This window comes from Ensifer sp. YR511, assembly GCF_900103045.1.
Taxonomy (GTDB): domain Bacteria; phylum Pseudomonadota; class Alphaproteobacteria; order Rhizobiales; family Rhizobiaceae; genus Ensifer; species Ensifer adhaerens.
This window is the reverse complement of sequence record NZ_FNGR01000041.1, coordinates 1-52090: the sequence shown is the minus strand read 5'-3', so window position 1 is coordinate 52090 and position 52090 is coordinate 1. Positions and strand designations below refer to the sequence as shown.

Below are 52090 nucleotides of genomic sequence, written 5' to 3'. Positions count from 1 at the left end.
CGGCGAGCAGACGACCGGCGATCTGTTGCGGGGACCAAAGCGCCTTCAGCTGCTCGATCACCAATTCGCGCAATTGTGGGTGCCGCACAAGCTTCCTCAAACGCTGCCGCCGCTCTTTGCGGATATCGTCAGCAACGGTCGGGAAGTAACCGCTATAGTCGGGCAGCTCGCGATCGCGGAAGGTGTTGCGCCGGATCTCACGATAAATCGTCGATCGGTGACGACCAAGTTCGCGTGCCATTTCTTTGATCGGCAGTTTTCGTTCGACAAAGTGGAAGAGGCGGCGTCGATCGGCCAGATTCAGCTGCGAATAGGTAACCGCCCGATTGTTACCGCCTGCCGGATAGGGCCTTGATGGCCTAAGACACGTCTTTAACGACGTCGTAAGCGACGTGTCTTCGGCGAGGTATGGGATGCGTGTCGAAATTCTTGGGCAGGAACGGCGGCGTCGGTGGGGTGATGAACAGAAGCTCGACATTGTCATGTCGGTTGGAGTTTCTGGCGCTACGGTGACGGAGGTGGCTCATCGGCACGATGTGACGCGGCAGCAAATTTACACCTGGCGCAGTGAACTGAAGAAGAAGGGACTGTTGTCGCCGTCCGCGAATGCGGTGTTTGTTCCCTTGGACATGAATGCCGTGGAGATCGAGCGCGGTGAGGACCGTCAGGAACCGTCTGGGATGATCGAGTTGCGATTGAGCCGCGGTCGCAGTCTTTGCTTCGACAGCGGCGTGAATGCCGCCACCCTGACGCGTCTTATCCGGGCTGTGGAAGCGGCATGATCGGACCAGGGACGGGCGTTCGGGTGTATCTGGCTTGCGGGGTCACCGACATGCGTAAGGGAATAGAGGGCCTGGCTGCGCTTGCGCAGGATGTATTGCGCCAGAAGCCGACGAGTGGCGCAGTCTTCGCCTTTCGTGGCAGGCGTGGCGACCGTTTGAAACTCCTTTATTTTGATGGCCAGGGCTTCTGCCTGTACTACAAAATTTTGCAGAAGGGACGGTTCCCTTGGCCATCGGCGGCCGACGGAACGGCTCGGCTGACGTCTGCGCAAATGGCGATGTTATGGGAGGGCATCGATTGGCGGCGTCCGAACTGGGGTGCTCCACCGGCGCGTGTCGGTTGATTTTATCCCTCTGATTCTGCTTGTTTTTATGGATCTTCGCCCTGACTTATGGTAGTCAGGCCCATGTCGAACGCCACCCAAAATCTTCCCGATGATCCGGCCTTCCTGAAGGCAATGATCGCCGCTTTGCAGGCGGAAAACGCGAAGATGTCGGCGACGTTGCAGGCCCATGACCAATTGATCCAGTCCTTGCGGCTGCGCATCGCCAAGTTGAAGAAGCAGGTCTTCGGCAAGTCCTCGGAAAAGATCGAGCGGGAAATCGAACAACTCGAACTGGCGTTGGAAGATCTTTTGATCGCCGCGGCCGAGCGCGATACGAAGCCGATCAATGAGGCCGATGAGTCCAAGCCCGTCGCGTCGGTGGCAAACACTCCTGAAAGAATAATGCGCCGTCGTCCGCGCGTATCGGAAAAGGCAGTTCGCGAGCGCAAGGAACTCGATCCCGGCACCTGCTGCCCTGCGTGTGGCGGTGAATTGCGCCTTGTCGGCGAGGATGCCAGCGAGATCCTCGACATGATCGCCGCGCAGATGAAGGTCATCGAGGTCGCTCGATTGAAGAAGTCCTGCCGTTGCTGCGAGAAGATGGTGCAGTTGCCGGCACCCAGCCGTCCGATACCGGGCAGCATGGCAGGTGCTGGCCTTCTGGCTTACATCCTGGTCTCGAAGTTCGACGATCACCTACCACTCTATCGCCTGAACGAGATCTTCGCCCGCATGGGTGCCGACATTCCCGACAGCACGCTGGTCGAATGGTGCGGTCGCGCCATGCGGGTGCTCCAGCCGCTGATTGAGCGGATCGAGACCGCGATCATGGGCAGTGACCTCCTCCATGCCGACGACACCCCGATCCGGGTGCTCGACCATTCTCTGCGAGACAAGGGGTTGGGCAAAGGCGTGAAGAAGGGCAGGATTTGGACGTACGTCCGCGATCAGCGGCCATGGGCGGGCGCGGCTCCACCAGGTGCGGTCTACTACTTTGCTCCCGACTGGAAGGAAGACCACGTTCATCATCACCTCAGGCAGGCGAGCGGCATCCTTCAAGCCGACGGCTACAAGGGCTACGGGAAGCTTTATGAGCCTGGAGCGGATGGGACATCTCGGTTCCAAGAGGCAGCATGTTGGGCGCACTGGCGACGCGACTTCCATGACATCTGGACCTCGAACAAATCCGAGATCGCACGCGAGGCTCTCGACCGTATCGGTGCGCTTTACGACGTCGAGCGCGACATTGCGGGCCAATCTGCTGATATCCGCTTGGCCGCGCGTCAAAAACACAGCAAGGCAAAAGTCGAGGCATTGCGTGTCTGGGCCGAAGCGCAATTGACCCGCATTCCGGGCAAGGGCGAACTGGCGCGAGCCTTCCGGTACGGCCTGAGCCGCTGGTCGTCATTCTGCCTGTTCCTGGAAGACGGTCGTGTCGCCATGGACAACAATGCCGCCGAGCGGGCCCTGCGGCCGGTTGGAATTGGAAGAAAGAACTCTTATGACCATTGTCGAGGGCTAAGACGCACTTCCAAGAGCCACTCGCGACGCGGGTGGCGTGTAAGGGTTGCTTCGCGGTCGGGATGGGTCAGGGCGCCGAGTCTACTCGACGGTTGCCCAAACTCTTGTCCTGGGATTGGCTACCCAATGGTGACGATGCGTCGGAAGGCTGCCTCGATCTGGCTGCGGACATAGGACGGACCCGTCCAAATTTTTGCCCGAGGTTTCCTTCTCCGCTCTCGGCGCCCTGACCCTTCCCGATCCTTGAGTATGGATGCGGCTTTACGCTGTCGTTGAGGCCGTTGCGGCTTCAGTTCGACACGCGACGTCCCAAAGAAAACCGAGCAGCTCTCGAGCAATCGCGGTGATGGCGACGTTGCTTTTTTTGCCCGATCCCACCAGCTTCCGATAACGAGTATTCAGCCGAACCTGCGCCTTCCATGCAATGTCAATAATCGGCTGCGGGATCTCGGGACGGCGCTTGTGCATCCAGTTTCCCACCTTAACGCTACCGCGATAACACCAAGCCGCTTCAAACAACAAGGCGCGCAAGGCGGAGTTGCCTGTCTTAGTTATTCCTCGCGATCGGATAGATCCGCCGCTTGAGTGCTCCCCCGGAACGAGGCCGAGATATGCCATTAGTTTGCGTGGATTATCGAAACGCGAGAACATCCCGACCTCGGCAACCAGCGTTGCGGCAATGACCAGGCCGACACCCTTGAAAGCCTGCAAGTTCGACACAGTGTGACCCAACGACCAAGTTTGTGAAACCAGCGCAATTTGCTCTTCCAACTCTTTCTTGCGGGCTTCGGCCTGTTCCAGGCGATTGAGGTAGCTTTGAAATGCGATCTGCTGCGCTTGATGAGAAAATTGTCGATTGCGAAGCCATGTCCGATGTCTGGAGGTCCAGGACTTGGCCGGATATCGCAGGTCGTGCTTCAGCAAAAACAGCTGAACTAATGTGCGAGCCTTCCGCGCATCGTGGGACGCGACGGAACGAGCGCGCACAAGATCTCGCATCGCCTCATGCACCGGGTCCGGTACCCAGACCGATGTGAGTTCGCCCGCACGCAACAACCGCGCGAGCATTACGGCGTCGCGGGTGTCGTTCTTCTGGCGGTTGCCCGGCCGGACGGGTGTATGGCTTGGCGCGACGACCCTGCAGGCAAACCCAAGACCCTCTATCTGGCGAAAGACGTTATATCCGCACGGGCCCGCCTCGTAGGCAAACTCTAGGAGACCATGCCGATCTCCAAGCTTTCTCACTAGCTTGGAGATCGCGTCCGGTTCGTTCGCGATGGTACCAATGAGGCGAACCTCACCCAGCCTTCCCGCTTCGGCAAATGCGACGGAAATAGAGTCCTTATGGACGTCCAGTCCAATATATGCATCGTAATGACTCATGATGGATACATCCTTCTCCCGACCGAAATGGCCGCCGGCCATGCTGCCCTCAAAGCACGGCTTCGCAAGAAGAAATGGTCATAGCATCTGGCTCTTTGCTGGTGCCGATACCGGCGCGGAGACGCTGGCACGCGCCATGACGATCATCGAGACGGCCAAGATGAACGGCGTCGATCCGCAGGCATATCTGGCCGACGTGCTCGATCGCATCCACGATCACAAGATCAATAGGCTCGACGAACTGCTCCCATGGAATTGGGCACCGGTTGCCGTCATCTGCGCCGAGGCCGCTTGATGGCAACAGTCACTTATGTCCGCACCATCAAATATGTCGCCGAAATTCTTGGCGAGGATCCAGAGCTTCTTCGGGCGATCGTCAGCAACGATGACAACCTGACCTACGGCAGTATCATCAGTGTCTACAACGGCGAGGACGAATCCGTCATCGCACTGACAGACGACGGCATGGAGGAGCTGGAACAAATGCTCTCCTATGCTCGCCGCTCAACTCAGGAATGGAACGACTTCCTCGACAGCTTTGTCGACGACGAAGAACTTATCGCCCGCATCAAAGCAAAATCTCCGCGGTAGCAATCGGCCGGTTACGCGAATAGCGTCGGGACATGCCAAAATCTCCAAGGGGAAACCATTGAAATCATTGGCATGTCGCACTTCAAATTAGAATGTACCTTCTGGGCCAAGCAGATCGCATAATGTATCGACTGGAGCGTACTGTCGAACAAGCTTCAAGTCCGACCGACAAGGAGGTCTTCGAGTTTCGAGAGTAGACGAACCTAGCATTTTAGCGGCACGGTTGAGCTGCGATTGATGGAGTCGTCCGACCACAATGAGCGCAACAGAAGTCAGGCCGCGATCGGTTGACCTTGAGGGATTGTTCTCACCTTGCTGTGCGAAACAGGCGCCTTTCAAGCAATGACTGCATGTCTCGGCGCCCGTCGGCGACGCAGTAAATGATCACATCCGAGCCGAGGATCCGGTAGATCATTCGCCACGGTTTGTGGTGTAGCTCGCGGTATTCGGTGATTCCGATCGGTGCGAGTTCCTTTGGAACGTTCCCGCGAGCCGGCATATCCTCTAAGCTCGAGGCGGCCGCCTCGAGTTCGCCCAGTATACGATCTGCTGTTTCTACGCCGTCGCGGTTGGCAATGAACTGGTAGAGGTCCTCGATATCTTGTTCCGCGTCCTCGGAGAGTAAAACGGTATAAGGCATCAGGATCGGGAAACGCGTTGTCGGATCCGCTTGAATGCTTCGGATGCGCGATCGACCTTGCCCGCTTCGACTTGCTTGTTGGTGAGCGCCAGCACCTTCAACAGAGCGATTGTCTCTTGGGTTTCCTCGTAAACGGTAACATCTTGGAGCACGGCTCTTGCCTCGCCATGTACCGTGAGTACGACAGGCTCGCGATTTTCAGCCAGCGAACGAACGATCTCGGGCGCATGCGCCTTGAGATAGCTGATAGGTTTTACCTGCTGCGAGAGCTTCATACATCGGTCTCCAATTTGACCAGAAGATAGACCTTTAAATGGTCGAATGCAATCTTTTGGACTCAGCTCTGGCGGACGCTGGTCGGCTTAATATTGCTGACACATAGTGTTCGAGGTTCATATCCGTTCAAGGCGGCCACCGCTCCCAGCGATCCCGAGTTCAGTGTCGGTGCAGTTGCTTGACCTTTGCCGACTTCACCATCTTCGGGACCTTCCTCGAGATCTCTTCAAGTGTCGTCATAGCCCTGTTCACCTGCGAGAGCGTGGACGTCCGCTCGGGAGCATATCGCACGATGAGATATTTTGTGTTTGAGGACAGCGCTGCCAGGTGGGCCAGCGTGCGATTGCGAAGGACAAGCCCTGCGGCCAGTGCTATTCGCGCCCGCTCGCCAAGGTCGTGTTGAAAGTTGCGGACCGTCTCGTCATCGAGACCCCTGGCCTGAAGAAGCGCGTCCAGATAGAGCTCGATGGCATGAAGAGCCAGCAGCCTCTGCGGAAGATGGTTGGGACTGGGTGGGGCCTCACCCAGCTTGATCGCGGCGGCTTTGTATTGCGACGCCAGGTTCAAAACGTCTCGCACGCTCGCAGATTTGCCGAGGTCCATGTTGCTAGATCTCCGCGTCAGGGTGAAACGTCGTGCTCGGTTTCGACCGCGTCGTCAGCCATTCGGGCCGGAGCTTTTGGGTTTTGTTTCCCGAAGATACGGATGAGGTCTTTCAGCATCATCCGCAGCTCTGGCCAGGGGGCGTCCTCGAGCTTGAGACCGGGATCATGCGTAACGATCAGGCAGTGCAGCTTTGCGGTGATTTCGATTGCCGAGGAGACCGGCGCGATTAACATCACCCGCCCAAGCACCCCGGCCTGTTCTGCGAGTTCCTGTTCGAGAGCGGCGACTGCACTGTAGCCAAGGCGCTGGTCAGCCTCCCTCCACCGTTTATGACGCTCGCGCAATTCGGCTTGTCGGGAACCGACATCCAAGAGCGCAATGCGGTGGAGAGCGGCCACTGAGCGGATCGGGAAGGCGCCGTCGTCGCCAGCCCTTTCCAGTTCGGAAATCGGCAAATCTCCGGCTGTTTGCAGCATGTTGGAAGCAAGTCGTTTTCGGAGGTGGGTGGCTCGGAGGCAGTGATGATGGTACGCGTACCAGCGCGGCCACAGCTCCGTGACAGGCGTTGGACCGCTTTCCCTTGGCCCGTCGATATTTGCAATGCGTTCGCTCAGTAGGCGTTCGGCAACGAGCAAGAGGTTGCGACGATCGATCCGGTTTGGAAGGTTTTTGGGGTCGCCATCGTTCGCGTCTTTATTTCTACGCGTAATTGCAGGCAAAGTTCTGCTAGTCTCAGAATCAGCCATGATCCAAGCTCCAACAAGCTAGATTTTGGTTAGGCTGGTCTCGCGTGCTCGAACACGTGGGCCAGCCGATTTGCAATGTCAGAATAAACGTCCCCGTTTAATCCGTCAATAAAGGGGACGTTTATGTCCGTTTTGCTACTTCGATAGCGCGATGGGGAAAGTGCTTGGATGGGACGACCGCCGCTAAAGCTGGAAGAAACAAAAGTTCGACTGTCTCTGGACACAAAGGACCGTATCAAAGCGTTAGTTGGAAACTACGGGATCGCTGCCTTTATCCGAGAGGCCATTGATAACGAGCTGGCGCGCCGAGAAGTTCGTTCCACGGATACGAGAAAAGTCGGCGATCCTGCCAAAAAGAAGTAGCGGATCGGTCAGGCCATAGTCCAAACATTGTTGGACCATGGAAGTGAGACGATACCTTGCTTGCCGCAGATTGGGCGATCACCTACAGCGTAAACTCATAAAATTTCTTGGCATTTATCTGCCGCCGTTATTCAAGGCTTCGAAATAGGGAAGCATTTGATGACGCGTCGTCGCTACGAACTGATTGACCACGAATGGTCGATCATATCGCCGTTGTTGCCCAACAAGCCACGCGGTGTTGCCCGCGTTGATGATCGGCGGGTACTGAATGGCATCCTCTGGCGGTTTCGAACTGGCTCGCCTTGGGCGGAGGTTCCTGAACGCTATGGCCCGCCGACGACCTGTTACAACCGCTTCGTGCGCTGGCGCAAAGCCGGGGTATGGGATCGGCTTCTTGAAGCGGTGTCCAAGGCCTACGATGGCGACATCGTCATGATCGGCTCGACCTCTGTCCGCGTTCACCAGCACGCGGCCACGGGAAAAAAAGGGATGGAGACGATGGTGGCATGGGACGTTCCCGCGGCGGGCTTACGAGCAAAATCCACGCGCTCGTCGATGCCGAAGGTCGCCCGGTCCATCTGAGCCTGACTGGCGGACAGATCGCCGATTGTGCCGAAGCCGACGCGCTGGCATCGTAAACTTAACTGCAACGAGGGCAGCCATAACACCGGCTGAGTTCGTCGGTCATGATCGGGCGATTTTCACCCACAGGTTCATGACCGCTGCGCGCAGTTCGCGATGATGGCTAGAGGGGATGTCGTGGCGGTGGATGTGGAACAGGTTGGCAATCGGGTCATGGATGGAGATGAAGCGTTGCAGATGTCGACGTGACTTGAAGCGCTTCATGATCCGCTCTCGCCGCCGGACAGGTTGGTGAGAATTCTCCGCCCACTGCCGGATTGTCTGATGGGAAACAATGATCCCACGGGCAGCCAGCAAGTCCTCGACCATGCGCAGGCTCAGAGGGAAACGGAAGTAAAGCCACACAGCGTGGGCAATGACTTCTGCGGGAAAGCGATGTCGGCGATAGAGCGGATCACGATGTGGCATGCCCGGTCATCGCACATCGAATTCGACATTGCGTTAAGTTGACGATGCCCTTGAAAACCTTGGAACAGCTTGCAGTGTCTCTCGACCTGCCTCCCTTGTCAGAGGCATAGTCGCCTTGTCGGGAATCGAACCCGACCGGTGTGAGACCGGGAACTTGGCTGGGGTTAGGTGGCGCGCAGTAGCGGCGGTTTGGAGTTGAACCGGGAAGGCACGGTAGGCCATGGCTGTCGGAACGGTGCCAACAATCGAACGCGAAGCTCACCGTCACGTTTAATTGCTAAGTGACAGAAGCTCAATGAGCCGACAACCGGCAACACCACGTCGCTTTCGGAAAACAACTGTGTGCTAACGGCCTTGTAGGAGCGGACGAAACTCTCATCTGGCTCCCAGTATTTCACGCGAATGCCGTTGATCTGGAATTGGTCGACACCGGCCAGAAGCTGCACGGCTCTCATGCGGTCTTCGTACGAATACATAAACTATCTCCTGTTAGTCCAAATATTCGTCCGCACCTCCACCGGACCAGTTTTACATGTCGCCTGACAGCGATACGGTAACGTAAGATCTTATACGCCGCCTCGCTGACCTCGACTCTTTGGCCTTCCCAAAGCGCGATGAATCTGAATCTCTCGTGCAAACCGGAGGTCTGCGACGCGATCAGGGATTTCATTACGTGACGATTTGATGGAGAAGGTCTGCGGCGACTGGCGCGGCAGACGAAGGACGCAGCCCAGGCACGACGTCTGCTGGCAATCGCGTCGATCTACGATGGAGGCTCGAACGGAAAAGCCTGCCGACACCGGCCAATCCCCTCGTGCCTCTGCATCTGCGACCGGCTCTCTTGGCCGGAGTGGCCATTGTCGCGCGTGCCGGACCCGGGATGCCCGAAATGTTGCGCGGGCAAATGTTTGGTCAGAATCAAGCGCGTTTCAGCAGCGCTATCGATGCGATCATGACCCATACATGCCGATCGATGGCGTCTTGGGCGAAATTTGCATAATGGTTGTAACGGGTAAATCGTCAAATACGGCCGAACCGCCCAGAAGCGCTCAATCCTCAGACACCGAACGGAAATTGATTGGGAGATCCATGGGTGCGGTCGCCGAGCGTTCTCGGCGCGATTGAGTGCACAGGCGGGGCATCATGGCTTGAGCGGCTATAACCGGTCGGATCGCGATCGGTCGATAGAATTGGATCAGATCAGATGCGTCCGTGGTGTTCATCTTTGAACGGTCACTCGACAACTACGCGTCCTTTCCCGGTTCGAACTTCACCATCGTGCCGCCACCCGTTGCCTGGTCCGTTGGAAAGACTTCTACACGCGCGACATCGACGTACACGGGGAGAGAGATCACGTCGTCGATAATGCGCGCTATGTTTTCCGGCTGGATCGGTCGGTAGCCGTCGTAAAGCACCGCGTTTGCCTGATTGCCAGGAATGGAAGAGCGGTAGAGATTCGTCTGCACACGGCCCGGAACTATTTCGCTTACCCTGACGGACGTACCAAGCAGGTCGCAGCGCAAATTATCGCAGAAGAGACTGAGACCAGCCTTGGAGGCTCCATAGGCGCCCATGTTAGGGTACGGCGCCTGCCCTCCGCTCGAGCCTATGTAGATGAGGTGACCGCGCTTTCGCGCGACCATACCAGGCAGAAAGACGCGCGTCAGATGAAGTGGCGCCTTGAGGTTGATATCGATCATCGCGTCGATCTCGGCCGGCTCAATGTCCTGGAAGGGGGCGCGGGTAGAAAGGATACCAGCGTTATTCACGAGAATATCCACCTCGATGCCGGCAAGCGCTTCGGCGATACGTGTCCAGTCACGGACATCTGCCTGTACCGGGATGGCTCCACTCGCCTCAGACAGTTCTGCAAGTTGTTCCTCGTTTCGGCCGACGGCGTAAACCGTAAACCCCTTGGCTCGCAACGTAGGCACGATGGCCTTTCCGATACCGCTGGTGGCACCCGTTACGACGGCAACGCGATAGGCGTCAGACATAGATGTAGCCTCCGCTAACCACAACGTTCTCCCCGGTTGCATAAGTGTTGCGACCCGAGGCCATCATGACGATCCATTCCGCCATCTCCGCCGGCTCTGCCGCACGACCGAGGGCGCTGGCCTTCGCAAGTTCGGGCAGAAATCCGAGTTCTTTGGCTCGTTCAGTCGCAAAGCCTGCCGGCGCGACCGAGTTTACGAGGATTTGGTCTTTGGCGCATTCCTGGGCAAACGATTTCGTCAGGCTGACCACTGCCGCCTTGGTGGCAGCGTAGTGAGCATTTTGGGGGTGCGCCTTGAAGGCATCAACCGACGTGACGTTGACGATGCGACCTGTCACCTCCGGCGCATTTACGAACTGTCGCATGTGGTGAACGGCAGCCACCATCATGTGATAGGTACCCTTCACGTTGACGGCATTTTCAAGATCCCAATCCGCGTCTGTAATTTCAAGAATCGGTTTTCGCGGATAGATCGCTGCGCTGTTTACCAGGGCATGGATGCGCCCGAACTTGTTGACAATCGCTTCGAAACCTCTGTGAGCGGTCTCCGAACGAGAAATGTCCGCAACAGCCGTTGCCACCTCTGCGCCAAGTGCACTTAGTTCCGCGGCCGAGGATGCGAGCTGCGCCTCATTGCGGTCGATCAGGCCGATCTTGGACGCGCCATGCGCGATCATCAATTTCGCAGTCGTCAGCCCCAAGCCTGCGGCCCCACCCACGATTACAACGGATTGCTTTTTCATGCCTCACCCTCGTGCTTGCTTGAAATATGTATGCTATAAGTTATATGATAAGTTTAATCTGATCAAGACAGTTTGAAAGTGCCGGACGCACGCGCTGTCATCAAGCAAATGAACTGTTTTTTCGCCGGGTCAAAGAAGCACACTCTCTCCAGACCAGGTGGCACGGTTCCGCTTATAACCGTTGAACGCTAACTTGGACTGTCGGTGGTTGCTGCATGATCCCTCGCCTTACATCGCCTTTCGCCATCGACGATACGGAATCAACCTTCTTTGAAAGTCTGATCGAAGCCGGTTTTACGGGCGACATTGATGCCTCCACCGCCGCGCGAATTGTATCCGCAACGGACAACTCGATCTACCAGTTGGCCCCGCGGGCCGTCATCTTTCCCAAGGGCGCAGAAGATCTTTGCGTTCTGACGCAGGTCCTGTCCGAGCCACGTTTTAGAGAAATCACCATTGCACCACGAGGAGGCGGTACCGGCACCAACGGGCAGTCCCTGACCTCGGGTGTCGCAGTCGATTGTTCTCGGCACATGAACCGTATCCTCGAAATCGATCCCGTCCGCCGCGTCGCACGTGTACAGGCTGGCGTTGTCAAGGACCAACTCAATCGCGAGCTGGAAAAGCACGGTCTTTTCTTCGCGCCCGAGCTTTCAACGTCCAATCGAGCGACTATCGGCGGCATGATATCAACGGATGCGTGCGGCCAAGGATCCTGCCTCTACGGTAAGACGAGCAAACATGTTCTCGGGCTGCGCGTGGTCCTGGTCGACGGCACGGACGTGTGGACTCGACCCCTCGAGAATTCGGCTCTGTCCGAAGTTTGTGCACGCTCGGACCGCCTCGGTGAAATCTACCGCATCGTTGACCGGATCACCCGTGAACAACAGGCCGAGATTAAAAGAGTATTCCCTGAACTGAACCGCTACATGACGGGCTACGATCTCGCGCACGTCAGGCGAGCCGATGGGAGTTTCGATCTCAACGCGATTCTTTGTGGCTCTGAGGGAACGCTTGCGATAATCGCCGAAGCCGAACTCAACCTTCTGCCCATCCCCGCGCGCTCGGCACTTTTCAACATCCGATACGACAATTTCAACAATGCGCTTGAAGATGCACGCGAACTGGCCAGACTTGGAGTGGCCTCCGTTGAAACGGTCGACGAAAAGGTGCTCGGCCTTGCCAAAGGGGACATCATCTGGAGCGAAATTGCGCGTTTCTTCCCCGATAACGTCGATACTGCCTCCAACGGCATAAACATCGTTCAAGTCCTCGGCCACAACGACGCCGATCTGAAAGGCCAGGTGGCCATTATTGAGAAGGCACTGGGTAACGTCGCCTTGCGCCATATGGGCTACAGCATTGCAATGGAAAAGCGCGATGTTGAAGCAATATGGTTGATGCGTAAGCGTGCGGTCGGCCTGCTTGGAAATGTCGAGGGCTCGGTGAGGCCCGTCGCTTTTGTCGAAGATACGGCAGTTCCACCAGAAAACCTCGCCGCATACATTCGCGAATTCCGATCACTTTTAGACAACGAAGAACTCTCCTATGGCATGTTCGGTCACGTGGATGCGGGGGTCTTGCATGTCAGGCCTGCTCTCGATCTCACTCGCACCGATCACCAGCATAAGGTCCGCAGGATCAGCGACGCCGTGGTTGCGTTGACGAAGAAGTATGGCGGAGTGTTATGGGGAGAGCATGGGAAAGGTGTGCGGTCAGAATATGTGCCAGAGTATTTCGGCCCACTGTATCCAGCTTTGCAAGCAATCAAGGCAGCCTTTGATCCGGAAAACCGTCTCAATCCAGGAAAGATCGCGACGCCGGGCTATGCCAAGCTGCTGAAGATTGACGATGTGCCGCTGCGTGGCAACTTTGACCGATCGATAGGCGATGACATTCGCGCCGCTTTTGACAACGCCGCATATTGCAACGGTAACGGCGCGTGCTTCGATTTCGATGCGACCAGCCCCATGTGTCCGTCCTACAAGGCGACGCGCGATCGCCGCTTTTCCCCCAAGGGACGGGCGTCATTGATACGCGAATGGTTACGCCTGCTGTCGGAGAAAAAGGTCGACCCTCGCAATCAAGCAGAGCGTCAGAACCAGATCAGCAGCCTTCTAAACCTCCCCATTCGCGCCTGGAACACCATCAATCCAGCAAATCGCAGCGATTTTTCCCACGAAGTGCGTGCGGCGATGGACACCTGTCTCGCTTGCAAGGCATGCGCCGGTCAATGCCCCGTGAAGGTCAGTGTCCCGGTTTTCCGTTCGAAGTTTCTTGAACTCTACCACACCCGATATCTTCGGCCGATCAAGGATCCGATCGTAGCGATGATCGAAACGCTCCTGCCATTGATGGCGAAGGCAAGGCCGCTGTACAACACCTTTGTCGGATCAGGAGCAGGTCGCACTATCTTGCGCGCTGTCGGCCTGACCGCCCTCCCCGCCATGCCTCCTCTCTCACTGGAAAAGCAAACACAGGCGATGGGGGTAATGATTGCCTCGGTCGAACGTATTGCCGATCTGTCGGTCGAGGCTCGGGCAACATCCGTCATTTTTGTGCCTGACGCCTTCACCGCCAATTTCGATCCTGAGGTCATCGTTTCAGCACTACGGCTTGCAAAGAAATTGGGCCTTACCCCCTACCTCGCGGCTTCCCACCACAACGGCAAGGCGCTCCACGTCCACGGATACCTGCGAGCCTTTAGAAGGAGGGCTTCGCGGACTTCAAACTATTTTGACAAACTTACAGAATTGGGGGTGCCCCTTGTCGGTCTCGACCCATCAATGGCTCTGACATTTCGAAGCGAATATGCTGCCTCGCCCGAAACCCAGACGAAGGCGCGAGTTCTCTTGCCTCAAGAGTGGCTTCGCGATCACCTCCACTCTCTAAAGATCGACAATCCTTTCATTCCGGAGCGCTTGATACTCCTTCCCCACTGCACAGAACGCACGAACGCCGCGGGAGGCCTTGCTGACTGGCGTCAAGTCTTCCGCGCGGCTGGGGCTGACCTTGAAATTGCCGATGTGGGTTGTTGCGGAATGGCGGGGACGTTCGGTCATGAAGTACGCAACCGGTCAATCTCCGAGAAGCTCTACCAAATGAGTTGGAAAGACCACATAGACCAGGCCGAAGGCCGCCTCGTCATGGCGACGGGCTATTCCTGTCGCTCTCAAGTGAAAGAGATCGACAGGAAGAGTGTGCCTCATCCAATTTCTGTGCTCAACGCCATGATGGGTAGCGATGGGACCTGAAACCAAGTGTTGGCGAAGCCGAGAGATCTTCATATATGATAACTGGCATCAGATATCTGAGGCGTAACGTTACATGTCCTTAATTCCCCAGCGCGGCAATCTCGCGCAGCTCGTCATCGAAAAACTGACTGACCGACTTGAGGACGGCACCTATCTGCCCGGTGCGAGGATGCCGTCGAGTGCCGAGCTCTGTGAAGAGTTCGGCGTTTCTCGTACGGTCATGCGAGAGGCTCTCGCCTCCCTGAAAAGCGCTGGCCGAGTGGTCGCCCGCCAAGGTTCCGGCGTTTTCGTGACGGAGCGTGATACTCGGCCTATTCATTTCGAGGCGGGCCGCATCGACGATTTCCGGTCGGCCCTTGAAATCCTTGAACTGCGCTTCGGCGTGGAAATGCAGTCGGTTGCGCTGGCTGCCGCGCGGCGCACTCCTGAAGCGCTTGCCGACATAGCGCGCGCCTACGATATCTTGAATGGGCTTGAAACCGACGACATCGAAGCCGAGGCCGAAGCCGATTTCGCCTTTCACATGGCCATTGCGCGAGCCACCCGAAATCCGCATTTCCCTCGTCTATTGGAAGCGCTCATGGGAGAAATCAGCTCCGAACTTCTGATGAAGTTCAGGCAGTCCGGCCCGTCGCGCGCTAGTTTCGTCGCCAAGATCAAGAAAGACCATGCTATGATATTGTCTGCTATCACCCAGGGCGATGAGGCGGCCGCGCAGACAGCCCTTTCGACTCATCTGAGCGACAGCCTGAGCCGCTATCGCAGCCTGCTCGCGGCCGCAAGATAGTCATAATCTACCGCGCACCATGCATTCTACCCCGCTCTCGCAAGTGGATCGGCAATCCTTACCCAATAAACGCGTTGATTGCGTTTCCGGATAGGACTTTTGGCAACAAATGGAAACGCGCGGGTAGCAGAGCAACTGCTTAACGCGCCACCAAATGTTGCACGGGAGCAATTGCGGACCGAGAGGTTACGTTCTTATCGGATCGCTCAGCCGCATGGGGGTCGCTCTAAGCCGGCTTTGGGTGTTCATTTCCGGCCACTATTCGGCGCGGTTAATTACGCAAATGGAGACCCTCAAAAGCGAAGTTTAAAGCTGCACCCGGTCTCTGTTCCGAGAAAATGCGGTCATCGAAAAAGTGACGTTTAGTCCGGCCCTGACGGTAGACGAGACCATATGGAATAGACCGGGCCTTCGCCGACTTTCCTTACGGTGTCGACTCATAAACTCTTGCACCAGATTCTTGTTGCGACGAGCTTTACGGCGGCGAGGTAGTTTTCCGGGCGCTTGTCATATCGGGTTGCGATGCCTCGGAACTGTTTGATCCTGTTGAAGAACCGTTCCACGAGATTGCGTTGCCGATAGACCCAGCGCGAGAACACGAAAGAGCCCTTGCGATTACTCTTCGGCGGAATGTTGGCCCAGGCCTTTCGATCGGCCGCCTTCGCCCGAAGGGCATTCGTGGCATAACCCTTGTCGGCCAGCAGGATGTCCCCCTCGCCAAGCTCATCCGTCAGCGCGTCGGCTTCGGCACAATCGGCGATCTGTCCGCCAGTCAGGCGCAGATGGACCGGGCGACCTTCGGCATCGACGAGCGCGTGGATTTTGCTCGTAAGCCGCCGCGGGAACGTCCCATGCCACCATCGTCTCCATCCCTTTTTTTCCCGTGGCCGCGTGCTGGTGAACGCGGACAGAGGTCGAGTCGATCATGACGATGTCGCCATCGTAGGCCTTGGACACCGCTTCAAGAAGCCGATCCCATACCCCGGCTTTGCGCCAGCGCACGAAGCGGTTGTAACAGGTCGTCGGCGGGCCATAGCGTTCAGGAACCTCCGCCCAAGGCGAGCCAGTTCGAAACCGCCAGAGGATGCCATTCAGTACCCGCCGATCATCAACGCGGGCAACACCGCGTGGCTTGTTGGGCAACAACGGCGATATGATCGACCATTCGTGGTCAGTCAGTTCGTAGCGACGACGCGTCATCAAATGCTTCCCTATTTCGAAGCCTTGAATCACGGCGGCAGATAAATGCCAAGAAATTTTATGAGTTTACGCTGTAGGGAGGTCCGTGCGGCCCGCCTCCCGAACTCACATGTTCGGATAGACCGGGCCTTCGCCGCCTTGCGGCGGCACCCAGTTGATGTTCTGGTTCGGGTCCTTGATGTCGCAGGTCTTGCAGTGCACGCAGTTCTGCGCGTTGATGACGAAGACTTGCCTGCCGTCCTTCTCCACCCATTCGTAGACCCCGGCCGGACAGTAGCGCGTCGACGGACCGGCATAGACGTCGTGCTCGGAGCGCTTCTGCAGCTCCATATCCTTCACCTGGAGATGGACCGGCTGATCTTCCTCGTGGTTGGTGTTCGACAGGAACACCGAGGACAGCCGGTCGAAGGTCAGAACCCCATCCGGCTTCGGATAGTCGATCTTCTTGTGCTGCGCTGCGGGTTCGAGGGTCTGCGCGTCGGTCTTTCCGTGCTTCAGCGTGCCGAAGAAGGAGAAGCCGAACAGCTGGTTGGTCCACATGTCGAGACCTCCGAGCCCGACGCCGATCGCGGTGCCGAACTTCGACCACAGCGGCTTGACGTTTCTCACCCGCTTCAGGTCCTGGCCGATGGCGCTGTCGCGCCAGCCGCGTTCGATCTCGATCGGCTCGTCATTGGCGCGGCCAGAGGCGATCGCTGCTGCCAGCTTCTCGGCCGCGAGAATGCCTGAAAGCACCGCATTGTGGCTGCCCTTGATGCGCGGCACGTTGACGAGACCGGCCGAACAGCCGATCAGCGCGCCACCGGGGAAGGAGAGTTTCGGCACCGACTGGTAGCCGCCCTCGGTGATCGCACGCGCCCCATAGGACAGACGCTTGCCGCCCTCGAACGTGCCGCGGATCGCCGGATGCGTCTTGAAGCGCTGGAACTCCTCGAACGGGAAGAGATAGGGGTTCTTGTAATTCAGGTGCACGACGAAGCCGACGGCGACCATGTTGTCTTCGAGATGATAGAGGAACGAACCGCCACCGGTCTTCATGCCGAGCGGCCAGCCGAACGAGTGCTGCACCAGGCCCGGACGGTGGTTTTCCGGCTTCACCTGCCAGAGCTCTTTCAGACCGATGCCGAACTTCTGGACGTCGCTGTCCTTCGAGAGGTTGAATTTGGCGATCAGCTGCTTGGCGAGCGAACCGCGCACGCCCTCGCCGATCAGGGTGTATTTGCCCAAGAGCGCCATGCCGCGGGCAAAGTTCGGGCCCGGCTCGCCGTTGCGCTCGATGCCCATGTCGCCGGTGGCAACCCCGATGACCGCGCCCTCGTCGTTGTAGAGCACTTCGGTTGCGGCAAAGCCCGGATAGATCTCGACGCCGAGTTCCTCCGCCTTTGTCGCCAGCCAGCGACAGACGTTGCCGAGCGATACGATGTAGTTGCCGTGATTGTTCATCAGCGGCGGCATCAGGAAGTTCGGCAGGCGGATCGAGCCGGCGGGTCCCAACAACAGGAAGTGGTCGTCCGTCACTTCGGTCTTGAACGGATGGTCGGCCTCGTCGCGCCAGCCCGGCAGCAGCCTATCCATGCCGATCGGATCGACGACCGCGCCGGACAGGATATGCGCGCCGACCTCGGCGCCCTTTTCGAGCACGACGACCGAAAGCTCCGGATTGACCTGCTTCAGCCGGATCGCCGCCGCAAGACCCGCCGGTCCCGCACCCACGATCACAACGTCGAACTCCATGCTCTCGCGTTCGGGCAGATCACTCATCTCGGACATGTTCGCTTCAAAGTGCCTTTTCGAGTTCCGGCAGAGCGTCGAAAAGATCGGCAACCAGGCCGTAGTCGGCAACCTGGAAGATCGGCGCCTCTTCGTCCTTGTTGATGGCGACGATGACCTTCGAGTCCTTCATGCCGGCGAGGTGCTGGATCGCACCGGAGATGCCGCAGGCGATGTAGAGATCGGGCGCGACGACCTTGCCGGTCTGGCCGACCTGCCAGTCGTTCGGGGCATAACCGGCATCGACCGCAGCGCGCGAAGCGCCGACGGCAGCACCGAGCTTGTCGGCAACCGGCAGGATCACTTGCCTGAACTTTTCGGAAGAACCAAGTGCACGACCGCCGGAGATGATGATCTTGGCAGACGTCAGCTCCGGACGGTCGGACGACGACAGGGCGTCGGCGACGAAGGAGGAAACGCCGGGGTTGGCGGCAGCCGAGACGGTCTCCATCGCAGCAGAACCGCCTTCCGCGGCGGACGCGAAGGAGGCGGTGCGCACGGTGATGACGCGCTTGGCTTCGGTCGTCTGCACCGTCTGGATGGCGTTGCCGGCATAGATCGGACGCAGATAAGTATCCGACGAGACAACTTCGATGATTTCCGAGACCTGGGAAACGTCGAGCAGGGCTGCAACGCGCGGCATCACGTTCTTGCCGACCGAGGTCGCGGCCGCAACGATCGTGTCGTAGTTGCCGGCGAGCGAGACGATCAGGGCAGCGAGCGGCTCTGCCAGGTTGTTGGCAAGCGACGCGTCGTCGGCAACGAGCACCTTGGCAACGCCCGCAAGCTTGGACGCCTGTTCGGCTGCAGCCTTGGCGCCGGCGCCGGCAATGAGGATGTGCACGTCAGCTCCAGTCCCACTGGCGATCTTGGCGGCCGCGCTCAGCGCCTTGGCGGTCTGGTCGGAAAGGTGGTTGCTGTCGTGGTCAGCCAGAAGAAGAATGGCCATGATAAAATCTCCCTTTCCTTAAATCAGAGCACGCCGGCTTCGGTTTTGAGCTTTTCGACGAGCTCGGCGACCGACTTGACCTTGATGCCGGCCTTGCGGCCCGACGGCTCCTCGGTCTTCAGCACCTTGAGGCGGGCAGCCGTGTCGACGCCGAAGTCGGCCGGCGTGTGTCTGTCGAGCGGCTTCTTCTTCGCCTTCATGATGTTCGGCAGTGAGGCGTAGCGCGGCTCGTTCAGGCGCAGGTCGGTGGTGACGACGGCCGGCAGCTTGATGTCGATCGTCTGCAGACCGCCGTCGACTTCGCGCGTCACCCTTGCTGTGCCCTCTGGTGCCTTGCCGTCGCCGATCTCGACCTTGGAGGCAAAGGTGCCTTGCGCCCAGCCGAGGAGAGCGGACAGCATCTGGCCGGTCTGGTTCGAATCGTCGTCGATTGCCTGCTTGCCGACGATGATCAGGCCCGGCTGTTCAGCCTCGGCCACACCCTTGACGATCTTGGCGACAGCGAGCGGCTCGACCTGGTCTTCGGCCTCAACCAGAATGGCGCGGTCCGCCCCCATGGCAAGCGCGGTGCGCAGCGTCTCTTCGGCCTTGGCCGGACCAACGGAAACGACGACGACTTCGTCCGCCTTGCCGGCTTCCTTCAGCCTGAGCGCCTCTTCGACCGAGATTTCGTCGAAGGGGTTCATCGACATCTTCACATTCGCCAGCTCGACACCCGAGCCGTCTGCCTTCACCCGGATCTTGACGTTGTAGTCAACGACCCGTTTGACGGTGACCAGGATCTTCATGTCTCGATCTCCTCAAGCGAGCGTATAGGCCGTCTTGACCGTGGTGTAGAACTCCGCGGCGTAGCGGCCTTGTTCACGCGAGCCGTAGGACGAACCCTTGCGGCCACCGAAGGGCACATGGAAGTCGACGCCAGCGGTGGGCAGGTTCACCATGACCATCCCGGCCTCCGAATTCCTCTTGAAATGAGTGGCATGCTTGAGGCTCGTCGTCGCAATGCCTGAAGACAGACCGAAAGTGGTGTCATTGGCGACGGCCAGCGCCTCGTCGTAGTCCTTCACGCGGATGACGGCCGCGACTGGTCCAAAGATCTCTTCACGCGCAATCCGCATCTGGTTCGTCGCCTCGGTAAAGAGGGCCGGCTGCAAGTAGAATCCGGGCGTTTCCCGCTCCAGTCTCGTCCCGCCGAAAGCGAGCTTTGCCCCCTCGTTGCGACCGATGTCGATATAGTCGGCATCCTGCTTCAATTGGCTCGCGTCGACAACCGGACCGATATGAGTGCCCGCCTTGAGTGCGTCATCTACGACGAGACCCTCAAGCCGCTCTGAAAGCGCGCTGACAAAGCGGTCGTGAATCCCTTCGGTAACGATCAGACGCGACGAGGCCGTGCAACGCTGCCCAGTGGAGAAGAAGGAAGAGTTCGCCGCAGCCTCGATGGCGACGGAAAGATCAGCATCATCCAACACGACGAAGGGATTCTTCCCGCCCATCTCGAGCTGGAATTTGCGGTTATGCTCGACCGATGCGAGTGCGACGCGCTTGCCTGTACCGACCGAGCCCGTGAACGTGATGGCATTGACATCCGGGCTGTCGAGCAGCGTCTGGCCGACGATGCTGCCGCGGCCCATGACGAGGTTGACGACGCCGGCAGGCGCGCCAGCGCGGTGCAGGATATCGACGAGCGCCCAGGCAGAACCAGGGACGAGATCGGCGGGCTTCAACACGATCGTGTTCCCATAGGCGAGCGCCGGGGCGATTTTCCACGCAGGAATGGCAATAGGAAAGTTCCAAGGCGTAATGATGCCGACGACGCCGACAGGCTCGCGGGTTATCTCGACGCCTATATTTGGCCGGACCGAAGGCAGCATCTCTCCTGACAGACGCAAGACCTCACCGGCGAAGAAATCGAAGATCTGCCCGGCACGCGTGACCTCGCCGATCGCCTCTGGCAGGGTTTTGCCCTCTTCGCGGGCGAGCAGGCGACCGAGTTCTTCCTTTCGGGCAATTATTTCGTCGCCCGTCTTCTTTAGCATTGCATGGCGCTCCAGGATCGGCGAACGCGACCAGGAGGCAAGCGAGGCCTTTGCGGCGGCGATAGCTTGCTTCGTATCCTCAGCGCTCGCGTGAGCATATTCGCCAATGACTTCGTTGGTGTTGGACGGGTTGATGTTCGCCGAAGCGTGGCCGGACACCCATTCGCCGGCGATCAAATTTCTATGCAGCATTGTCGTTTCCGTTCAGTGCAGGCCAAGATAAGCTTTGCGGACGTCTTCGTTGTGGAGAAGTGCGGCGCTTTCGCCGGAGAGGTGGATCCGTCCATTCACCATGACATAGGCGCGTTGCGAGAGTTTCAGCGCGTGATTGGCATTCTGCTCAACGAGAAAGATCGTCTTGCCCATAGCAGCGATCTCGCTCAAGACTTCGAACACGCGCTTGACGACGAGTGGCGCGAGACCGAGCGAGGGCTCGTCGAACAGTATCAGCTCGGGACGGGCCATCATGGCTCGTGCGATGGCGAGCATCTGCTGCTCGCCCCCCGACATGGTGCCGGCTGTCTGGTTGCGACGCTCTTTCAGGCGAGGAAAAAGCTCGAACATCGTCGCCCGGTCTTCGTCGAAATGATCCATGCCGATCGGCGTCGTTCCCATCATCATGTTCTCCTCGACACTCATATCCTGGTAGATCTGACGCCCTTCCGGGACCAGCGCTATGCCGCGCCGCGAGATCCGGTTTGTCGGAGCGCGGGAAATGTCCTCGCCTTTGTGCAAGATCTTTCCCGTCGAAGCCCGCGGCGCGCCGAAGATCGCGGAAAGAAGCGTCGTCTTTCCAGCACCGTTTGCGCCGATAAGGCTCACAATCTCTCCTTTGAAAATGTGGACGTTCACACTCTTCAGCGCCTCAACGGCGCCGTAGTAGGCGTGCACCTCTGCGAACTCCAGGAGAGGAATGTTGTTTTCGGACACCTGCTTCATGCGTGGACCTCCTCTTCGCTGACGCCGAGATAGGCCGCGACGACTGCCGGATCGTTTGCCACTTCGTCCGGCGTTCCATCAGAAATGACTTCACCATGATCGAGCACGACAATGTGCTGCGAAATCCGCATGACCAGGCCCATATCGTGTTCGATGACGAGGACTGTCTGACCGTGTTCCTGGCAGAGCCGTTGAATGACTGCAGACAGATCGCGCGTTTCGGAGGGATTGAGACCGGCGGCCGGTTCGTCGAGGCAGATGAGCTGCGGATCGGTACACATGGCACGCGCGATTTCGAGGCGCCGCTGGCGACCATAGGGTAGCTCGCCAGCCAGCCGGTTGGCGTCGTCTGCAAGGTTCATCTCGCCGAGCCAATAATAGGCACGGTCGACAGCTTCACGTTCGACCCGGCGGAACGCCGGCGTGCGGAAGACGCCGCTCAGCAGATTGTTTGCCGTCACCAGGTGCTGGGCCACGAGCAGGTTCTCGATCACAGACATTTCCTTGAACAGGCGGATGTTCTGAAAGGTACGAGCAATGCCGGCTCGGGTGACGAGATGAGACCCGCCTGTAATCGGTTTGGTCGTCAATACACCGATATCCTGTGTTCCGTCGCGCCCGTTCAGGACAATCTCGCCTTCGCTCGCGCGGTAAAAGCCGGTGATGCAGTTGAACATCGTCGTCTTGCCGGCGCCGTTTGGGCCGATGAGCGCCGTCACCTTGCCGCGTTCCACCGAGAAGCTGACATTGCGGTTGGCGACGATGCCGCCGAATCGCATTGTGACATTGCGCACGTCGAGAAGGGGTGCGTTCATCGGCCCGCCTCCGCGTTTGCTGCAAGTGTAAACCGCTGGCGGCTTTCCTCGGCTTTGCTCGGGAAAAAGGCCGGGCGTTTGATGCGCACAAGGCCGCGTGGCTTCCAGATCATCATCACGACCATCAACACGCCGAAAACCAGCACGCGATATTCGGCAAAGTCGCGCAGGAGCTCCGGCAAAATGGTGAGCACGAGTGCAGCGGCAATGACACCGACGGTCGAGCCCAGTCCGCCGAGGACAACGATTGCGAGGATGAGGGCGGATTCAAAGAACGTGAACGAGGTCGGGTTTACGAAACCCTGATGGACGGCAAAGAAGACCCCGGCCAATCCGCCAGTCGATGCGCCAAGCATGAAAGCGGTAAGCTTGGTAAACACGTGATTCACGCCGAGCGAACGGCACGCGATTTCATCCTCGCGCAATGCCTCCCACATGCGACCAAGTGGCATGACGCGAAGGCGTTCGACCGCATAGATGACCAAGCACACCACCAGGAAGAGCACGATGTATATGAACCAGAATTTGTAATCGGCACTGTAGGGGATGCCGAGATATTCGTGCAGCGGAACGCCGCCCTGCTTGGCCGTCCGGGTAAATTCAATGCCGAGGAAAGTAGGGGCCGGGGCCGGGGCACCGTTGGGTCCTCCGGTGAACTCCAACCAGTTGTTGAGCACCAGGCGAATGATTTCGCCGAAACCCAGTGTGACGATGGCAAGGTAATCACCATGCATTTTCAACACCGGGAAAGCGAGGATCATGCCGAAAAAGCCCGCGAGCAAAGGGGCAATAACCAGCGCGCTCCAGAAGCCGAGACCGAGATACTGGGCACCAAGCGCAAGGAGATAGGCGCCGACAGCGTAGAAGGCGACGAAACCCAGGTCCAGCAATCCGGCGAGGCCAACGACAATATTGAGACCGAGGCCGAGCAGGCAGTAGATGAGCGCGAGGATCGCAATGCCGAGGAAGTATTTGTCGGCGACGAGCGGCAACGCAAGTCCCGCGACAAACAGTAGCGCGAGGACCAGTGCCGGGGACTTCTCCGACCCTGTCATAACTGTCACGCCTGCCCCGCTACCGCCGACCCGGCCAATGATCCGCTGGCCAATGGCGGTAATTGCGATCAGTGATATCGCGACACGCCCGATGGTGACGATGGCGGCAAGCACGACGGCCCGCGTCATTTCATTGTGGAACGAAAAGCCCTCCAGGACGAGACCGGAGATGGGGCCGAACAGGATGAGCGACACGGTGAATGTGAGTAGCGCCTGCTTGAGGAGCTGTGGTAGGGGATTTTTTTCCATGTTCCTTCTCCTCATACTTTCTGGATTTCCGGGCGACCGAGCAGGCCGTACGGGCGAAAAAACAGGAGGAGAATGAGCAGCGCAAAGGCGAACACGTCCTTGTAGTCCGTGCTGACATAGCCCGCGAACAGAGCTTCGGTGAGGCCGAGCAATACCCCGCCAAGGACAGCGCCCGGCAGCGACCCAATGCCCCCCAATACGGCGGCAGTAAAGGCCTTGATGCCCATGACGAAGCCGATGAAAAAGTTGAAAGAGCCGTAGTTGAAGGTGACGAGGGTACCACCGACGGCGGCCGTCGCGGCGCCGATAACGAACACGGTGGAGATGATCCGATCGGTGTTGACGCCCAGTACCGCCGAGATCCGGATATTTTGCTGGGTCGCCCGGCATTCGCGTCCGATGCGCGTGTAGTTGATGACGTAGGTGAGAATGCCCATGGCGATCAGCGAGGCGATAAGGATGACCGTCTGCATGTAGGTGATCTGCGCAAAGTGAACGTCGTCACCGAAGCGGAACGCACCGCTAATGAGTATTGGCACGCCTTGGTCACGAGCGCCCTGAGAGATCTGGACATAACTTTGTAACATCAACGAAATGCCGATCGCAGAGATGAGTGGAGCAAGCTTGGTCGAGCCTCGCAGCGGCCGGTAGGCTACCCTTTCGATCGCCCAGCCATAAACGGCTGTGATGAGGCATGTGATCACCAGAATGGTAATCAATGCGAATGGAACGGACTGAACGCCGAAGAAGGCGAGAACAGCAAGGGTGATCGCGGCGATGTACGCGGAAACCATGTAAACGTCGCCATGGGCGAAATTGATCATACGGATCACGCCGTAGACCATGGTGTATCCGACTGCGATCAAACCGTAGATCGTGCCGAGCGTGATCCCGTTTATCAATTGCTGCGCCAAGATAAAGATATCCATGGCAGACCCCTCTTTTCTTGATTGGTGGAGGGGACCGGAGGAGCGCACACCAACCGGTCCCCTGGCGGGGCGCGACCTGGTTAGTTGCGAACCGGATTACCCTTGTCGTCGAACGAGTAGAAGACGAACTTGAAGTCCTTCACATCACCCTTTTCGTTCCAAGCAAGGTTGCCTACCGCCGACTTCACGCTGTTGGAGCGGAGCCACTTGACCTGATCTTCGATAGTCCCTTCCTTGGTGCCCTGTAGGGCAGCGACAATGGCCTGTGCGCTGGCATACCCAAAGAGCGTGTAGTTGTCGGGAGCGACGTTCTTGCTCTTCAGGTCGTTGAGGGCATCGGCCGCCGCAGGGTCTTCCTTCGGATCGGCTGCGGACGAATAATAGACACCCTTGAGGTTCTGCGGCCCCCCCGAGGCGGTAACGATTTCAGCCTGGGCCAAAGCGTCGCCGCTGACGAACACGACGTTCAGGCCTTGCTCGTGGATCTGGCGGATCAGGGGACCAGCTTCGGGAATGAGGCCACCGAAGTAGACTGCTTGAGCGCCCGTGCTCTTGATCTTGGTGACCAGTGCATTGAAGTCGCGTTCACCGCGTGTCAGGCCTTCATAAAGGACCGGCGTCACGCCTCGCTCGGCAAGCGTATTCTTCAGCGCGTCCACCAGGCCCTGGCCGTACGTATCCTTGTCGTGGATCAGCGCGATCTTGTCGTACTTCAACGTGTCGAGGATGAACGATCCGGCCACGACCGCCTGCTGGTCATCGCGACCGCATGTGCGGAACATGGTGTCGAACCCGCGGTCCGTAACAATCGGATTGGTCGAGGACGGCGTCACCGTCAGGATGCCGGCATCGCTGTAGATCTCGGAAGCGGGAATCGTGCTGGACGAGCAGAAGTGCCCGACAACCGCCTGCACCTTGTCCTGGTCGACAAGACGGTTCGCAACTGAAACAGCCTGTTTGGGCTCGCAAGCGTCATCGCCCTTTACCAGTTCGATCTGCTTGCCGTCGACGCCACCTGCATTGTTGACGTTGTCGACATAGGCCGCGACCCCTTTCCACACCTGCTCGCCGAAAGTGGCGTTGGCACCTGTCATCGGTCCCGCCACGCCGATCTTGATCGTATCGGCAGCGGAAGCGTTGAAAGCGAGAACCGCGGAGACGAAAGCCGCGGAAGTGAGGAGCTTGGAAATAGATTTCATCGATCTTCCCTCTGGTTAGGCCCTGTCTGGCCTTGTTTGTTCGAGCAACCGCGTTGGATCGCCGTTGATTGTTGTTGGCCAGCCCGAATGCCGGTGGTCGGGCAATCAGGGTGACAGTTTTATTCGATTGTCAGGTTCAGCTGTGGGCTACGGATATGCCCTTGCCGGCCATATGGAGCGTGCATCAAGTGCTCGCTGGCCCAAACCAAGAAACAACGGCGATAGACAAGTTTTACTTTTCTAGGCAGCTGCCACTTGGGTGTTTCAGTCGAACTCGTGCGTGGAGGACCAATCTTCCGAACAGATCCAGTCGCAGAACGTCGAGATGATCTTTACCCGTTTGTGGGCACGCGGAACGACGAGATAGAAGCCGGGAATATCCTTCTCGTTCATGTCCTGGAGCCGGTCGACACCTAGCGGCGCGACCAGCCGGCCGGCATTGATGTCCGCCAGTGCGTCCATTCTCGACACGAGCCCCACTCCGAGCCCTGAGACCGCTCCGCGGCGCATCGTGGCAGCGTCCTGAAACTCGATCTCTCCTGCCACCTCGTGTGCTTCAAGCTCCAGGTGCCGAAGAACCTTGCCCCAAAGATTACGCGCCATAACGGGATGGAGGAGCGTAAGCCCAGTGAGGTGTCTTGGCTCTTTAAGACTGGAGGCAAGCTCGGGGGCGCAGCAGATGACTTTTGGATCTCGAATTAACAACTGGCAGTCGTAATCCTTCCAGTTGCCAAAACCCCATTGAATGCAAACGTCGACTTCGTCGGCAGCGAAATCTCGGATGTTGACCATCGTCGTCATCCGAATATCCGCGCCAGGCATAAGCTCGCGAAAACGCTCCAGCCGCCCCATCAGGTACCGAGTGGCGAAGTAGGGGCTGACATTGATGTTGATACGGTTGCGGTAGGTTGAGTTCGTGACGCGCCGAATCCCCTCGGTAAACTCATTAAAACCGGCTTCGATGAAATGAGAAAGGACGATGGCCTGTTCCGTCGGCTCGATGACCCTCGCCTTGCGCTCAAACAGCGATACGTGAAGAATGTCCTCCAGCAGCTTGATCTGCTGGCTGACAGCCTGAGGCGTGACGAGCAGTTCGTCAGCCGCACTGCGGAAACTTCCCTGGCGCATGACCGCCCAGAACGCGCGAAGGGCGTTAAGGGGCGGAAGCCGCGTATGTTGTCCGACCAATTTCGCCCTCCCGCAGCAGAAACCAACGTTTCGAGCGCCATCTATCGGCGCCGCCGAGTCTGACTATATCACTGCTTTTTCAAGGAATGGGCGGTTCTCGACAACGCGTTCGTAGCCGACTTCAGTCAGATCCAGCGTGCGATATTCACCATAAGCGATCAACTCGGAAATGCCTCGTCCGGTCGCAGGACCCTGCTGGAGACCATGGCCGGAAAAACCGTTGGCAAATACGAAATTACGCACGTCTGGATGACGACCAACGATGAGGTTGTGATCGAGCGTGTTGAAATCGTAATGCCCCGCCCACTGGTTGACGACCTTGATCGCCTCGAACGCCGGTGAGCGCTCGGCCAAGGCCGGCCAGATAATCCTCTCGAACTCCTCGTAACGGGGTTCGAAGTCATCCCAATCGGCTGCCGGATCCTCGACGGGCGGGCACCCCGTCAGGAAGAAGCGCCCTTCCGGCCGGCAGAACACACCGGACGGATCGATCATCAGCGGCAAACGGCCCTGGTTGACGTTGGCGGTTCCCTCAGGCGTTTGCGCGCAATCGAACACAAAAAGCGTACGCTTGCGAGGCTCGACGGGGATGTCGATTCCCGCCATGCGAGCTGTTAGAGCCGCCCGTGGACCGGATGCATTGACGATCGTTCCAGCCTTGATGTTTGCGCCCGACTTCAAGGTCACAGACGTCACCAGGTTTCCTTCGCGGCCAACGGCTACGACTTCGTCGGTGACATACTCGACGCCAAGCGAACGGGCCTTTTTCTTAAAGCCGTACATCAACCCGGTGTTGTTGAACCAGCCCTCTCCTGAGCGACCATAGGAGGCCAGCTTAATGTCGGCAACGTTGAGGTGCGGGAATGCGTTGGCCAACTCTTCGCGGTTCCAAAGCACGACATCTGCCCCGCAGGAAACCTGAGCCTCATGGTTTTCCCTGAGGATCTGCACCTGCTCCGGAGTGCTCGCCAGAAACAAGTAGCCACCTGAATGAAAGGCTAGATCAGGCTTGTCGTCACCGACCTGCATCATATCTGCGAAATTGCGGATGACCTCGGATCCGTATTGGCTGATCCGCACATTGATCGGGTTCGAAAACTGCGTGCGGATCGAGGAGGACGACAGCGATGTTGCCGCCTTCAGATAGGTGGGATCCTTCTCGACGACGAGGATCGTGCCGTTGAAATCTGGATTGGCCGAAAGGTAATACGCGACAGCGGAACCGATCACCGCACCGCCGACGATGACGACGTCATACTGGTCTTTCATTTGGATGCCTCATCGTCGGGATGGCCGATGTCGACGAACCAACCCCCAAGGTGAATAGTTGATGGTGCCTTCGGATCAAGCGGCTCTTTCTGCGCCTCGACCTTGTCGCGGTAGGGCTCCGAGTTGTCCTTTGGGACATAGCCGATATGTCCAGCCTTCGAATTGTCGACCGGCTTGACGGCATTGTCCGAGATGCCAAAGCTGATCGTGTGGCCCACGCGGGGCGCCGTGAGGCTTGCGACGACGAGCCGAATGCAATCTTCGAAAGACAGCCACGACCACAGCATGCGTCGGTCGGCCGGCTCGGGAAACGAAGAAAAGATGCGCAGGCACACGCTTTCGAGCCCGAACTTGTCCCAGTACAACCGGCTGAGCGCCTCCACGAAGCACTTCGAGACGCCGTAAAGGCTGTCGGGCCGAACCGGCGCATCCGTGTCGATGTGGGCCTCGAGCGCGTGGTAGCCGATCGCATGCACAGAGGACGCATAGACGACGCGCTTTACCCCATGCTTCCTTGCACCTTCATAGATGTTGTAGCTTCCTCGAATATTGGAATCGAGGATATCCTGCCAGGACCGCTCGAGCGGCACGCCGCCAAAGTGAACGATGGCGTCGACGCCTTCGGTCGCCTTGCTCACGGCTGCTTCGTCGGCGAGATCAAAGACCATCGCCTCCTCGTTCGGCTTCAGATCCTTGAGCTCCGCGATGTCGGCCAGCCGCAGCTTGTCGGCAAACGGCGCCAGGCCACGACGCAATTCCGTGCCGAGGCGACCGGCTGCGCCCGTGATCAGAATGGTCTTGTAGAGCTTGGGCATTTGTCCTTCCAATCAGTTTTCGAGTTTGCCGACAGCCGCACCGATACGTTTGACCGCCTCGGCAAGGACCTCCTCGGAGGTCGCGGTGGAAATGCGAAAGAAGGGCGAAAGGCCATAAGCACTGCCCGGAACGGCCGCGACATGCCCCTCTTCGAGAAGGTACTTTGTGACCGCAACGTCATCGACCAAGGTCTGACCTGATGGCGTCGTTGCGCCGATTAGCGCGGCGCAGCCGATATAGGCGTAGAAAGCCCCTTCAGGCGGATCCAGCCTGAGTGCATTGATCTTGGCGATGCCCTCCACGACGAGATTGCGGCGACGCTCGAATGCGGTGCAAAACTCCGCGACATCATCCTGCGAGCCTTCGAGCGCAGCTGTGGCTGCAATCTGCGCCGGAGCGGACACAGACGTGCAGGACTGGCTCTGGATCGTCGCCATGGCCTTAATGAGATTTCTCGGGCCCGCGGCATAGCCAACACGCCAGCCGGTCATGGCATAGGCCTTGGACATGCCGTTTACGATCAGCGTGCGGTCACGCAACTCCGGGCAGGCTGCGCCGAAGGAAACGAAGGTGCGCCCATCGAAGATGATGTGCTCGTAGATTTCGTCCGAGAGCACCATGATCCTTGGATGCTTGGCAAGCACCGCACCGAGAGCATTGAGCTGCGCCTCGGAATAGACCGCTCCGGACGGGTTGCCGGGCATGTTGAGGAAAAGCCAGCGCGTCTTGTCGGTTATCGACGCTTCCAGCACTTCCGGCGTCAGCCGAAAGCCGTTTTCGGCCGGACAAGCCGGCGTCACCGGTACGCCGCCGAAGAGCTTCACCATTTCCGGGTAAGAGACGAAGTATGGAGCTGGCAAGATTGCCTCGTCTCCTTCCTCGATCGTCGCCATCAGCGCATTGAAGATAATCTGCTTTGCGCCGTTGGCGACGGCAATCTCATCGATCGCGTAGTCAAGGTCGTTCTCGCGCTTCAGCTTGCCCGCAATTGCCTTGCGCAAATCTGGGGTGCCAAGGGATGCGGTGTAGAGCATGCGCTCCTTGCGCGCGGCCTCGAAAGCCGCTTCGGTGATGTGGGCGGGAGCAGGGAAATCCGGTTCGCCGAGGCCTAGATCGATTACATCGATCCCGGTCGCTGCCAGATCCTTGGCTGCCTGCGACACGGCCATCGAGGCGGAGCGTTTCACTGCCGAAAGTCGGCTTGCGATATGGCTCATTACTTCTTCTCCGTCACATAGCCCTTGAACAGGTCTTCGGCTCTGGCCTCGGCCGGACGTTCGGCTGGATTTCCGTAGCCGCCCCCACCGGGCAGCTCCAGCACCAGCCGGCGGCCGGAAGGCACATGCTGCCACCCCTTGGGCCGCAACTTCGTGCCGTCGTCGAGCCGTGCGGACCCGGGCGCTCCGTCCTGGCCTCCATCACGTCCGCGCGGCGGCGTCGAGATGCGGTCGAACATGGCCGAAAAATCGAACTCATGGCCCTCGGCAGGCGCGATCTCGATGATCTGGCCGAGGCCGCCGCGATACTTGCCCGCTCCGCCCGAGTCGGGACGTAGTTCCTTGCGCCAGACAACGATCGGACCGGTATGCTCCGTAGCTTCGATTGGCATCGTATGGACGCCGGAGGGAAATGCTGTCGACGACAGACCGTCGAGGGTTGGACGCGCGCCCATGCCGCCAGAGTTGAACATGAGTACTTCGGCGCGGCGCCCGGCACTGCCCGGAACCGGGCGCGCCGAAATGTGGATGTTCCAAAGAGCCGCGGCGCCTTCTGCGAGGATCTGGCCAGGCAACGCCTTGGCGAGAGCTCCAAGCACGAGGTCCGGCACCATGTGGCCGATGACGTGACGTACCGAGACCGGAGCGGGCCGTTCGGCATTGAGGATATTGGTCGGCGAAGACACGTTGAAGACGGCAAGCGAGGCGGCGTTGTTTGGAATATCCGGGGCAACCACGCATTTCAGCGCGTAGCACGCATAAGCCTTGGTATAAATCAGCGGGACGTTGATGCCCCACCGGCTCATGGCGTCCGTACCGGCGAAGTCGACGTTAACCCCGGTGGCGGTGATTTCGACATTTGCGGCAAGCTTGATCGGCTCGTCGTAGCCATCCGTCATGACCTCATTGGACCAGGATCCTTTTGGAAGGCCGGCGATGCGTTCCATAGTCGCTGCGTGCGTTCGCAACAGGATGAAGTCTCCAAGCGTGTCGAGATTATCGTAGCCGACCTCGTTCAGCATCTCGATCAAGCGCCGATGCCCGACGTCGTTACAGGCGGCGAGCGAGAAGAAGTCGCCGATCACCTGGTTGGGCTCGCGCACGTTGAGACGGAGGATCTTCAACAGATCCTTGTTCACCTCGCCGCGCTCAGCGAATTTCATGATCGGTATCTGGATGCCTTCTTCATAAACCGACTTGCCGTCCGCCCCGAAACCGCGCCCGCCGACGTCGACAACATGGGCGGTGCAGGCGAAGAAGCCGATCAGTTCGTCACCCTTGAAGGACGGGGAGACCATGGTAATGTCGTGCAGATGGCCCGTCCCCTTCCATGGGTCGTTGGTGACGTAGGTATCGCCCGGATACATTTCGTCGCGCGGAATTTCTGCGATGAAGTGCAGAACCGCTTCGGCCATGGTGTTGACGTGACCGGGCGTGCCCGTCACGGCCTGGGCGAGCATTTCGCCCTTGGCGTTGTAGACGCCCGCCGACAGATCGCCCGCCTCGCGCACGGACGTCGAGAAGGCGGTGCGCAGCAGCGTAAGTGCCTGTTCCTCGACGACCGAAATCAGGCGGTTCCACATCACCTGCATGCGGATTTCATTGATATCGCTCATAGATCACAGACCTTTGCGCACGAGAAGAATGGTTCCGTCTGCCTGGATCACGGCATCGAACGGCGATGTGACGATGGTCGAGGTTTCGCGCTCGACGATGACGGCGGGCCCGGTGACGCGGTCGCCCGGCGAGAGCGTGTCGCGGGGTACGATCGCCGTCTCCAACTCCTTGCCGGAGGCGGGATCGAAGACCGATCGGCTCGATGGCACGGACGCCCGGGCACCTTCCACCCTCAGTTCGAACTTTTCACTCTCGGGCCGAACATCCTGCGCCTTGACTGACCAGGTGACGAATTCGATTTCCGGGCCCTCTACGGCACGGCCGAAGAATTGCGCATAGCGCTCCTTGAAAGCCTTCTCGATCATCGCTGTATCCGCGTCGGTGAAATCGCGATCAGGCAGCGCCACCGGGATTTCCCAGCCCTGACCGGCATAGCGCATGAAGGCGGTGATTTCGCGGATAATCTCGCCATCCGTGCCGGCACGCACGAAACCCTCGGCCGTCGCCTTGAGTTCATCCAGCATGGCATTGATCAGAGCGGGCTCGAATTTGGAAAGACCCATGATCTTGGAGGCGAGCGCCTCATAGCCGAAGGGCGCCTTCAGGAACCCGATTGCCGAGCCCACACCTGCGCCTTGCGGGATGAGGCACTGGTCAACGCCGAGCTTCTCGCACAGACGGGCAGCATGGAGTGGAGCTGCTCCGCCGAAGGCGATCATGATGTTCTCGGAAATGTTCTTGCCGTTCTCGACGGCATGAACGCGAGCGGCATTGGCCATGTTTTCGTCCACAACCTCGACAATGCCGAAGGCAGCCGCCTGGGAACCAAGCTTGAGTTTATCGCCGACATCCCGGGCGATTGCCGCGCTCGCGTTGGTGACCGACAGTTTGATCTTGCCACCGGCGAAATTATCCGGATCGAGCTTACCGAGAACCAGGTCGGCGTCGGTGATCGCCGGGCGATCGCCGCCGCGCTGGTAACAGGCCGGTCCAGGCTCGGAGGCCGCCGATTCCGGCCCCGCCTGGATGCGGCCCATGGCGTCGACCCAGGCGATGGAACCGCCGCCCGCACCGATCTCGATCATCTCGATCACGGGAATGGAAATCGGCATCCCCGATCCCTTGCAGAAGCGGTATGTGCGCGCAACTTCGAAGGTGCGGGCGGTATGCGGCTGGTAGTCCTCGATGAGGCAGATCTTCGCCGTCGTGCCCCCCATATCGTAGGAGACCACGCGATCGAGACTGAAGCGGCGCGCGATATCGGCGGCAAAGATCGCGCCGCCGGCAGGACCCGATTCAACAAGACGTACCGGGAATTCCGATGCTGTCTCCACCGAGATGAGACCTCCACCCGAATGGATCATGAAGACCGGGCAGTCGGCTCCCATCTCCTTGAGGCGTACCTGAAGGCGCGAGAGATAGTCCGCCATCTGCGGACGAACATAGGCATTGGCGCAAACGGTATTGAACCGCTCGAACTCGCGCATCTGCGGAGAGACTTCCGCCGAGATCGAAATCGGGATCGGTAGCTTTCTCGACAGGATTTCGCGGGCGCGCTCTTCATGCACGGGATTCATATAGGAATGGATGAAACCGATGGCGACGGCGCCGAAGCCGCGCTCGGCGATCACGCCGGCAAGGGTTTCGAACGCCTGCTCGTCGAGGGGTTGCAGTTCCCTCCCCTGTGCATCGATGCGTCCCTTGATCGGAAAGCGATCTTCGCGGGGAATGAGCGGCGTTGGCAAAACGAGGCCAAGATCGTATTGCTCGAAGCGGTTTTCCGTCCGCATCTCGATGACGTCACGGAACCCTTCCGTGGTCACAAGCGCAGTTTTTGCCCCACGGCGCTCGATCAAGGCATTGGTCGCAAGCGTCGTACCGTGGATGACGAGATCGATATCCTTTGGCTTGATGCCCGCGTCGCTGGTGACGATCTCGATCCCATCGAGAATTGCCTGTTCTGGTGCCGCGTAGTTGGTCAAAACCTTCGTGGAGAAGAGCCTCCCTCTCAGGTCCAGTGCGATGTCGGTAAAGGTTCCGCCGATATCGGCACCAAGTCGGATTTCGTGACGCTGTGTCATGCGGTTTCCTTTGCAGAAAAGGCAGCATTGCGCATCTGGCTGAGCGTCTGGCGCGGGGTCAGCGCTTCGGGCGAAATGTCAAGATCGAGCAGCGCGCCGGTCTTCGAGGCGCGGGCACGCTCGAAGGCGGCGGCGAAATCAATCGTAGACTCCACCCGCTCGGCATGGAAACCATAGGATTTTGCGAGCGCGACGAAATCGGGATTGATCATGGAGGTACCGGAAACGCGGGCCGGATAGGTGCGCTCCTGATGCGCCCGGATTGTCCCGTAGATGCCGTTGTTGAGCAGAAGTATGATCGGCTGTGCACCGTGCTGGAGTGCAGTCGCCAGCTCCTGGCAGTTCATCTGGAAGTCTCCGTCGCCGGCAAAGCATACGACCGTGCGATCGGGATGGGCGACCTTCGCCGCCACGGCCGCCGGCACGCCGTATCCCATTGCACCCGATTGCGGGGCAAGCAGGCGCGCTCTTGGACCGAACTTGAAGAATTTGTTCGGCCAGACGGTGAAGTTGCCCGCTCCATTGGTGAGGATGACGTCATCCGGCAGCACATCGTTCAAGAATGCGGTCACCTTGCCCATATCAACCGGGGACGGCAGGTCGGGAAGTTCAAAGCCCTTCTCATAGGCCGCGCGTGCCTTTCCCCGCCACTCCGCCCAGCCGCCCTTGATCGGCTCGAGAGCACCAAGGGCCTCGGCGAAGGCGTTCGGCCCGCTGTGGATGCCGAGAGCGGGACGATAGATCTTACCTATTTCTAGATCCGAGCCATGGACATGGATAATTTTTTGCTGCGGCTGCGGAACTTCGAAAAGTGTGTATCCGTCCGTCGAATTCTCCCCGAAACGGTTGTTGATGGCGAGGATGACGTCGGCGTTCTTGAGCAGTTCCTTAATCGATGCCACCATGCCGACGCCGGCTTCGCCGCAGAACGTCGGCGAGGCATTGTCATACTGGTCCTGGTAGCGAAACACGGCAACGACCGGGATGTCGGAGGCTTCGGCGAAGCGCTGGACTATGGCCATGGAACCATCTTTCCAGTTGCATCCGCCATAGAGGATAACCGGGCGCTTGGCGCTGACGAGCATCTCCCGCACTTGCTTCATGGTGGACGCAGTAGGCGCCGGTTCCACAAGGTCGACTGGCCCAGACAAAACGGGGGCGGTGGTGAGGGAAGTGAGCATATCTTCGGGAAGCGCGATCACAACCGGGCCCGGCCGGCCCGACACGGCCATCGTCCAGGCACGCGATACAATCTCTGGAATGCGTTCTACCTGGTCGATTTCCACGGCCCATTTGGCCATCGTCCCGAAAACCGCCTTGTAGTCCACCTCCTGGAACGCCTCGCGCCCTTTCATGTCGGTACCGACCTGGCCGACAAAAAGGATCATGGGCACAGAATCCTGCATGGCTGTATGCACACCGATCGATGCGTTGGTTGCCCCCGGCCCGCGCGTGACAAAGCAGATGCCGGGTTTGCCGGTTAGCTTGCCGCACGCGGCCGCCATGAATGCCGCACCACCTTCATTGCGGCAAAGCACAAAATCAAGACGACCGGGCGTGTCGTGCAGCGCGTCGAGAACTGCCAGATAGCTTTCTCCTGGGACACCGAAACTCTTCGTTGCACCGAGCGCCAAGAGGCATTCGACGAGCAGCTGCCCTCCATTACGTTCCATGTTCATGTTCCTGTCGTTCGATAGATTCAGATGACGTCGGCATTGGGTTCAAGTGAAAGCCGGAAGCGGCCAACAGTGAAATCGCCTCAAGTCCCAATCCGTGGAATGGCGGCTTGCCCAGGGGAAGGCGATGGACCGTGATCCCCGTATCGCGAAGTTCGTCGTCAAGGGCGCGTGCGAGTCCGTCCACTGCTGCGGCGACTGTCCTTTCGACAGCACTTCCTGCAACTCTGTAATCAGGCGATGCCATCAGAAGGGCGCCACGACGCCGCGCGATCATTGAAGGCAGGACGGCACGCGTGACATGCAGCGTCGCGGACAGGTTGACCTCAAGCGCCATATCGATGTCCGCTTCCGTGAGGCGCAGAAAACCGATCTCCTCTGGCCATCGCAACGCCGCGTGAACGACGACCTCGGGCTCCATTCCCTCGACAACGAAACGAACATAGTCGCGATCGGTCAAATCCATTGCCATTGGGAGGATACCATGGTCGCCGCGCATCTCTTCAAGAGCAATGCGGTCACGGCCGAGGGCATGCACCTCCCAGCCCGCTTTGGCGAGCGTCGTCGCGATCACGCGCCCAGGGGCACGTGTCGCCCCCGTAACTAGTGCTTTCGTCATCACACGATCTCCATGAGGCACTTAGAGAATGCCGCCGGCAGCTTCGTCTAGAAATCAAGAAATTGACACCCTTCGGCAAGTTCTGCTTGTCCGAGGATCATGCTAAGGAATGAGACGGATGCCCTGAGGCGAGCGCTCGATGGGGTTCTTAAGCGCATCACCAAGTGAGCCTGTACTCAACATTTGACCGATTGGAGCGTCATCGTGATCGAACCTCTCGCTGCTCTTGGATGAGCGTACCAGGCGCCGGCAGCCCTGCGCCCAGAGCCCGTTCGCGCGCGACTTGACCGGTTTCTGTTGATCAACACAGTGACGGCCCAACGGCCGGGATCCGGGAAGCCTAGCCCCGACCTGGGCGAAGGCCGTGGCGCGTGCTAACCTATATGACCTTTCCCAGGCAGCACTGGAAAAGCTTCACAGCACCAAGCCCATCGAGCGCCTCAATGGCGAGATCAAGCGGCGCACCGAGGTCGTCGGCATCTTCCCCAACGATGACGCCATCGTCCGCCTCGTCGGCGCATTGCTGCTCGAACAGAACGACGAGTGGGCTGTCCAGCGCTCCAGATACCTGACCTTGAGACCATCGCCGCAATGAGCGATGATCCGCTCATTAACCTGCCCGCTGCGTCAAGCTGACCCATTCCCGGCTCCGTCCGGAAAGCACGGCGATTTCGGAGCTACACCACTCCTTGGGACATGATCCCTTCCATTGCCGCGAAGCCTAGTAATCCGCTTCCCACCCCACATTGAGCAGTGGGATGAGAGGATCTCCTTAGGGCATTGCGGGATGCGGTTGGCAATCAGAGCGGGCGAACAGACCGGGGCTACCCAGTCGGTGAATAGCTTGCCGACGCGTGTAAACGCCGACCATGGGTGATGCGGAAATCCACCTCTTCCGCGCCGAGGCGAGGCTCCTGCTCCTGCCTAAGGATGCGCACAGTCGAACCTAGACAGAGGGATTGCCAATCGAAAATCTTGCGGCTGATCCATCTGCCGGCGACCGAGAACAAGGCGCTGAGCACGATGCTGGTCTAGTTCCTGGCGCGGGTCAAATGCTCTCCGCTGCTCGCCGTTCGCCTGAAACCTGGAACGACTACCTCGACAGCTTTCTCGATGACCAAGATCTCATCGTCCGCATCGAGGCGAAATCTCCGCGGCAACAATCGGCCGGTTACGATCTTTCTTGTCTTAAATGAAGCGATAGATCGTCTCGGTGCAGACGCACGGCGATCACGCCATTCAAAGTGGTATCGTCTGCCGGTAGCAAAGCCAGGCTCCGTCCGCCATGACATCAATGGGATGCCAGTCGAAACCGTTGACGATGACCGGTTGGCCGCGCAGAAGGAAATGGAAAGCTTCAAGATGCGCAATGCAGCCCGAACGGCCCCATCTCCCGCGCCTGCTGGTGACGGCGCGGCGCCATTTTCGAAGACTGATTTCATCCGTGCTTCGCTGCTCGATCGCAAGAATTCACCAGACAAATGCGAGGAACAGCGTTCACCCACCCGGCTTTGAGGCGACCGACGCACACACGCGGCTTTACATGCCAGGGGCACACCCGGCCAATCGTCTTTCGTCATAGGATGGACAAAGGCACCATTTGCGCGCGATGGTTCACGCCTCGATCCTAGATTTTTCCGTCGGATCTCTACGACGCCACAAGGGCGCAGCATACGGACTGTCGCAGCGCCCTTTCCATGCAGCGAAAATGACGGTTAGTGCACTTCTCCACCCAGATACAGAGCGCGCATCGCGGGGTCAGCCAGGAGATCGGCGGCGGCGGCCTCAATTGCCACTTTTCCGAGTGAGAGAACATAGGCGCGATCGGCAACGCCAAGCGCCTCGAATGCATTCTGCTCGACCATGACAATGCACATACCCTGACTGTCTCTGATAAGCGCGATCGCGTCGAAGACCTCGTGGAGCATAAGCGGCGACAATCCCGCCGAGGGCTCATCGAGCAGGAGTATTTCGGGGCCTGCGACCAGCGCCCTGGCCAGAGAAAGCAGCTGGCGCTCACCTCCCGACAGCGCAGAAGCCTTGCGCCCCTGTTTCGACGCCAGCGACGGATATTGCTCCATAAGACCATCATAACGCTCAGCGGCGGTCGTCCGGTCTAGAAAGCGGGCGCCCAGTTTCAGGTTTTCCCCAACCGTTAGAGTGCCGAACACATTATCCGTCTGCGGCACATACCCGACGCGATGAAAGCGCACCTTCTCATGAATAGGCACATCACTGACGTCCTGGCCGTGCATGGTTACAGAACCCGCCCTCGGCCGCACATAGCCGGCGAGGGTTTTGAGAAGTGTGGACTTGCCACAGCCGTTCGGCCCCAAAATAGTCACCAGTTCCTTTCGGTCAGCCTTAATGGAAATTCCGTTTAGAATATCCGCGCCGTCACCATATCCGGCACGTAGCTCATGAGCGTCGATCATCGTTGTACCATTCCGCCTTTTTCAATTGCCTTGCCAAGATACGCCTCAACGACGCGGGGATTGCTTTCGAGCTCGGTCGGTAGGCAATCGGCGATGATTTCGCCGCGATCTAGAACGATACAACGCGTGCAGAGATCCCGGATAAACAGCATGTCGTGTTCCACCACCAGACAGGCCCCGCCGCGCGCGACGTAACGGCGCAGAACATCCACCAGCTCCGAGCGCAGTGACACGTGAACCCCCGCTGTCGGCTCATCGAGACAAAGCAACTTCGGATTGGCACGCAATGCAGTGGCGACGGAAAGTAGCTTTTTCTGACCGCCGGACAGGGCGCTCGCGGCATTACCGGCAACGTGCGACAGTTTAAACTCGGTCAGCAGTGCGTCGATATCAGCACCGAACACCACCGGCGCGAAGTTGCCGCCATCATCCCTTTTACCGGCTTTGACCACCTCGCGCACTGTCATGCGATGGGGCATGGAAGGAAGCTGGAAGGTCCGCACTAAACCCAGTTCGGTAATCGTCTGCACGGACGCGCTGGAAATGTCCTCACCGGCAAATTTCACGGTCCCGCCACTGCTCGGCAAGAATCCTGAAATTACGTTCAAAGCCGTGCTTTTTCCCGAGCCGTTGGGACCCAATAGGCCGACGATCTCGCCGGTACGGACGGACAGAGATACTTTTTCGAGGACGCTTAAAGGACCAAAGGATTTGGCGAGTTGTCGAACGGAAAGGAGTTCATCGTTCATTATGGCCTCCAATACGCTCGGGGAGAATACCTTGCGGGCGCAGGAGAAGGAACGAGAGGATCACGCCTCCGGTGAGAATCAGCCGCGCGGCCGCCACGAAGTCGGACGGAAGATCAAAATAGTCCTTAACGAACGGGATGTAGGCCATCATGAACTGCATGACGATCGCACCAAGAACAACGCCGCGATTGTTGGCCATACCGCCGACGATCACCATGGACCAAATGAGGAAGGTCTCGGGTGCGACCAGCAGTTCCGGCCCCACGAAGCTGAGATAATGCGCATAGAGCACACCCGCAGCCGCGGCCAGGATCGAGGAAATGACCATTACGACGGATCGGATGTGATCGATGTTATAACCGAGCGACCGGGCAAGTTGCGGCTCCTCACGGATAAGCTTCATACCCAACCCGAAGTTTGAGCGCACTAGCTTTTCACACAGCCACCAGGCAGAAACCAGCACGCCGCCAAACAGAACCATGCGTGCGATGCCATCCCATGGCCTTAGATCGGCAAACAGCATCGGAAGTCCAGAAATGCCCTGGGCGCCACCAGTCAAGCCTTCGAGGTTCGTGGCGAATATCCGTATGATCTCGGCGATCGATAGCGTCGCGATGCCCCAATAATCCGAGGACAGACGTCGCCCGACACGCGCAAAAAACAAGCCCGTGACGACAGCCAGAAGCAGGGCGAACACCAGGCCCATAAACAACGGAAATTCGAAACGATGGGCAAGCCCGGCACCGTAGACGCCGCAGCCGAAGATAGCGACAAGCCCGAAATTCATCAGCCCCAAATAGCCTGCCTGCAGATTGAGACTGAGTGCGAGAATCCCGTAGATAAAGGAGATTGAGATAACGTGGATAAGAAAGTCAGACACGTGTCACCTCGCTGACGAGAATACCCTTCGGGCGAAACAGCAGGATGGCGATCAGCAATGCAAACGAGGCGGCAGGAGCATAGCTTGCCGGGAGGAAGTAGAAGTCCTCATCCACCAGGAAGCCAAAATTGACATTCGTGACGAGTGTCTCCGCCGCGGCGATGATCACAGCCCCCACCACAGCGCCAAAGGAGTTTCCAAGGCCGCCCAATATGGCGGCTGCGAAAACCGAAAGAAGCATATTGGTGCCCATGTCGATGCTGACCGAGCCTCTGAGCGCCAGCATCGAGCCCCCAAGAGCAGCAAGAACACCGGAGAGGAAGACGACAAACGAGGTCACCTTGCCGTTGTTGACACCCGTGGCGGCCGACAGGACGGCATTGTTGGAGACCGCTCGCATATCCCGCCCGAGCGAAGTGCGAAACAAAAGCAGGGCAAAACCGAAAAGAATAAGGATCGTCAAGCCGCCCGAAATCATCTGCATTTCCGTGATACGCAGCCCAAGAAAGCGGATGGCCGGCGCCACGGGCACTGAGAAGCGCTGTGCGGCGGAACCGAACCCCAGGAGGAAGATGGCGGAGAGCAGCATGCTAAGAGCGAGCGAGCCTATCAAGGCAATAGCCGGATCAAGGCGAAGAAGACGCTCGAACAGAACTCGGTTAAACAGCTGGGCAACAAGCCCTACGAGAAGTGCCGAAATCACAATTGCAAGAATGAGGGGAACCCCCTGCTCCTGCATGGCCATCCCGGCGAACGCACCGACCACGGCGAATTGTACCAAGGCAACATTGGGAAACCGGATAAGTGAGTAGACTGCGCTGAGTGCTACGGCGATCAATGCCAAGTCTACCGCCCGGAAAAGCGTATCAAACAAGAACTGCATAATAAACGAGCCGACTTTCGAAGGCCGGGAGACAGAAGGACTGCACTCCCGGCCGGTTTACACTTAATAGCGAACGATGTCTTTCCCCTCGACCTTTAGCTTCTGGTATGGCTGCCATACACGCTGTCCATCGGCATCCAGCTTGATCTCGCCAGTGGCACCGTTCACGCCTTCGTTCCCAAGCTCCTCAATAGCCTTCAAAACAGCGGCGCGGTCGGTGGAACCGGCTTTGTTGAGCGCAGCGGCGGCGAAGAGCACGGCGTCATGGGCATAGCCGCTCCATGCGGAAGCAAAGGGCTGGTCGTAAGCAGCCTCATAGGCTTGCTTGTAACCCGTGTCGCCCGCCGTATAGTCCACATCCATGCCGATCAAGCCCTGCTTGAACTCTGCTGGCGTATCGGCATTGTGCATCGTGATTAGGACGGAATACCAAGGCATTTCTTGAAGGCCGAGTTCATAGGATTCCTGCATCATCAAGCCGCCGTCTGCGCCATATGCCGTGAAGACATAGGCATCCGGTTTGGACGCTTCTGCCTGCTGAAGCTCACGGCGATAGGTGGTCTGGCCCGACGTGTACATGATCGTCGTTGTGACAACACCGCCAAGCTCTTTGAAATGCTTATTAAATTCATTGGCCACGCCCTGGCCGAAGGCATTGTTCATGGCCAGCACCGCGACCTTTTTCCAGCCATGTTCGAGCACATCCTTGGCCGCAAATTCGGTTGACACATTGTCGAGGCCGACCATGGAGAACGATGTTGCGCCGATATTGCGCACGAGGCCGGAGGTCGATGCCGGGTTAAGATGGGGCACGCCTTCGCCAACCAGATACTGGCCCATCGGAATTGTGATGCCGGAAGAATACTCGCCGATCACGATCGGAACCTTGTCGACGGATACCAACTTGCGCGCTGCGTCGATCGCGCGCTGTGAGGTATTGCCGGAATCCTCATAGACCACCTTGAGCGGCTGGCCGAGAACGCCGCCCCTGGCGTTCACTTCCTTGACCGCCAACTCGATACCACGTCGCTGGTCCTCGCCACCCCGAGAATTGACCCCCGACAGAGGCAAGACCGCACCCACGAGGACATCCGCGTGAGCGGGAATGATCATTGCCAGGAGGCAGGCAACTGCAAGAAATCTGGTTTTCATCTTCATATGTTCCCCTTTTGAGTAAAGATGTTCGAGAAACCCTCCAGATCACGCAGAGGAGCGCTCTGGCCCGGGACAGTTGTCCGAGGACACACCTCGAACACGGTAAAGTCCTCCCCACATGGGAAGGGCAGCGGACGTGATTGGATGATTGCGACCGGCATGGCACCGGCAATCGTTCCCATTTTTTGGCGGCGGTTACCGCCTTGTTATTGAATTCAATGTGTCCGGGAAGGAGCTTTCGAAAAACTAGAATTCCGCGATAAGCGCTATACCGAAATTGTCTCGATAAATTACCCGTCTCAAACACGGGTAGCGGCACCAATCATACGGATATTGCCGGTACCCTCCTCCGCCCTTCTGAAGGAAACGGCAGATCAACGGACCGTAATGGATGGTCGTATCATAAGAAGAGATCGTCGACGCATTGTCTTCGCATTTCGGCCAGGAATGCATGCAACGCTTGTTTCTACGCTTCTAAGCATCGTCCTGACTTAGATCGATTCCGCTTTTATGGTGCATCCCAGCACGTCTCGATCAGATTGCAGGTTCTGCCGACCCAGCGACCGCATCAACCACGCCGTCGACAAGATTTTCCCTCATGAGGCGCTGATCGAGAGTGCCTTTTGGTTTGGCGATCACCCGATAGTAATTTGCCGATCTCATCGCGGCGCTACGAGCGATGTCTACCGCCTCTCGCGGCGAGACAGGCCTGAAAGCGATGGTATCGCGCGGCCGGAGCTGAACGAAGGCGTCGAGATCGCAATCTAGCACCGTCGCGATCTTCGGGTATCCTCCGGTCGTTTGGTGGTCAGCGAGAAGGACAGTTGCCACACCGTCGCCGGCGACCTGAACAGACCCGCGCACGATAGGTTCGGAGGGCATGTCGAGAGTTGCATCGGGAGCAATCATCGGTCCGGCCAGCCGGACACCCATCCTGTCCCATGCATCGGTCATTCGCCAGGCGCCCGATTGCAGAGCCGTTATCGACGCCGCTGCGAAAAAGCGCTGTTGCGGCCCCATCACCACGCGCACCGCGCTTCGCGGGCGGGCTGAGACGGGGCATGGAATGTCGCCCTCGCGTTCCTCCCGTTTTGCGGCATTGCCAATCGTCAGTTGCTGACCCGCGCCCAGCCGGCCGCCACCGAAACCCGACATCATATGCGTGGAGGCGCTCCCCAACCAGGTCGCAGTTTGCAGAACCCCCGCGAATGCCAAATAGCACCAGCTACCCCAAGGGCCGGGTCGTATTGCTAGTTTTTCGCCCGCCTTCAAAGTCGCAATCGTCCACGATCCGCGTTTCTGCTCGGCATGATCGACAATGAAACCACCACCGGCGACCGCGAAGCTGACGGCCCCAGAAAGGCATTGGAGAACAAGTCCACCCATGGAAACTTCAATTCCCGGGGTATCGGCCTCATTTCCAAGTGCCACATTTGCTGCCGCGAAGGACAGCCTGTCCATAGGCCCGGAGGACGGCACGCCGTAGCGCATGAGCCCGTGGCGTCCGCCATCCTGAATGGACACATGCGGACCTGCGAAGGTGACGGATAGTAGCACTTCACTCATTGACTGGCCTCCGCATCGAATTCCGTGCGAGTGATGCGCCGAAACACAACTCTGTCACCCACGTCGAAAAGGAAAGGCTTATCCGGATCGCCGGTAAGAATGGCGGTGGGTGAGCGCCCCAAAATCCACCATCCGGTCGGCATGGTTATGGTCGAGACCAGGCATTGTTGGCCGGCAATGAAGACGCTGCCCGCCGAGACGCCCCGCATGGCTGCGGACTTGCGCGGCATTCTAATGAGCTCCGGAACACCGGCCAGATAAGCGTATCCCGGCGCGAAACCGTACATGAAGACATCATACTGCCCGGAAAGATGCGCTTCGATCACTTGTTCCGTAGTCAGGCTGCAGGCCTTGGCGACGGCTTGAAGGTCAGGGGCGAACTCGTCGTCATAGCAAACGCGGACCTCGCGGAGACCCGTGCCCGCATCGGTCGCAGCCACATCCTCGATCAAACGTCTGGCTGCCTGCTCGGCGATCGCGTGATCGGTGCTTCGCGGATCGAACCGAAGAAGAAGGGATGTGTAAGCGGGCACCGCCTCGACGAAACCCGTGAACGGATGTGCGGCCAAGGCCCGGTCAAGCTGCATGACGCGTGCATGTATCCGATGGTCGATCAAGTCACCGAATTCAATCAGTAGGCTGTGATCGGCGACGGGCGTAAAAACCGGAAAAGAACGAACGAGCGGTGTCACGTAAATGCGCCTTCAATAACGATCACGGCGACCGAATTGGAGATCCGGCACCCTCGTGCCGTATTCAGACGCCCGCCCCTTGCTTTCGCAGCGCATGCAAAAGAGCCGCACGCGATCTGGTACCCACTCGCCATAGAAAACTCCTTAAACCTTCAGGAAGGGGGAAACCGAGATCCCCGTCGCCGCAAGACGGCTGCGAAGGCGCTTCGCCATATCCACCGCCCCCGCGCTGTCGCCGTGGACGCAGATCGAGTGTGCAGCGAGCTCAATCACGTCACCATCGATGGTTGGCATTTTCCCGCTCTCGATAAAGCGGATGAGACGGTCCGCCGCTTCATCTGCGCTATGAAGAACGGAGCCGGCGCGCGATCTCGGCACAAGCCGACCATTGGAAAGGTAAGCCCGATCCGCGAAGATCTCCGAGAATACCTCCACACCCGCGGCACGGGCCGAAACCTCCAGTTCCGTACCCGAAATGGCGAGCACCGCCAGATCACCGGGAAGCGCACGGGTCGCAGCAACGATTGCATCGGCCGTCGCCCGGTCGTCTGCCGCCTGATTGCCGAGCGCACCATGCGGTTTCACATAGCGAACATCAGCACCAGCCAGAGCGGCGATCGCCTGAAGGCTTCCCACCTGTGCGGCGAACATCCGCCCGATCTCGGCGGGTTTCATGGGGATCACCCGACGGCCGAACCCTTCCCGATCGGCGTAGCCGGGATGAGCGCCGATCACAACGCCACGCTCAGCTGCCCTCTTTAGGGTGAGGTACATCGTTTCGGGATCGCTGGCATGACCACCGCAGGCAACGTTGGCGGAGGTGACCACCGCCAACATGGCGTCGTCATCGCCCATGGTCCAAGGCCCGAAGCCTTCCCCCAAATCGGAGTTGAGGTCGATCGTCATGGTCACTTCCGATCAGGTGCCTGGCTTGTTGGTCGAACGGGTCAGCAAAACGACCCCGCCGTTTTCTGCTGTGTCGTAATACGTGAACCCGGTTCGGTTTTGACGCCTGCCGAACATTTTGGCAGGAATGCCCGCGGCAACCTGAGCGGCATCCGCATCCGGCACTTCAAATCCGAGGTGGAAAACACCTTCACCCTTTTTGTCGAGGAACTCTCGCTGCGGGCTTTGGTCTTGGCTCGGCTGGCAGAGCTGCAGCTGAATATTGGGGAGGTTGCAAATCCGGTATTGCATCTTCCCGAAAGCGGCCGGATTTGGAACATTCAGTTCCTGATACTCCGTAAGTGGCGGATAGGCGATCCAGGGACCAATGCCAACGGATTCGTAGTAAGCCTGCGTCTTGTCAATGTCATTGACGACAATACAGATGTGGTGAAGCTTCTCGAAAACAGGATTCATGACTTAATCCTCCTTGCTGGGCATGACGTAGTTCAACACGCGCCGTCCGCCGTCAGGGTAGATTGTCTCACCTGTAATGAATGAGGCGTCGTCGCTGGCGAGGAAAGCGACGACCGAGGCAATTTCCTCCGGCTCGCCATATCGTCCCATCGGCGTCCGCATCATGATTGCCTTGTGGCCTGCGCTGTTGACGAAGTCGCCTGCGACCATCTCGCTCATGATCGTGCCAGGGCCAACGCCAACCACCCTGATACCGTGTGGCGCAAAGGCCACCGCGCCGGTCCCTGTGACCTGATTCATCCCTCCCTTAGAAATCGCATAGGGCGCAACTGTCGGATTGGCGAGGCCCGAATTGATCGAGGACATGTTGATGATGACCCCACCTTGGCCCTGAGCGATCATCTGTCGCCCGGCGGCCTGTGTGCCGAAGAAGGCACCCTTGAGGTTGATGGCCAGAACGCGATCGTAGGTTTCCTCAGTAACATCGAGGAACGGTACAATCGGGCAGATGCCGGCATTGTTGACCATGACATCCAGCCTGCCGAACCATGCGACGGCCCTAGCGACGAGCTGCTCTATCTGGTCTTTGCGGCTCACATCGGTCAGCACTGCCAAGAGATTGTCAGCGGAGCCTAGTTCTCTGGCAGTAGCGTCCAGACGATCGGCATCCACGTCGGCGATGACCACCTTGGCGCCTTCGGAAAGAAAACGCTCGGCGGTCGCGCGACCGATTCCACGCGCCGCGCCGGTAACCACGACACCTTTGCCGTCAAATCTCATGTCATTCTCCTTCAATAGATTATGCTTTCCGGCAATGGGATGTTCGAGCGAATGCGATGATAGCCCAACGGCGATAGATCGAGACTGCGATAAGCGCCGTGCATGATCATCTCCGCCACCCCCCTTCCCGCGGCTGGTGAGTGCATCACCCCATGCCCCGAAAAACCGGTGCAAAGGACAAGATTCGATATCTCGTCATGCGGCCCCACCACGCCGTTGTGATCGAGTTCGTTGTTCTCGTAGTGACCGGCCCAGGAACGTTCCAGGCGCAATTGCTCCATAGCCGGAATGCGGTTGGCCAGAGCAGGCCAGAAGGCCTCTTCCATCAGGTCGTGATGCGGCTCGAAATCGCCGGTCGCAACATGGTCTTGATCAGCAGGTGGCTGGATCCCACCGATGAATCCATCCCCTTCCGGGCGCACCCATATTCCGGAGGAATCAAACAACATAGGGAAGTTGCTTGCCTTGAGTGGCGCGCGGAAACAGAAGACGGTTCGTTTTCGCGGCGTGACCGGTAATATCTGATCTAGCGTCGACATCAGGGCACCCGATGCTGCCCCGGCCGAAAGGACGCACCAGTCGCAAGCGAGGCTCTCGCCATTCTCCAGTCGGACGCCGTGAACATGGCTGCCTGCGACTTCGAAGCTGACGACGTTGCCTTGTATGTAACGGACGCCGAGATCTTTCGCGGCGCTACGCACTAAGGAAAGCAGCGACCATGCGTCAAACCAACCTTCACCACTCGCGCCGAAGGTGCCGATACCGACGTCATAAAGCGACAGGAACGGAAATTGTGTGGCGATTTCGTCCGGCGCCATCGCCACCACGTCAGCACCTTCCGCACGCTGCATCTCCACGGCCGCCCGCCGCGCAGTGACCGTATCCTGCCCGCTGAGGATCAAGTATCCCTTTTCAACGTAGCCTATATCCGCAGCGGGTCCGAAGGTGGACTTGATATGCCGAAAGAAATCCGCGCCAAACAGGCTCATATGGACGTTGACTGGTGTGCCGAATTGGGTGCGTATTGACGCTGCCGACAGGGCGGTGGAGCAGAACTGATAGGTCGGGTCCTTCTCAATCACGACGATACTACCGGTAAATCCTTCGCGGCGGAGGAACCACGCTGCAAAGCTGCCCATAATTGCGCCACCGACAATAATCACGCTCGCTTTTTCAGTATTGCTCATATCAAACTCAGCTGATGATGAAGGGTTGGCGACCGGCCCGACCGTTTCGATGCACACACGCTTCATTTGAAGGTGAGCCTCGCTTCTTCACGACATCGCAAAGGTCCATCGCTTTTTTCGTCATAGTCATCACCACCTCTTCTTTCCAAGCGCGCGCTGCCCGATGAGGACGGCAATCTGCTAATCAGCTTAAAGGCAATCCCCGCCGGCTGAGCGACGAGTTCCACCCCCCCGGTTTCGGCACGAAGAACCGAAACGCCCAACACCCGAAGCGAGGCGTCCGTCGCTTGTCCCGTCTGAACATGTCAGGAACTGAACTCGGCCCACTCACTACCCATTGTCACGAGCAAAAACACCGGTCGGATCGCGATAACGTCCTCATCCGGGTCAGGACGTTCGCCCCCATAGGGGGTCTGGCTGATGTCAGTCGCCTTCAGTGTGTTGTAAAGTTCAAGCGACCAATCCGTAGCCAGATTGCGCGTTTCCGCCCTTTGAAAACAACTGCTGCGACAGTCATAATTTTCTCTCCGCATTGCTATTTCTTTCCGTATAGTCTTACCGGAAATCGTACACATCGATCCTTTTTGGTGAACAGATATATCGGTATTGTATAGCATGGAGCTTTCTCAGCTACGAACCCTCATTCACGTTGCAGAACTCGGCAGTCTCTCCAAAGCCTCCGATCGCTTGCACATTGCCCAGCCGGCGCTGAGTCGGCAGATTCGCCTTCTCGAGGAGGAGCTGGGAACGCGCCTATTCGACAGGCATGGCCGGGGGATGATCGTCACCGACAAAGGCGAGGACGTCCTGAAGCATGCTTTGCGCGTCATGGCGGAGCTTGAGGAAATCCGCGCGACTGCGTCGGAAGGCGACGCGCCCTTACGCGGGCATGTATCGATAGGGATGCCTCCGACCGCTGCTGACATCCTTACAGAAACCCTGGTCGCGGCATTCCGGGAGGCGCATCCAGAGGCAACTCTTAGAATAGTCAGCGCCTATTCCGGATATCTTCTCGATTGGATGCACCGCGGCGAAATCGATGCTGCAATTCTTTACGATCCCAAATCGGCCCGAACGCTCAGAACCCAGCCATTGCTAGAAGAGATCCTCTTTCTTGTTGCCCCTGCGGGCGCAGGCCTGTCCCTGGATACCCCCGTGGACTTCGGCGATCTGGAAGATGAACGCCTTCTTTTGCCGAGTGCGGGGCACGCGCTTCGTGTCCTGCTGGACAAGTGTGCAGACGACCGGGGCTTCAGGCTGCATGTTCCAGTGGAAGCAGACAGCTATTCCGCGTTGAAAACCCTTGTCCTCGGCGGCCATGGCTCCACCATTCTGCAAAAAGCCCCGATCCATCGCGAACTTGCGCTTGGCCAGTTATGCGCCGCGCCCCTGGTCAACCCTGTTTTGAAACGGCGCCTGATCATGTCCTACCCCACGGACCGGCCAGTTCCACGTCTGGCGCGGTTTGCCGGACAAACGATCGCATCCAGTATCGCGGATCTGGTCGAAGAGGGCGTATGGCCTGGAATACTTCCTGAACAGGACCCGCAGTTAGAACACAGTGCTCCAAAAGCTCGGCTGGCACAGCCATATAGAAAATAGATTCGTGTGGGATCAGAGCTTTTACCTCCTAAGCGATACAATCAGTTTATAGCTGATCTACCTGTCTTGTCGTTGTCGGCATTTCTCATCTCTGGCACACGTTCTTGATCGATCACTGGAGTTGTAGGCTGTGAGCCATGCCATCAAGACCTATCACGCAATCCGCGACGCATTGGCCAAGCGGTGCGCCAAATTTCCGGGAGAGCATTGGCGCAAAGTTTCGCCGAGGAATATGACGTCGAACGAAAGGTCCGCGAGACCTGCCTTTATCAGCTTGCCCCCATTTCGACCAACCTTATCCCGTCCGTCCTTCCTGACTCAGCATGTGCTGGGCCTTCCCCGTTCCTATAGAGCTCGACCATGAAAGTCCTGATTGTCTACGCACACCCCGAACCGACTTCGTTTAACGCTGCGATGAAGGATCTTGCGCTGGAAACCCTCTCCTCACGAGGCCACACGGTCGTGGTCTCCGATCTTTACGCCATGGGATGGAACCCCGTCACTGGCGAGGGTGATTTTACGGGGGAGCGCTCCGACCCGACCCGTCTGAGCATCGCGCGTGAACAGACGTATGCGATTGAGACCGGAACCATTGCGCCGGACATCGCCGCCGAGCAGGCCAAACTCGCTGATGCAGACCTGGTCATTTTCCAATTTCCGGTCTGGTGGTTCGGAATGCCGGCAATCCTCAAGGGCTGGGCCGACCGCGTATTCGCCCGGGGGTTTGCTTATCTCGCTGGGCGCAAATATGACACCGGCATGTTCAAGGGCAAGCTGGCGATGGTTGCCGCAACGACCGGGACCTCAGCCGACACCTATGCCCCAGACGGCATCGACGGTGACATCCTCACCGTATTATGGCCTATCCATAATGGACTTTTCCGCTATAGCGGGTTCGATGTCCTGCCGCCCTATGTCGCTTTCATGCCTGGCCGTGAAGACGAGGCCGGACGCAAAAGACAACTCGACGGCTATCGCCAACATCTCGAAAATCTGGAAACCGCGCCGCGCCTCTTCTTCCACGCGGCTGAAGACTATGGTCCAAACGAGCGCTTGAAGCCGGGCGTTCTTGCAAGATCGGGACAGCAGCGCAATGTCTGATGGCGCGCTGTCCGGTCCGCTGGTCATCGCCATAGTACAGGCCGTCGCCGGGTCGCTTTGCACCGTGAGGCTCGCGGATTCCACCGTAAGAGTTGTCGAGATCGAGCGGGCGGGCGGCAAGGGAACCCAAGCCTATTTGACGGCGCCCTCATCACCCTTCCAAGTCCGCCGGGGCGCGATGCGAGCTTGCGCCCTGGTCCGACGCGGGCCTTGGTATCCTTAGAGGCTCAGGGCGAAGCCAGATCACCCAGCCAACTTAATTACCCCATCCAGCCAACCGACCAAATAGAGCCCCCTTGCGCCAGCCAAACCGCCGGCCCTTTCGGCGTGCTTTCATTTCGTCAAATGAGAAGAAGATGGCACAGATGACCGAGACACTAATCGCAAGGCAAGCTCAGGTCAGAATGGCCGGCGGCGGCCAGCGCCGCATCGACGCCCAGCACGGCAAAGGCAAGCTCACTGCGCGCGAGCGCATCGAGGTTCTGCTCGATGATGATTCCTTCGAAGAATACGATATGTACGTCACGCACCGCTGCGTCGACTTCGGCATGGAAGGCCAGAAGGTCGCGGGCGACGGCGTCGTCACCGGCTGGGGCACAATCAATGGCCGCCAGGTCTATGTCTTCTCCCAGGACTTTACGGTGCTCGGCGGTTCGCTGTCGGAAACGCATGCGCAGAAGATCTGCAAGATCATGGATATGGCTGTACGCAACGGCGCGCCGGTCATCGGCCTCAACGACTCGGGCGGCGCCCGCATCCAGGAAGGCGTGGCCTCCCTTGCCGGCTATGCCGAGGTCTTCCGCCGCAATGCCGAAGCCTCGGGCGTCATCCCGCAGATTTCGGTCATCATGGGGCCCTGCGCCGGCGGCGCCGTCTATTCGCCGGCCATGACCGACTTCATCTTCATGGTGCGTGACTCGTCCTACATGTTCGTGACCGGGCCCGACGTCGTAAAGACCGTGACCAACGAGATCGTCACGGCCGAAGAACTCGGCGGTGCGGGCACG

The 52090-nt window shown here is 58.6% G+C and carries 47 protein-coding genes and 6 pseudogenes; 14 read left to right on the top strand and 39 right to left on the bottom strand.

Annotated elements, in window-relative coordinates; all coding sequences use genetic code 11:
- Positions 1-304: helix-turn-helix domain-containing protein (locus BLU15_RS34640; RefSeq protein WP_143034321.1), on the bottom strand; the 304-nt coding region annotated here is incomplete at its 3' end.
- A 109-nt stretch (positions 305-413) separates the two neighbouring features.
- Between BLU15_RS34640 and BLU15_RS34635 the strand changes: the two genes are divergently transcribed.
- From BLU15_RS34635 to BLU15_RS34625, 3 genes and pseudogenes are all read left to right on the top strand, one after another.
- Positions 414-782, top strand: a complete 369-nt coding sequence (locus BLU15_RS34635; RefSeq protein ID WP_090301673.1) for an IS66-like element accessory protein TnpA — start codon at positions 414-416, stop codon at positions 780-782.
- The gene (gene tnpB / locus BLU15_RS34630; protein ID WP_090301671.1) at positions 779-1126 is read left to right on the top strand and encodes an IS66 family insertion sequence element accessory protein TnpB; all 348 of its coding nucleotides are present in this window, start codon (positions 779-781) and stop codon (positions 1124-1126) included. The genes BLU15_RS34635 and tnpB overlap by 4 nt, the downstream gene beginning before the upstream one ends.
- Before the next feature lie 63 nt (positions 1127-1189).
- Positions 1190-2590 (top strand): annotated as a pseudogene (locus BLU15_RS34625) (IS66 family transposase); the annotation flags it as partial.
- 300 nt (positions 2591-2890) lie between these two features.
- On the opposite strand, the gene BLU15_RS34620 reads toward BLU15_RS34625, so the two are convergent.
- Entirely contained in the window at positions 2891-4012 is a 1122-nt protein-coding gene (locus tag BLU15_RS34620) for an IS110 family RNA-guided transposase (RefSeq protein ID WP_090301679.1), read from the bottom strand.
- Between the two features lie 76 nt (positions 4013-4088).
- Between BLU15_RS34620 and BLU15_RS34615 the strand changes: the two are divergent.
- A pseudogene (locus BLU15_RS34615) lies at positions 4089-4307 on the top strand (transposase domain-containing protein); the annotation flags it as partial.
- Positions 4307-4603: a hypothetical protein gene (locus BLU15_RS34610; protein WP_090301670.1), complete on the top strand. Its 297-nt coding sequence runs from the start codon at positions 4307-4309 to the stop codon at positions 4601-4603. The pseudogene BLU15_RS34615 and the gene BLU15_RS34610, both read left to right, overlap by 1 nt.
- A gap of 307 nt (positions 4604-4910) precedes the next feature.
- Here BLU15_RS34610 and BLU15_RS34605 read toward each other — a convergent pair whose 3' ends face one another.
- From BLU15_RS34605 to BLU15_RS40425, 4 genes are all read right to left on the bottom strand, one after another.
- Positions 4911-5243 (bottom strand): type II toxin-antitoxin system RelE/ParE family toxin, encoded by a 333-nt coding sequence (locus tag BLU15_RS34605; protein WP_090301667.1) that lies wholly within the window; start codon positions 5241-5243, stop codon positions 4911-4913.
- Positions 5243-5518, bottom strand: coding sequence for a type II toxin-antitoxin system Phd/YefM family antitoxin (locus tag BLU15_RS34600; protein ID WP_090301665.1), 276 nt, complete (start codon positions 5516-5518; stop codon positions 5243-5245). The genes BLU15_RS34605 and BLU15_RS34600 overlap by 1 nt, the downstream gene beginning before the upstream one ends.
- A 160-nt stretch (positions 5519-5678) precedes the next feature.
- Positions 5679-6122: a hypothetical protein gene (locus tag BLU15_RS40430; protein ID WP_244546910.1), complete on the bottom strand. Its 444-nt coding sequence runs from the start codon at positions 6120-6122 to the stop codon at positions 5679-5681.
- 17 nt (positions 6123-6139) lie between these two features.
- On the bottom strand, positions 6140-6871 hold the full coding sequence (locus BLU15_RS40425) for a hypothetical protein (protein ID WP_244546909.1): 732 nt from the start codon (positions 6869-6871) through the stop codon (positions 6140-6142).
- 522 nt (positions 6872-7393) lie between these two features.
- On the opposite strand from BLU15_RS40425, the pseudogene BLU15_RS34585 reads away from it, so the two are divergent.
- A pseudogene (locus tag BLU15_RS34585) lies at positions 7394-7863 on the top strand (IS5 family transposase); the annotation flags it as partial.
- 55 nt (positions 7864-7918) lie between these two features.
- Here the strand turns inward: BLU15_RS34585 and BLU15_RS34580 are convergent.
- From BLU15_RS34580 to BLU15_RS34560, 4 genes and pseudogenes are all read right to left on the bottom strand, one after another.
- A complete protein-coding gene (locus tag BLU15_RS34580) occupies positions 7919-8284 on the bottom strand; it encodes a hypothetical protein (protein ID WP_090301661.1) in 366 nt (121 codons plus the stop codon).
- A gap of 296 nt (positions 8285-8580) precedes the next feature.
- Positions 8581-8721, bottom strand: a pseudogene (locus BLU15_RS39740) (ribulose 1,5-bisphosphate carboxylase); the annotation flags it as partial.
- 807 nt (positions 8722-9528) lie between these two features.
- Complete coding sequence (locus BLU15_RS34565) at positions 9529-10281, bottom strand: SDR family oxidoreductase (protein WP_090301655.1); 753 nt, start codon at positions 10279-10281, stop codon at positions 9529-9531.
- The gene (locus BLU15_RS34560; RefSeq protein WP_090301653.1) at positions 10274-11023 is read right to left on the bottom strand and encodes an SDR family NAD(P)-dependent oxidoreductase; all 750 of its coding nucleotides are present in this window, start codon (positions 11021-11023) and stop codon (positions 10274-10276) included. Before BLU15_RS34560 ends, BLU15_RS34565 begins: the two co-directional genes overlap by 8 nt.
- Positions 11024-11238: 215 nt before the next feature.
- Here BLU15_RS34560 and BLU15_RS34555 point away from each other — a divergent pair, with 215 nt between their 5' ends.
- Both BLU15_RS34555 and BLU15_RS34550 read left to right on the top strand, forming a co-directional pair.
- Positions 11239-14277 (top strand): D-2-hydroxyglutarate dehydrogenase YdiJ, encoded by a 3039-nt coding sequence (locus BLU15_RS34555; RefSeq protein WP_090301652.1) that lies wholly within the window; start codon positions 11239-11241, stop codon positions 14275-14277.
- 73 nt (positions 14278-14350) lie between these two features.
- Positions 14351-15064 carry a FadR/GntR family transcriptional regulator gene (locus BLU15_RS34550; RefSeq protein ID WP_090301650.1) on the top strand — a complete coding sequence of 238 codons (714 nt, stop codon included), beginning with the start codon at positions 14351-14353 and terminating at the stop codon, positions 15062-15064.
- Positions 15065-15501: 437 nt separating this feature from the next.
- Here BLU15_RS34550 and BLU15_RS34545 read toward each other — a convergent pair.
- From BLU15_RS34545 to BLU15_RS34460, 18 genes and pseudogenes are all read right to left on the bottom strand, one after another.
- Positions 15502-16264, bottom strand: a pseudogene (locus BLU15_RS34545) (IS5 family transposase).
- A 105-nt stretch (positions 16265-16369) separates the two neighbouring features.
- Positions 16370-18034 carry an electron transfer flavoprotein-ubiquinone oxidoreductase gene (locus BLU15_RS34540; RefSeq protein ID WP_090301648.1) on the bottom strand — a complete coding sequence of 555 codons (1665 nt, stop codon included), beginning with the start codon at positions 18032-18034 and terminating at the stop codon, positions 16370-16372.
- A 7-nt stretch (positions 18035-18041) separates the two neighbouring features.
- On the bottom strand, positions 18042-18983 hold the full coding sequence (locus BLU15_RS34535; RefSeq protein ID WP_090301646.1) for an electron transfer flavoprotein subunit alpha/FixB family protein: 942 nt from the start codon (positions 18981-18983) through the stop codon (positions 18042-18044).
- 23 nt (positions 18984-19006) lie between these two features.
- Positions 19007-19771, bottom strand: a complete 765-nt coding sequence (locus BLU15_RS34530) for an electron transfer flavoprotein subunit beta/FixA family protein (protein ID WP_090301642.1) — start codon at positions 19769-19771, stop codon at positions 19007-19009.
- A 12-nt stretch (positions 19772-19783) separates the two neighbouring features.
- On the bottom strand, positions 19784-21214 hold the full coding sequence (locus BLU15_RS34525) for an aldehyde dehydrogenase family protein (RefSeq protein WP_090301640.1): 1431 nt from the start codon (positions 21212-21214) through the stop codon (positions 19784-19786).
- A gap of 12 nt (positions 21215-21226) precedes the next feature.
- Positions 21227-21961 (bottom strand): ABC transporter ATP-binding protein, encoded by a 735-nt coding sequence (locus BLU15_RS34520; RefSeq protein ID WP_090301638.1) that lies wholly within the window; start codon positions 21959-21961, stop codon positions 21227-21229.
- Complete coding sequence (locus tag BLU15_RS34515) at positions 21958-22776, bottom strand: ABC transporter ATP-binding protein (RefSeq protein ID WP_090301636.1); 819 nt, start codon at positions 22774-22776, stop codon at positions 21958-21960. Before BLU15_RS34515 ends, BLU15_RS34520 begins: the two co-directional genes overlap by 4 nt.
- Positions 22773-24080, bottom strand: a complete 1308-nt coding sequence (gene livM, locus BLU15_RS34510; protein WP_090301634.1) for a high-affinity branched-chain amino acid ABC transporter permease LivM — start codon at positions 24078-24080, stop codon at positions 22773-22775. Before livM ends, BLU15_RS34515 begins: the two co-directional genes overlap by 4 nt.
- An 11-nt stretch (positions 24081-24091) precedes the next feature.
- On the bottom strand, positions 24092-25009 hold the full coding sequence (locus tag BLU15_RS34505; protein ID WP_090301632.1) for an ABC transporter permease subunit: 918 nt from the start codon (positions 25007-25009) through the stop codon (positions 24092-24094).
- An 80-nt stretch (positions 25010-25089) separates the two neighbouring features.
- Positions 25090-26208, bottom strand: a complete 1119-nt coding sequence (locus tag BLU15_RS34500) for a branched-chain amino acid ABC transporter substrate-binding protein (RefSeq protein ID WP_090301630.1) — start codon at positions 26206-26208, stop codon at positions 25090-25092.
- A gap of 264 nt (positions 26209-26472) precedes the next feature.
- Entirely contained in the window at positions 26473-27396 is a 924-nt protein-coding gene (locus tag BLU15_RS34495) for a LysR substrate-binding domain-containing protein (protein WP_090301628.1), read from the bottom strand.
- A 63-nt stretch (positions 27397-27459) separates the two neighbouring features.
- On the bottom strand, positions 27460-28665 hold the full coding sequence (locus BLU15_RS34490; protein WP_090301626.1) for an NAD(P)/FAD-dependent oxidoreductase: 1206 nt from the start codon (positions 28663-28665) through the stop codon (positions 27460-27462).
- Positions 28662-29480 carry an NAD-dependent epimerase/dehydratase family protein gene (locus BLU15_RS34485; RefSeq protein ID WP_090301625.1) on the bottom strand — a complete coding sequence of 273 codons (819 nt, stop codon included), beginning with the start codon at positions 29478-29480 and terminating at the stop codon, positions 28662-28664. Before BLU15_RS34485 ends, BLU15_RS34490 begins: the two co-directional genes overlap by 4 nt.
- A gap of 12 nt (positions 29481-29492) precedes the next feature.
- Positions 29493-30698 (bottom strand): pyridoxal phosphate-dependent aminotransferase, encoded by a 1206-nt coding sequence (locus BLU15_RS34480; protein ID WP_090301623.1) that lies wholly within the window; start codon positions 30696-30698, stop codon positions 29493-29495.
- A complete protein-coding gene (locus BLU15_RS34475) occupies positions 30698-32314 on the bottom strand; it encodes a hydantoinase B/oxoprolinase family protein (RefSeq protein ID WP_090301621.1) in 1617 nt (538 codons plus the stop codon). Before BLU15_RS34475 ends, BLU15_RS34480 begins: the two co-directional genes overlap by 1 nt.
- Positions 32315-32317: 3 nt before the next feature.
- Positions 32318-34396, bottom strand: a complete 2079-nt coding sequence (locus BLU15_RS34470; RefSeq protein ID WP_090301619.1) for a hydantoinase/oxoprolinase family protein — start codon at positions 34394-34396, stop codon at positions 32318-32320.
- Complete coding sequence (locus BLU15_RS34465) at positions 34393-36069, bottom strand: thiamine pyrophosphate-dependent enzyme (RefSeq protein ID WP_090301618.1); 1677 nt, start codon at positions 36067-36069, stop codon at positions 34393-34395. The genes BLU15_RS34470 and BLU15_RS34465 overlap by 4 nt, the downstream gene beginning before the upstream one ends.
- Complete coding sequence (locus tag BLU15_RS34460; protein WP_090301616.1) at positions 36059-36691, bottom strand: SDR family oxidoreductase; 633 nt, start codon at positions 36689-36691, stop codon at positions 36059-36061. The genes BLU15_RS34465 and BLU15_RS34460 overlap by 11 nt, the downstream gene beginning before the upstream one ends.
- Positions 36692-37062: 371 nt before the next feature.
- Between BLU15_RS34460 and BLU15_RS34455 the strand changes: the two are divergent.
- The 3 genes and pseudogenes from BLU15_RS34455 to BLU15_RS34450 form a co-directional block, all read left to right on the top strand.
- A pseudogene (locus BLU15_RS34455) lies at positions 37063-37327 on the top strand (transposase); the annotation flags it as partial.
- Between the two features lie 323 nt (positions 37328-37650).
- Positions 37651-37887, top strand: a complete 237-nt coding sequence (locus BLU15_RS39235; RefSeq protein WP_143034320.1) for a hypothetical protein — start codon at positions 37651-37653, stop codon at positions 37885-37887.
- Positions 37888-37990: 103 nt separating this feature from the next.
- Positions 37991-38206: a hypothetical protein gene (locus BLU15_RS34450; RefSeq protein WP_090301614.1), complete on the top strand. Its 216-nt coding sequence runs from the start codon at positions 37991-37993 to the stop codon at positions 38204-38206.
- A 200-nt stretch (positions 38207-38406) separates the two neighbouring features.
- On the opposite strand, the gene BLU15_RS34445 is transcribed toward BLU15_RS34450, so the two are convergent.
- From BLU15_RS34445 to BLU15_RS34395, 11 genes are all read right to left on the bottom strand, one after another.
- Positions 38407-39126 (bottom strand): ABC transporter ATP-binding protein, encoded by a 720-nt coding sequence (locus BLU15_RS34445; protein WP_090301612.1) that lies wholly within the window; start codon positions 39124-39126, stop codon positions 38407-38409.
- The gene (locus tag BLU15_RS34440; protein WP_090301610.1) at positions 39123-39875 is read right to left on the bottom strand and encodes an ABC transporter ATP-binding protein; all 753 of its coding nucleotides are present in this window, start codon (positions 39873-39875) and stop codon (positions 39123-39125) included. The genes BLU15_RS34445 and BLU15_RS34440 overlap by 4 nt, the downstream gene beginning before the upstream one ends.
- On the bottom strand, positions 39865-40755 hold the full coding sequence (locus BLU15_RS34435; RefSeq protein ID WP_090301608.1) for a branched-chain amino acid ABC transporter permease: 891 nt from the start codon (positions 40753-40755) through the stop codon (positions 39865-39867). Before BLU15_RS34435 ends, BLU15_RS34440 begins: the two co-directional genes overlap by 11 nt.
- On the bottom strand, positions 40748-41638 hold the full coding sequence (locus BLU15_RS34430; RefSeq protein WP_256386718.1) for a branched-chain amino acid ABC transporter permease: 891 nt from the start codon (positions 41636-41638) through the stop codon (positions 40748-40750). Before BLU15_RS34430 ends, BLU15_RS34435 begins: the two co-directional genes overlap by 8 nt.
- 63 nt (positions 41639-41701) lie before the next feature.
- Complete coding sequence (locus BLU15_RS34425) at positions 41702-42796, bottom strand: ABC transporter substrate-binding protein (RefSeq protein WP_244546907.1); 1095 nt, start codon at positions 42794-42796, stop codon at positions 41702-41704.
- A gap of 531 nt (positions 42797-43327) precedes the next feature.
- Positions 43328-44359, bottom strand: coding sequence for a 5-oxoprolinase subunit C family protein (locus tag BLU15_RS34420; RefSeq protein ID WP_090301605.1), 1032 nt, complete (start codon positions 44357-44359; stop codon positions 43328-43330).
- Positions 44356-45051 carry a 5-oxoprolinase subunit B family protein gene (locus BLU15_RS34415; protein WP_090301603.1) on the bottom strand — a complete coding sequence of 232 codons (696 nt, stop codon included), beginning with the start codon at positions 45049-45051 and terminating at the stop codon, positions 44356-44358. Before BLU15_RS34415 ends, BLU15_RS34420 begins: the two co-directional genes overlap by 4 nt.
- A 144-nt stretch (positions 45052-45195) precedes the next feature.
- Positions 45196-45957 (bottom strand): LamB/YcsF family protein, encoded by a 762-nt coding sequence (locus BLU15_RS34410; RefSeq protein ID WP_090301601.1) that lies wholly within the window; start codon positions 45955-45957, stop codon positions 45196-45198.
- A 12-nt stretch (positions 45958-45969) separates the two neighbouring features.
- Positions 45970-46413 (bottom strand): VOC family protein, encoded by a 444-nt coding sequence (locus tag BLU15_RS34405; protein WP_090301599.1) that lies wholly within the window; start codon positions 46411-46413, stop codon positions 45970-45972.
- Positions 46414-46416: 3 nt separating this feature from the next.
- Positions 46417-47193, bottom strand: a complete 777-nt coding sequence (locus BLU15_RS34400) for an SDR family NAD(P)-dependent oxidoreductase (protein ID WP_090301597.1) — start codon at positions 47191-47193, stop codon at positions 46417-46419.
- Positions 47194-47204: 11 nt separating this feature from the next.
- Positions 47205-48446 (bottom strand): NAD(P)/FAD-dependent oxidoreductase, encoded by a 1242-nt coding sequence (locus BLU15_RS34395; protein ID WP_244546906.1) that lies wholly within the window; start codon positions 48444-48446, stop codon positions 47205-47207.
- Positions 48447-48995: 549 nt separating this feature from the next.
- Here BLU15_RS34395 and BLU15_RS34385 point away from each other — a divergent pair.
- The 3 genes from BLU15_RS34385 to BLU15_RS34375 form a co-directional block, all read left to right on the top strand.
- The gene (locus BLU15_RS34385; RefSeq protein WP_090301593.1) at positions 48996-49982 is read left to right on the top strand and encodes a LysR family transcriptional regulator; all 987 of its coding nucleotides are present in this window, start codon (positions 48996-48998) and stop codon (positions 49980-49982) included.
- A 360-nt stretch (positions 49983-50342) separates the two neighbouring features.
- Positions 50343-51083, top strand: a complete 741-nt coding sequence (locus BLU15_RS34380) for an NAD(P)H-dependent oxidoreductase (protein ID WP_090301590.1) — start codon at positions 50343-50345, stop codon at positions 51081-51083.
- A gap of 365 nt (positions 51084-51448) precedes the next feature.
- Positions 51449-52090 (top strand): carboxyl transferase domain-containing protein (locus tag BLU15_RS34375; RefSeq protein ID WP_371590315.1); only part of this gene is annotated, 642 nt, incomplete at its 3' end.

Excerpts from the sequence above, each read along its gene's own strand:
- BLU15_RS34385 (WP_090301593.1), top strand. The coding sequence starts at position 48,996 with ATGGAGCTTTCTCAGCTACGAACCCTCATTCACGTTGCAGAACTCGGC.
- BLU15_RS34505 (WP_090301632.1), bottom strand. The coding sequence starts at position 25,009 with ATGGATATCTTTATCTTGGCGCAGCAATTGATAAACGGGATCACGCTC.
- BLU15_RS34450 (WP_090301614.1), top strand. The coding sequence starts at position 37,991 with ATGCCAGTCGAAACCGTTGACGATGACCGGTTGGCCGCGCAGAAGGAA.
- BLU15_RS34500 (WP_090301630.1), bottom strand. The coding sequence starts at position 26,208 with ATGAAATCTATTTCCAAGCTCCTCACTTCCGCGGCTTTCGTCTCCGCG.
- BLU15_RS34475 (WP_090301621.1), bottom strand. The coding sequence starts at position 32,314 with ATGAGCGATATCAATGAAATCCGCATGCAGGTGATGTGGAACCGCCTG.
- BLU15_RS34540 (WP_090301648.1), bottom strand. The coding sequence starts at position 18,034 with ATGTCCGAGATGAGTGATCTGCCCGAACGCGAGAGCATGGAGTTCGAC.
- BLU15_RS40425 (WP_244546909.1), bottom strand. The coding sequence starts at position 6,871 with ATGGCTGATTCTGAGACTAGCAGAACTTTGCCTGCAATTACGCGTAGA.
- BLU15_RS34580 (WP_090301661.1), bottom strand. The coding sequence starts at position 8,284 with ATGCCACATCGTGATCCGCTCTATCGCCGACATCGCTTTCCCGCAGAA.
- BLU15_RS34400 (WP_090301597.1), bottom strand. The coding sequence starts at position 47,193 with ATGAGATTTGACGGCAAAGGTGTCGTGGTTACCGGCGCGGCGCGTGGA.
- BLU15_RS34565 (WP_090301655.1), bottom strand. The coding sequence starts at position 10,281 with ATGTCTGACGCCTATCGCGTTGCCGTCGTAACGGGTGCCACCAGCGGT.
- BLU15_RS34635 (WP_090301673.1), top strand. The coding sequence starts at position 414 with ATGCGTGTCGAAATTCTTGGGCAGGAACGGCGGCGTCGGTGGGGTGAT.
- BLU15_RS34520 (WP_090301638.1), bottom strand. The coding sequence starts at position 21,961 with ATGAAGCAGGTGTCCGAAAACAACATTCCTCTCCTGGAGTTCGCAGAG.
- BLU15_RS34515 (WP_090301636.1), bottom strand. The coding sequence starts at position 22,776 with ATGAACGCACCCCTTCTCGACGTGCGCAATGTCACAATGCGATTCGGC.
- BLU15_RS34420 (WP_090301605.1), bottom strand. The coding sequence starts at position 44,359 with ATGAGTGAAGTGCTACTATCCGTCACCTTCGCAGGTCCGCATGTGTCC.
- livM (WP_090301634.1), bottom strand. The coding sequence starts at position 24,080 with ATGGAAAAAAATCCCCTACCACAGCTCCTCAAGCAGGCGCTACTCACA.
- BLU15_RS34605 (WP_090301667.1), bottom strand. The coding sequence starts at position 5,243 with ATGCCTTATACCGTTTTACTCTCCGAGGACGCGGAACAAGATATCGAG.
- BLU15_RS34555 (WP_090301652.1), top strand. The coding sequence starts at position 11,239 with ATGATCCCTCGCCTTACATCGCCTTTCGCCATCGACGATACGGAATCA.
- BLU15_RS34445 (WP_090301612.1), bottom strand. The coding sequence starts at position 39,126 with ATGATCGACGCTCATGAGCTACGTGCCGGATATGGTGACGGCGCGGAT.
- BLU15_RS34535 (WP_090301646.1), bottom strand. The coding sequence starts at position 18,983 with ATGGCCATTCTTCTTCTGGCTGACCACGACAGCAACCACCTTTCCGAC.
- BLU15_RS34380 (WP_090301590.1), top strand. The coding sequence starts at position 50,343 with ATGAAAGTCCTGATTGTCTACGCACACCCCGAACCGACTTCGTTTAAC.
- BLU15_RS34620 (WP_090301679.1), bottom strand. The coding sequence starts at position 4,012 with ATGAGTCATTACGATGCATATATTGGACTGGACGTCCATAAGGACTCT.
- BLU15_RS34600 (WP_090301665.1), bottom strand. The coding sequence starts at position 5,518 with ATGAAGCTCTCGCAGCAGGTAAAACCTATCAGCTATCTCAAGGCGCAT.
- BLU15_RS34560 (WP_090301653.1), bottom strand. The coding sequence starts at position 11,023 with ATGAAAAAGCAATCCGTTGTAATCGTGGGTGGGGCCGCAGGCTTGGGG.
- BLU15_RS34490 (WP_090301626.1), bottom strand. The coding sequence starts at position 28,665 with ATGAAAGACCAGTATGACGTCGTCATCGTCGGCGGTGCGGTGATCGGT.
- tnpB (WP_090301671.1), top strand. The coding sequence starts at position 779 with ATGATCGGACCAGGGACGGGCGTTCGGGTGTATCTGGCTTGCGGGGTC.
- BLU15_RS34460 (WP_090301616.1), bottom strand. The coding sequence starts at position 36,691 with ATGACGAAAGCACTAGTTACGGGGGCGACACGTGCCCCTGGGCGCGTG.
- BLU15_RS34525 (WP_090301640.1), bottom strand. The coding sequence starts at position 21,214 with ATGCTGCATAGAAATTTGATCGCCGGCGAATGGGTGTCCGGCCACGCT.
- BLU15_RS34470 (WP_090301619.1), bottom strand. The coding sequence starts at position 34,396 with ATGACACAGCGTCACGAAATCCGACTTGGTGCCGATATCGGCGGAACC.
- BLU15_RS34395 (WP_244546906.1), bottom strand. The coding sequence starts at position 48,446 with ATGAAGCGTGTGTGCATCGAAACGGTCGGGCCGGTCGCCAACCCTTCA.
- BLU15_RS34550 (WP_090301650.1), top strand. The coding sequence starts at position 14,351 with ATGTCCTTAATTCCCCAGCGCGGCAATCTCGCGCAGCTCGTCATCGAA.
- BLU15_RS34530 (WP_090301642.1), bottom strand. The coding sequence starts at position 19,771 with ATGAAGATCCTGGTCACCGTCAAACGGGTCGTTGACTACAACGTCAAG.
- BLU15_RS34430 (WP_256386718.1), bottom strand. The coding sequence starts at position 41,638 with ATGCAGTTCTTGTTTGATACGCTTTTCCGGGCGGTAGACTTGGCATTG.
- BLU15_RS34465 (WP_090301618.1), bottom strand. The coding sequence starts at position 36,069 with ATGGAACGTAATGGAGGGCAGCTGCTCGTCGAATGCCTCTTGGCGCTC.
- BLU15_RS34410 (WP_090301601.1), bottom strand. The coding sequence starts at position 45,957 with ATGACGATCGACCTCAACTCCGATTTGGGGGAAGGCTTCGGGCCTTGG.
- BLU15_RS34425 (WP_244546907.1), bottom strand. The coding sequence starts at position 42,796 with ATGAAGATGAAAACCAGATTTCTTGCAGTTGCCTGCCTCCTGGCAATG.
- BLU15_RS34440 (WP_090301610.1), bottom strand. The coding sequence starts at position 39,875 with ATGAACGATGAACTCCTTTCCGTTCGACAACTCGCCAAATCCTTTGGT.
- BLU15_RS34405 (WP_090301599.1), bottom strand. The coding sequence starts at position 46,413 with ATGAATCCTGTTTTCGAGAAGCTTCACCACATCTGTATTGTCGTCAAT.
- BLU15_RS34485 (WP_090301625.1), bottom strand. The coding sequence starts at position 29,480 with ATGCCCAAGCTCTACAAGACCATTCTGATCACGGGCGCAGCCGGTCGC.
- BLU15_RS40430 (WP_244546910.1), bottom strand. The coding sequence starts at position 6,122 with ATGGACCTCGGCAAATCTGCGAGCGTGCGAGACGTTTTGAACCTGGCG.
- BLU15_RS34480 (WP_090301623.1), bottom strand. The coding sequence starts at position 30,698 with ATGAGCCATATCGCAAGCCGACTTTCGGCAGTGAAACGCTCCGCCTCG.
- BLU15_RS34610 (WP_090301670.1), top strand. The coding sequence starts at position 4,307 with ATGGCAACAGTCACTTATGTCCGCACCATCAAATATGTCGCCGAAATT.